Source organism: Streptococcus sp. 1F3 (assembly GCF_054968985.1).
Window position 1 is genome coordinate 1 of record NZ_JBUEQR010000066.1, and the last position, 46,821, is coordinate 46,821.

Annotated in this window: 38 protein-coding genes; 23 read left to right on the forward strand and 15 right to left on the reverse strand. The window is 41.4% G+C overall.

The features are described from left to right. Both ACVPON_RS06085 and ACVPON_RS06090 read right to left on the reverse strand, forming a co-directional pair. Positions 1 to 284, reverse strand: a 284-nt coding sequence (locus ACVPON_RS06085; RefSeq protein ID WP_462877186.1) for an IS630 transposase-related protein, incomplete at its 3' end; no start/stop codon positions are given. A 318-nt stretch (positions 285 to 602) separates the two neighbouring features. Beyond that, on the reverse strand, positions 603 to 1,586 hold the full coding sequence (locus ACVPON_RS06090) for an L-lactate dehydrogenase (protein ID WP_462877188.1): 984 nt from the start codon (positions 1,584 to 1,586) through the stop codon (positions 603 to 605). Positions 1,587 to 1,777: 191 nt separating this feature from the next. Here ACVPON_RS06090 and gyrA point away from each other — a divergent pair, with 191 nt between their 5' ends. The 3 genes from gyrA to radC all read left to right on the forward strand — a co-directional run bounded on the left by gyrA (position 1,778) and on the right by radC (position 5,974). Further along, positions 1,778 to 4,225 carry a DNA gyrase subunit A gene (gene gyrA / locus ACVPON_RS06095; RefSeq protein ID WP_462877191.1) on the forward strand — a complete coding sequence of 816 codons (2,448 nt, stop codon included), beginning with the start codon at positions 1,778 to 1,780 and terminating at the stop codon, positions 4,223 to 4,225. A 4-nt stretch (positions 4,226 to 4,229) separates the two neighbouring features. Continuing rightward, complete coding sequence (locus tag ACVPON_RS06100) at positions 4,230 to 4,976, forward strand: class A sortase (protein ID WP_462877192.1); 747 nt, start codon at positions 4,230 to 4,232, stop codon at positions 4,974 to 4,976. A 317-nt stretch (positions 4,977 to 5,293) separates the two neighbouring features. After that, complete coding sequence (gene radC, locus ACVPON_RS06105) at positions 5,294 to 5,974, forward strand: RadC family protein (protein WP_462877194.1); 681 nt, start codon at positions 5,294 to 5,296, stop codon at positions 5,972 to 5,974. A gap of 611 nt (positions 5,975 to 6,585) precedes the next feature. Here the strand turns inward: radC and ACVPON_RS06110 are convergent. From ACVPON_RS06110 to ACVPON_RS06135, 6 genes are all read right to left on the reverse strand, one after another. Further along, positions 6,586 to 7,224: a redox-sensing transcriptional repressor Rex gene (locus ACVPON_RS06110; RefSeq protein ID WP_462877196.1), complete on the reverse strand. Its 639-nt coding sequence runs from the start codon at positions 7,222 to 7,224 to the stop codon at positions 6,586 to 6,588. A 193-nt stretch (positions 7,225 to 7,417) separates the two neighbouring features. After that, positions 7,418 to 7,633 carry a DUF4649 family protein gene (locus ACVPON_RS06115; protein ID WP_462877197.1) on the reverse strand — a complete coding sequence of 72 codons (216 nt, stop codon included), beginning with the start codon at positions 7,631 to 7,633 and terminating at the stop codon, positions 7,418 to 7,420. Beyond that, positions 7,626 to 7,982 (reverse strand): DUF1831 domain-containing protein, encoded by a 357-nt coding sequence (locus ACVPON_RS06120; protein WP_462877199.1) that lies wholly within the window; start codon positions 7,980 to 7,982, stop codon positions 7,626 to 7,628. Before ACVPON_RS06120 ends, ACVPON_RS06115 begins: the two co-directional genes overlap by 8 nt. Beyond that, positions 7,982 to 9,103: a cysteine desulfurase family protein gene (locus ACVPON_RS06125; protein WP_462877201.1), complete on the reverse strand. Its 1,122-nt coding sequence runs from the start codon at positions 9,101 to 9,103 to the stop codon at positions 7,982 to 7,984. Before ACVPON_RS06125 ends, ACVPON_RS06120 begins: the two co-directional genes overlap by 1 nt. 9 nt (positions 9,104 to 9,112) lie before the next feature. Then, positions 9,113 to 10,090 carry a ribose-phosphate diphosphokinase gene (locus ACVPON_RS06130; protein WP_462877203.1) on the reverse strand — a complete coding sequence of 326 codons (978 nt, stop codon included), beginning with the start codon at positions 10,088 to 10,090 and terminating at the stop codon, positions 9,113 to 9,115. A 397-nt stretch (positions 10,091 to 10,487) separates the two neighbouring features. Next, a complete protein-coding gene (locus tag ACVPON_RS06135; protein WP_462877205.1) occupies positions 10,488 to 11,066 on the reverse strand; it encodes a CYTH domain-containing protein in 579 nt (192 codons plus the stop codon). 82 nt (positions 11,067 to 11,148) lie between these two features. Here ACVPON_RS06135 and ACVPON_RS06140 point away from each other — a divergent pair, with 82 nt between their 5' ends. Genes ACVPON_RS06140 through ACVPON_RS06150 form a run of 3 tightly spaced genes read left to right on the forward strand, consistent with a single transcriptional unit; the run spans position 11,149 to position 13,518 of the window. Continuing rightward, the gene (locus ACVPON_RS06140) at positions 11,149 to 11,820 is read left to right on the forward strand and encodes a GTP pyrophosphokinase (protein WP_462877207.1); all 672 of its coding nucleotides are present in this window, start codon (positions 11,149 to 11,151) and stop codon (positions 11,818 to 11,820) included. Continuing rightward, positions 11,804 to 12,622 (forward strand): NAD kinase, encoded by an 819-nt coding sequence (locus ACVPON_RS06145; RefSeq protein WP_462877209.1) that lies wholly within the window; start codon positions 11,804 to 11,806, stop codon positions 12,620 to 12,622. The genes ACVPON_RS06140 and ACVPON_RS06145 overlap by 17 nt, the downstream gene beginning before the upstream one ends. After that, a complete protein-coding gene (locus tag ACVPON_RS06150) occupies positions 12,622 to 13,518 on the forward strand; it encodes an RluA family pseudouridine synthase (protein WP_462877211.1) in 897 nt (298 codons plus the stop codon). Before ACVPON_RS06145 ends, ACVPON_RS06150 begins: the two co-directional genes overlap by 1 nt. A 34-nt stretch (positions 13,519 to 13,552) precedes the next feature. Here the strand turns inward: ACVPON_RS06150 and ACVPON_RS06155 are convergent, their stop codons facing one another. Then, a complete protein-coding gene (locus ACVPON_RS06155) occupies positions 13,553 to 13,735 on the reverse strand; it encodes a hypothetical protein (protein ID WP_462877213.1) in 183 nt (60 codons plus the stop codon). 94 nt (positions 13,736 to 13,829) lie between these two features. On the opposite strand from ACVPON_RS06155, the gene pta reads away from it, so the two are divergent. The 4 genes from pta (at position 13,830) to mutY (ending at position 19,942) form a co-directional block, all read left to right on the forward strand. Beyond that, positions 13,830 to 14,825 (forward strand): phosphate acetyltransferase, encoded by a 996-nt coding sequence (gene pta, locus ACVPON_RS06160; RefSeq protein ID WP_462877215.1) that lies wholly within the window; start codon positions 13,830 to 13,832, stop codon positions 14,823 to 14,825. Between the two features lies 1 nt (position 14,826). After that, on the forward strand, positions 14,827 to 16,560 hold the full coding sequence (locus tag ACVPON_RS06165; protein WP_462877217.1) for an ABC transporter ATP-binding protein: 1,734 nt from the start codon (positions 14,827 to 14,829) through the stop codon (positions 16,558 to 16,560). Beyond that, positions 16,550 to 18,274, forward strand: a complete 1,725-nt coding sequence (locus ACVPON_RS06170; RefSeq protein ID WP_462877219.1) for an ABC transporter ATP-binding protein — start codon at positions 16,550 to 16,552, stop codon at positions 18,272 to 18,274. Before ACVPON_RS06165 ends, ACVPON_RS06170 begins: the two co-directional genes overlap by 11 nt. Before the next feature lie 495 nt (positions 18,275 to 18,769). Then, on the forward strand, positions 18,770 to 19,942 hold the full coding sequence (mutY, locus tag ACVPON_RS06175) for an A/G-specific adenine glycosylase (RefSeq protein WP_462877222.1): 1,173 nt from the start codon (positions 18,770 to 18,772) through the stop codon (positions 19,940 to 19,942). 516 nt (positions 19,943 to 20,458) lie between these two features. Here mutY and ACVPON_RS06180 read toward each other — a convergent pair. The 4 genes from ACVPON_RS06180 to ACVPON_RS06195 all read right to left on the reverse strand — a co-directional run bounded on the left by ACVPON_RS06180 (position 20,459) and on the right by ACVPON_RS06195 (position 24,066). Further along, on the reverse strand, positions 20,459 to 22,183 hold the full coding sequence (locus ACVPON_RS06180) for a phospho-sugar mutase (RefSeq protein WP_462877224.1): 1,725 nt from the start codon (positions 22,181 to 22,183) through the stop codon (positions 20,459 to 20,461). Positions 22,184 to 22,270: 87 nt separating this feature from the next. Further along, positions 22,271 to 22,840, reverse strand: a complete 570-nt coding sequence (locus ACVPON_RS06185) for an ECF transporter S component (protein ID WP_462877226.1) — start codon at positions 22,838 to 22,840, stop codon at positions 22,271 to 22,273. After that, complete coding sequence (coaC, locus tag ACVPON_RS06190) at positions 22,827 to 23,375, reverse strand: phosphopantothenoylcysteine decarboxylase (protein WP_462877228.1); 549 nt, start codon at positions 23,373 to 23,375, stop codon at positions 22,827 to 22,829. The genes ACVPON_RS06185 and coaC overlap by 14 nt, the downstream gene beginning before the upstream one ends. Before the next feature lies 1 nt (position 23,376). Then, entirely contained in the window at positions 23,377 to 24,066 is a 690-nt protein-coding gene (locus ACVPON_RS06195; protein WP_462877230.1) for a phosphopantothenate--cysteine ligase, read from the reverse strand. Positions 24,067 to 24,394: 328 nt separating this feature from the next. On the opposite strand from ACVPON_RS06195, the gene ACVPON_RS06200 reads away from it, so the two are divergent. The 7 genes from ACVPON_RS06200 to ACVPON_RS06230 all read left to right on the forward strand — a co-directional run bounded on the left by ACVPON_RS06200 (position 24,395) and on the right by ACVPON_RS06230 (position 34,568). After that, the gene (locus ACVPON_RS06200) at positions 24,395 to 26,065 is read left to right on the forward strand and encodes a formate--tetrahydrofolate ligase (protein WP_462877232.1); all 1,671 of its coding nucleotides are present in this window, start codon (positions 24,395 to 24,397) and stop codon (positions 26,063 to 26,065) included. A 547-nt stretch (positions 26,066 to 26,612) separates the two neighbouring features. Next, the gene (locus tag ACVPON_RS06205; RefSeq protein WP_462877234.1) at positions 26,613 to 27,227 is read left to right on the forward strand and encodes a DUF5052 family protein; all 615 of its coding nucleotides are present in this window, start codon (positions 26,613 to 26,615) and stop codon (positions 27,225 to 27,227) included. Between the two features lie 475 nt (positions 27,228 to 27,702). Beyond that, entirely contained in the window at positions 27,703 to 28,779 is a 1,077-nt protein-coding gene (locus ACVPON_RS06210; protein ID WP_462877236.1) for an aspartate-semialdehyde dehydrogenase, read from the forward strand. Positions 28,780 to 28,815: 36 nt separating this feature from the next. Next, complete coding sequence (gene dapA / locus ACVPON_RS06215) at positions 28,816 to 29,697, forward strand: 4-hydroxy-tetrahydrodipicolinate synthase (protein WP_462877238.1); 882 nt, start codon at positions 28,816 to 28,818, stop codon at positions 29,695 to 29,697. Between the two features lie 751 nt (positions 29,698 to 30,448). Continuing rightward, the gene (gene nmlR, locus ACVPON_RS06220; RefSeq protein ID WP_462877240.1) at positions 30,449 to 30,838 is read left to right on the forward strand and encodes a stress response transcriptional regulator NmlR; all 390 of its coding nucleotides are present in this window, start codon (positions 30,449 to 30,451) and stop codon (positions 30,836 to 30,838) included. 249 nt (positions 30,839 to 31,087) lie between these two features. Beyond that, positions 31,088 to 32,854 carry an ABC transporter ATP-binding protein gene (locus tag ACVPON_RS06225; protein WP_462877242.1) on the forward strand — a complete coding sequence of 589 codons (1,767 nt, stop codon included), beginning with the start codon at positions 31,088 to 31,090 and terminating at the stop codon, positions 32,852 to 32,854. Beyond that, on the forward strand, positions 32,823 to 34,568 hold the full coding sequence (locus tag ACVPON_RS06230) for an ABC transporter ATP-binding protein (protein ID WP_462877244.1): 1,746 nt from the start codon (positions 32,823 to 32,825) through the stop codon (positions 34,566 to 34,568). Before ACVPON_RS06225 ends, ACVPON_RS06230 begins: the two co-directional genes overlap by 32 nt. Positions 34,569 to 35,613: 1,045 nt before the next feature. On the opposite strand, the gene ACVPON_RS06235 is transcribed toward ACVPON_RS06230, so the two are convergent. Next, entirely contained in the window at positions 35,614 to 36,120 is a 507-nt protein-coding gene (locus ACVPON_RS06235; protein ID WP_462877246.1) for a GNAT family N-acetyltransferase, read from the reverse strand. A 287-nt stretch (positions 36,121 to 36,407) separates the two neighbouring features. On the opposite strand from ACVPON_RS06235, the gene ACVPON_RS06240 reads away from it, so the two are divergent. The 5 genes from ACVPON_RS06240 to ACVPON_RS06260 all read left to right on the forward strand — a co-directional run bounded on the left by ACVPON_RS06240 (position 36,408) and on the right by ACVPON_RS06260 (position 43,775). Beyond that, positions 36,408 to 37,751, forward strand: coding sequence for an FAD-dependent oxidoreductase (locus ACVPON_RS06240; protein WP_462877248.1), 1,344 nt, complete (start codon positions 36,408 to 36,410; stop codon positions 37,749 to 37,751). Next, a complete protein-coding gene (locus ACVPON_RS06245; protein WP_462877250.1) occupies positions 37,741 to 39,213 on the forward strand; it encodes a helix-turn-helix domain-containing protein in 1,473 nt (490 codons plus the stop codon). The genes ACVPON_RS06240 and ACVPON_RS06245 overlap by 11 nt, the downstream gene beginning before the upstream one ends. Before the next feature lie 455 nt (positions 39,214 to 39,668). Then, complete coding sequence (glpK, locus tag ACVPON_RS06250; RefSeq protein WP_462877252.1) at positions 39,669 to 41,183, forward strand: glycerol kinase GlpK; 1,515 nt, start codon at positions 39,669 to 39,671, stop codon at positions 41,181 to 41,183. Between the two features lie 15 nt (positions 41,184 to 41,198). Further along, a complete protein-coding gene (gene glpO, locus ACVPON_RS06255) occupies positions 41,199 to 43,025 on the forward strand; it encodes a type 1 glycerol-3-phosphate oxidase (protein WP_462877254.1) in 1,827 nt (608 codons plus the stop codon). A gap of 42 nt (positions 43,026 to 43,067) precedes the next feature. Continuing rightward, positions 43,068 to 43,775: an MIP/aquaporin family protein gene (locus ACVPON_RS06260; RefSeq protein WP_462877257.1), complete on the forward strand. Its 708-nt coding sequence runs from the start codon at positions 43,068 to 43,070 to the stop codon at positions 43,773 to 43,775. Positions 43,776 to 44,383: 608 nt separating this feature from the next. Here the strand turns inward: ACVPON_RS06260 and pepF are convergent. Further along, positions 44,384 to 46,174 (reverse strand): oligoendopeptidase F, encoded by a 1,791-nt coding sequence (gene pepF / locus ACVPON_RS06265; protein ID WP_462877259.1) that lies wholly within the window; start codon positions 46,172 to 46,174, stop codon positions 44,384 to 44,386. 188 nt (positions 46,175 to 46,362) lie between these two features. On the opposite strand from pepF, the gene ACVPON_RS06270 reads away from it, so the two are divergent. Continuing rightward, entirely contained in the window at positions 46,363 to 46,701 is a 339-nt protein-coding gene (locus tag ACVPON_RS06270; protein ID WP_462877261.1) for an ATP cone domain-containing protein, read from the forward strand. The last annotated feature ends 120 nt before the right edge of the window (positions 46,702 to 46,821 follow it).

The window sequence follows — 46,821 nt, forward strand, 5'->3', positions numbered from 1 at the left end:
GCAGCCCAAACAGACTGCGGTGTGCAGTCAAAATGTTCCGCTATTTCACGGAGAAAGGCATCTGGATGCTCTGAGACAAACTTCTGAAGTTGCTCCAGTGGCAATTTTCTAGGACGTGGTGAACGCTTTTTAACCGCCAAAGTCCCGTGATGTTTTAACTGTTGTTCCCATAAATAGAGGGTGTTTGTGCTAATATTAAAGAGCTGACAAGCTTCTTTGCGAGTATGACCTTCGTCTTGAACAAACGAAATCACTCGTTTTCTAAAATCTAAATCATATGCCATAACTTTAGTATACCATAATTATTGCGTTACTGGTTTAAAACTGATTGCCTATATAGGCAATGAAGCTCCAAATCTAAGAGAGTAGCGAAAGAAAGGGAGAAAGAATACAGTCTGCACCTCATTACATGGGGAAAAAAAGCAATCGAAAGGACTGCAATAAGTCGATACCTATTCGTTTCCTAGTCTACTTTTGATTTTTATTGAGTATAAAGCTATTCTATTAAAAAGTCCCAAACCAAAAAATCGCCCACCAAAATTTTAGATGGGCCTTATTTTGTATGATGATTCTAGGTTAGGGCTATCCCCCAGTTTTTGGGATTAGTTTTTTACTGAATCGGCAATTTCTGGGTTTGCAAAGGCATCATCCATAATATCTTTCAACTGCTTAGCAGATGCTTGCATTTTTTGTAATTCGGCGTCGCTCAACGGGATATTTACTGGACGCACGATACCATGCGCACCGATAATTGCTGGTTGTCCGATAAAGACATCTTCTACCCCTTCGTATTGACCTGCTTGGTAAACAGAAAGTGGGAGTACAGCATTTTCGTCATCAAAGATAGCTTTAGTGATACGTGCAAGTGCAGCACCGATACCGTAGTAAGTCGCTCCTTTTTTGTTGATAATAGAGTAAGCAGCATCACGAACAGATACAAACAAGTCTACAAGACCTTGCTCATCAATATCGCGGTTATCTTGCAACCAACGCTCTAATTTAACCCCTGCAACGTTTGCGTGTGACCATACGGCAAATTCTGAATCACCGTGCTCACCCATGATGTAAGCATGGACTGAACGTGCATCAATCCCAATTCTCTCAGCAAGCGCCTGACGAAAACGAGCAGAGTCAAGTGAAGTACCAGAACCGATAACGCGTTCTTTAGGGAAACCAGAGAATTTCCATGTTGAATAAGTAAGGATGTCTACTGGATTAGCTGCTACAAGGAAAATACCATTGAAGCCAGAAGCCACAATTTCGCTTACAATTTGTTGGTTGATACGAAGATTTTTCTCGATTAGTTGGAGACGAGTTTCACCTGGTTTTTGTGGCAAACCTGCTGTAAGAACAACAAGATCTGCATCGTGGGCATCAGAATATTCGGCTGAGTAGATCTTTTTAGGTGAAGTAAAGGCAAGAGCATGGCTTAAATCTTCTGCATCACCTTGCGTGCGATCTTTGTTGATATCAACGATACCTAATTCTTGACCAATTCCTTGGTTGACAAGTGCATAAGCATAGGCAGAACCTACAGCACCATCACCGACAAGGATTACTTTTTTATGTTGTTTAGTTGCAGTCATCTTCTAAACATCTCCTTCGTTTTATTTGGGGACAGGTGTCCCGACCATTTATCATTCTAGCACTTTTTAGGTAGTTTGTCACTTGTGAAAGACGCTTTGAAAATGTTTACATTATGGCTTCTCAACAAGAAAATTTCTTCACAATATGTTATAATATAATAGATAATTTCTAGAGAAAAGAGACAGATTTAATGCATGATAAGAATTTAGTAGATGTAAATCTGACTAAGGAAATGAAGACCAGTTTCATTGACTATGCAATGAGCGTTATCGTCGCTCGGGCTCTTCCCGATGTAAGAGATGGGCTAAAGCCTGTTCATCGTCGTATTTTATACGGAATGAATGAATTGGGAATTACACCAGATAAACCCCATAAGAAATCTGCCCGTATTACAGGAGATGTTATGGGTAAGTATCACCCACATGGGGATAGTGCAATTTATGAGGCGATGGTGCGGATGGCTCAATGGTGGAGTTATCGTTACATGCTGGTGGATGGTCATGGAAACTTTGGTTCGATGGACGGTGATGGTGCAGCGGCACAACGTTATACCGAGGCCCGAATGACCAAAATTGCTCTTGAAATGTTGCGAGACATCAATAAGAATACGGTCAATTTTGCAGATAACTATGACGCTAGCGAGCGCGAACCAGAGGTTTTACCAGCTCGCTTCCCTAACCTCTTGGTCAATGGTACCACAGGGATTGCTGTTGGGATGGCAACCAATATTCCTCCCCACAATCTTGGTGAAACGATTGAAGCGGTGAATTTGATCATCGACAATCCAGAAGCAACTACTCGAGATATTATGGAAGTCTTACCTGGACCTGACTTTCCAACGGGTGCTCTTGTTATGGGGAAATCAGGTATCCATCGTGCTTATGAAACAGGGAAGGGTTCAATCGTTCTGCGTTCTCGGACAGAAATCGAGGAATACGGGAATGGACGTGAACGTATCGTTGTGACGGAATTTCCTTATATGGTCAATAAAACCAAGGTTCATGAACATATTGTTCGCTTGGTGCAGGAAAAGCGGATTGATGGTATTACAGCTGTTAGGGATGAATCCAACCGTGAAGGGGTGCGCTTTGTCATTGAAGTGAGGCGAGACGCCTCTGCTAATGTCATTTTAAATAACCTTTTCAAATTGACCCAGCTTCAGACCAACTTCAGCTTTAATATGCTTGCTATCCAAAATGGTGTACCAAAGATTCTTTCTGTTCGTCAAATTTTAGATGCCTATGTAGAACACCAAAAAGAAGTGGTGACCCGTAGAACTCAATTTGATAAAGAAAAGGCTGAAGCCCGTGCCCATATTTTAGAAGGATTATTGATTGCCCTTGACCATATTGATGAAGTGATTAAGGTCATTCGTAACAGTGAGACAGATGCGATTGCTCAAGCTGAATTGATGAGTCGCTTTGAATTATCAGAACGCCAGAGTCAAGCTATTTTAGATATGCGTCTGCGCCGTTTAACAGGATTGGAACGTGATAAAATCCAATCAGAATACGATGAATTGCTTGCCCTAATTGCAGATTTGGCAGATATTTTGGCTAAGCCAGAGCGTGTCGTACAAATCATCAAGGAAGAATTAGAAGAAATTAAACGCAAATATGCCGATCCTCGTCGGACAGAATTGATGGTTGGAGAAGTTTTATCGTTAGAAGATGAAGACTTGATTGAAGAGACAGATGTGCTGATTACGCTATCGAATCAAGGGTATATCAAACGTTTGGCTCAAGATGAATTCCATGCTCAGAAACGTGGGGGGCGTGGTGTCCAAGGAACAGGGGTCAAAGATGATGATTTTGTTCGTGAATTGGTTTCTACTAGCACGCATGACCGGCTTTTGTTCTTTACTAATAAAGGACGGGTCTACCGCCTGAAAGGGTATGAAATTCCTGAATACGGTCGTACAGCCAAGGGGCTTCCAGTTGTCAATCTCTTAAAATTGGAAGAAGAGGAATCCATCCAGACTATTATCAATGTGACGAGGGAACAAGAAGAAGGGCACTATCTCTTCTTTACTACCCGCCAAGGGATTGTCAAACGGACTAGCGTTTCCGAATTTGGAAATATTCGTCAAAACGGCTTGAAGGCTCTTAATTTAAAAGAAGATGATGAATTGATCAATGTCTTCTTGACAGATGGTCAAACAGATGTCATTATGGGCTCTAAATTAGGTTATGCTGTTCGTTTCACAGAAACAGATGTTCGTGATATGGGTCGGATTGCTACTGGTGTGCGGGGTATGAGACTACGTGAGGGGGATTGCCTTGTTGGTGCAGCGGTTGTCTCAGACGACCAAGAGGTTCTTGTTTTGACAGAAAATGGTTTCGGAAAACGGACACCCGCTTCAGACTATCCTACCAAAGGTCGTGGTGGTAAAGGGATTAAGACTGTTAAGGTCGCGGAAAAGAATGGCTACCTAGCGGGCTTGACCACGATTTCAGGTAAAGAAGACATTATGGTCATTACAGATACAGGTGTCATCATTCGGACAAATGTAGCGAATATTTCCCAAACGGGTCGTGCGACCATGGGGGTGAAAGTGATGCGTCTGGATGAAGAAGCACGTATTGTAACCTTTGCCTTAGTGGATGCTGTGGATTCTAAAGATGTAGAGGAAGAATAAGCTAATGAGTAATCGAAAACGTCCTAGTAATAAAAAAACAAGCGGCATTTGGAGAAAGATCCTGGCAGGGATTCTCCTCCTTATCGCTATTGCCTTAATTTTTAACACCTCCATTCGTAATATGATTATTGCCTGGAACAGTAATCGGTATCAGGTAGCGAAAGTGACCGAAGCCGACATTGAGAAAAATAGGCAGGCAGAAACTACTTTTGATTTTGAACAGGTAGAGTCTATCTCGACAGAGGCTGTTCTGAAAGCGCAATGGAACTCACAAGAATTGCCTGTTATCGGGGGAATTGCAATTCCAGATTTGAATGTAAATCTTCCCATTTTTAAAGGCTTATCGAATGTTGCACTTATGTACGGTGCAGGAACGATGAAAGAAACTCAAGAGATGGGACAAGGCAATTATGCACTTGCTAGCCACCATATCTTTGGGATTGCTGGTGCTAGCGAAACCCTCTTTTCACCAATTGAAAAAGCAAAAGAGGGAATGAAGATTTATTTGACAGATAAACAGAATGTTTATACTTATGTTGTGACGAGCGTACAGTCAGTTACTCCAGAGAGTGTCTATGTTATCGATGATATTGAAGGACAAACAGAAGTAACGCTTGTTACCTGTGAAGATTTGGAAGCGACTATGCGGACCATTGTGAAAGGGACATTGGAAAGTAGTATCCCTTATAATGAAGCTCCCAAAGATGTATTGAAATACTTTGAGAAAAAGTATAATCAGGTTCAATTATAAGAAACTTAACCGAAACTGCGATAAATACCAGTTTCTAAAAACAAGGAAGAATCGATTCTTCTTTGTTTTTTATTTCGACTGAACGTTTAATCGTTGTTTAGTATACTTTTAAAAAAATCTTTTTAAACTTCATCAGAGTCGCCGCCTTGCTGTATGCTACGATAGGCACTTGCTTTTGCAAGCTCTATTCCCACCTCATATAGTCGCAGCAACCTTGGGCTAGCTTCCTAGTTTACTTTTTGATTTTTATTGAGTATACATTAGTGGCTATGAAGAAATTATTTTACGAATAAATAGGGTAAGGAGGAATAAGCAAGATGTACAAAATTGCATTTAATGAAGAATGCTTATTGCCACGTGAACGATTACTAGAGGTCGGTGCTGAACGCCTTAGTAACCAAGAATTGTTGGCAATCTTTATCCGTACGGGTACAAAAACGCAACCTGTTTCTGTCGTCTCCAATAACCTATTATCGAAGATTGATAATCTTGCGATGCTAAAGGATTTATCCATTGCTGAATTACAGGAGTTAGCAGGTATTGGTCAAGTCAAGGCAATTGAGATCAAGGCTATGGTTGAGCTAGGAAGAAGAATCAATCAGTCCGAGTTGATTGTCGAGGAACAGATTGTAGGCAGTGAATTATTAGCTAGAAGAATGATCCAAGAATTTGGTTCAAAGAAGCAGGAACATTTGGTCGCCCTCTATCTGGATACCCAGAACAAGATTATTAGCCAGCGTACTATTTTCATTGGTAGTGTTAATCGTAGTATTGCAGAGCCTCGAGAGATTTTACATTATGCAGTTAAATACATGGCGACCTCAATCATTATTGTCCATAATCACCCCTCAGGCTTTGTCCAACCCAGTCGCAATGATATTCGTTTTACAGAGACATTAAAAAAGTCCTGTGATATTCTAGGGCTGATACTCTTAGATCATTTAATTGTCGGGCAAGCAAGCTACTATAGTTTGCGTGAAGAAAATCAGCTAGGATAAGAATTGGAGATATATAGTTGTTTGGTTTACTTTTAGTACTAGGCAAGAAGTTGCAGGCTGCTTCAACAGTCTAAGGACTGTTGAAGGTTGGAAATCATACTGACGATAGTCAGTAACAATCGTAGAGTAGGGCAAAGCGAGTTCCAATCATCTAGTAGATGATTGGAAGTTGGAAATAGGGAAACGGAGTTTCGACAATCGTCGAAGCAATAAACGTTAAACTAAATGAGTATAATACTCTTTTAAAATCAAAAGGATACTTGGTCAACTTGCCTTGGTGAAGGCTCGTTCTACCTTCGGCTTCGATTATAAGGAAATGAGCGGTGCTACTCTCATTTCCAACCTTTCACAATTCTTAATTGTGAAAGCTAGTCTACTTTTGATGTTTATTGAGTATAAGTATTCCTTAACGAGAAATTCTACTTTATTTATGATGAAAGCCCCTATCTCTACGACAATATGAAAAAGCTACACATCTCAGCAAATGGTCTTTTACTGGGATATGCAACTTCTTGAATAGAGGCCCATTCAAAAGCAGGATACTGCACTTGTTTGTATTATTATATGCTGTTATAGATTTTAGCAGGATGCAAACCAAAAGCTGATAGGGCCTAACCTTTTCGCATGAAGTAAAGGAGGGTTTGCAATTCACTTGTCAAATCAACATACTGGACAACGACATCTTTTGGAACGGAAAGATTGACAGGAGAGAAGCTTAAGATTCCTTTGACACCTGCCTTGACAAGAGTATTAGCGACTTCCTGGGCCTTGCTACTTGGCACTGTTAAAATAGCCGTTTGAGCATTGGCTTCCTTTATTCTTTCTTCAATCTCTGAAATAGCATAAATAGGGATATTTTCGTCGATGGTGCCGACTGCTGGGTGCTGATCTGCTTCAAAAGCCATCACAATCTTCATTTTATTGCGTTCGTGGAAACGGTAATGAAGGAGGGCACGCCCCATATTTCCGACTCCAACCAACATTACGTTTGTGATAGAATTGTCGTTTAGAATGTCTGCAAAGAAATCCATCAATTTTTTGACATCATAACCAAAGCCACGGCGTCCTAGCTCACCAAAGTAGGAGAAGTCCCGGCGGACAGTAGCAGCATCGATTCCGATAGCTTCAGCAATTTCTTTTGAACTAGCCTTTTCAATATTTCCAGCATGAAATCTTTTGAAGATGCGGTAGTAGATTGATAAACGTTTGGCAGTAGCACGAGGGATAGTAGATTTTTTTTCGTTTTTCACAATCTTTTACTCCTTTTGATTATTTATTCTATTCTAGTAAAAGTTTGTGAAAAAAGCAACAGATTAAACCTGAAAATAAAAGAAAGGAGATTGGGAGAAAGCATCTCTTTCAAAGGACTTGCTCTTGAAAGCAGGCTTTATACTCAATAAAAAGGTTGAGTACACCAATATATCAAAGTGCCTCAACCTCAACTTATTTATTTTTAGGGTTTATTGTTTGTAAATAGCGATATAGGTCACCAATCGAACCCTGATAACCCAAGTCTTCATTATCTTGGGTTAGGGAGACTACTTTTAGGTGATCAGGAATGGTTACACAACCAGAGAAAGCAAGAAGTAGAGCCTCGAAGTTGTCAAAAGTTTGTGAACGAATTTGCTGGTAGGAATCTTGATACCGTAACTCAATCATGCTTTATACCTTCCTTTGTGAAAATATCGCGATCTACTAGGCTATCCATGAGGAAATAAAATTTCTCTTGAATAACTGCATTTCCATCTGCCTTGAAGATATCCACTAAGTGTAGCCCTGATTTATCTGTGATATTGATTTTAAAACCAGTCAAGTCTTTATTGATCATAATTTTAAGGAGGAATCCTTGATTGGAATTGGGGATTTCTTCCAGCATGCGGGTTAATTGATAGTGACCAACAGGAGTTTGTTCAAATGTATTATCCCGCAAGGTGTATTTTTTAATAACTGGACTAATAGAATAGGTATAGTCACAATTTTTTAGCGTTACCGATGTTGTAAAAGCCATTAGTGAGTGCCTCCGATTATTTTATGTAGTTGTTGGACGAGGAAATCCAGCTCCTCTTTGGTATTTTCATATGAAAAGCTGATCCGAATGGATTCTTTTAGCCGATGTGAATGTTGGCTATAAAGGGCTTCAAGGACATGGCTGTTTTGAATAACCCCAGCAGTGCAAGCTGAACCACTCGAAACAGCAATTCCAGCTAAATCCAGTCGCATGAGAAGTTGTTCATTGAGCTGATTTGGAAAACCAATATTGACGATATAAGGTAGACTAGGCCCTGTCTCATTAAGATAATAATCTGTCGCTGTTAATTCTTCCAAGAGGTAGGTCTTCAAATCAGTGACGGTCTGAAAATGTTGATCTAGCTGGGCAGTCTGCTCCTTCAAAGCTGTTGCCATTGCAGCAATTCCCGCAAGATTTTCTGTCCCTGCTCGGTGCTGATTTTCTTGTTGACCACCATGAATGAGTGAGTCAAGGTTGGGAATCCGACTATAGAGGAAGCCCACACCCTTGGGACCGTGAAATTTGTGGGCAGCAGCAGATAAGAAATCAATGCCCAGTTGTCTGGGTGAGATAGGAATTTTCCCAATCGCTTGGACAGCATCTACATGAAAGACTGCTTGGTGTTTTGAAAGGATTTTCCCAATCTCGTGAATGGGAAGCAATAGCCCAGTTTCATTGTTAGCATACATGACACTCACTAAGATAGTATCTGGTCGCAAGGCTTCCTTAATTTGCTGGGCTGATATGACTTGGTTGATAGGCTCAAGATAGCTCACTTCAAAGCCGAAACGCTCTTCCAAATATGCCATTGTATGGAGCACAGCATGGTGCTCAATGGTTGTTGTGATCAGATGTTTGCCCTTATGCTGATTCAAAAGAGCATATCCTTGAATTGCTAGAGTATTGGCTTCTGACCCTCCTGATGTAAAAATGATAGATTCGGGATTTGCATCTAAACATCGTGCAATGTCCAATCTAGCTTGGCGTAGAATAGCATTCGCCTTTCTACCAGCCCAGTGAATACTGGAGGGATTGCCATAGTATTCTTTGGAAATATCCATGAAGGTTTGAAGGGCAGCATCTGATAAAGAGGTTGTTGCTGCATGATCTAAATAAATCAAAGAAAACTCCTAATTATCCTTATTGGGATTAGTAAAGTTAAAGAGTGGGCTGACCGGACGGCGCTCGTGGATACGGATAATTGCGTCTGCGATCAACTTACTAGCAGTAATAAAGGCAATCGTTTGGGGCAATTGTTCTTTGCTAGCTACTGAGTCTGTTACAAGAACCTCTTTAATTGGTGCTTGGTCTAAGAGTTTGGCTGCAGTTCCTGCAAAAAGCCCATGGCTAGCAACAGCATAGATTTCTGTAGCCCCGCCTTCTTGTACGATGCGAGCAGCTTCTGAGAAGGTGCGGCCGGTATTTAAAATATCATCAATTAAAATAGCTGTTTTTCCAGTAACGTCCCCGATAATATAGCCCTCTGTACGGTCTGAATCGTCTTGAGCATAGTCAATAATCGCAATTGGAGAGTTTAGATATTCAGCGAGACTGCGTGCACGTTTGATACCAGAATTTTTAGGGCTAACGATGACAACTTCATCACCGCATAAGCCTTTTTCCATATAATGCTCAGCAAATAGTGGAACTGTAAAGAGGTTGTCTACTGGAATGTCGAAGAAGCCCTGTACTTGCACTGCGTGCAAGTCAAGTGAAAGCACACGGTCGACACCTGCCTTGACAAGCATGTTAGCAACGAGTTTTGCTGTAATTGGTTCGCGAGGAGCAGCAGTACGGTCTTGACGAGCATAGCCAAAATAAGGCATTACGACTGTAACAGAATGGGCACTTGCCCGCTTACATGCGTCTACCGTAATCAGCAATTCCCAGAGATGGTTGTTCACAGGATAGCTGGTTGATTGAATGATGTAGACATCTACACCACGGACACTCTCTTCAATGTTCACTTGAATTTCCCCATCTGAGAATTGGCGAGTGGTCATTTTTCCAAGAGGAATGCCCGATGCTTCTGCAATTTTTTCTGCGATTGCACGGTTGGCATTTAAAGAAAATAGTTTAATTTGTTTATCACCGTAAGGTTGAACCATGATCTGAAATACTCCTTTTATTCGATAGTTCTATTCTATCAGAAAATCTAAAAATTTTCAGTACTGAAATTCAATTAAGAGGTGAGAGCGTTAAAAGCACACAGTGAAAATAGGAAATCTGACGAGTGAAAAGCTCCAGTGGAGGTTTTCAGCCCCTAAAGGGATTCTCAGCTGTAATCGGCTAAAGCCCAAACAAGCTGCCTATCTTTTTCACACAGTGTACCAAGAGAAGAAACTCTCCACTAGATAGATTCTTCCGTATCCGCAGAGTGAACGGAGTTTATAAGTGCTACAGCAAAATAGGTGGTCAAGCATGCTTCCAACTTTGTTACGCTCCCTTTTATATACAAGCTATTTTCAAGGTTTAGTGCTTCTAATTTATACTGAGGCATGATTGTTAAGGATTTAGCTTGAGGGCAGTAGCTGTACGAGCAACCTTGCTGCTAGCATATTTGAAGTGAATTTGGCGTTGTTTTAGATACTCTTGAAAAGCTAGTTTTCCTCGTTGGGCATCTAAGACCTCGACTTCAAGTTCATAGTCTGTCCGATTTGCATAACTATTTTTATCAAGAGCCATTAAGCCAATTGGAGTTTCCTTTTCATAACGTTTGGTCGTCAGATGTCCCCAGACGTTTAAGTGCTCCAGCGAAATTCCAGTCTGTCGGATTAGCTCGAGAATCTCTCCTTTAGGTAACTCTACCTTTTGAATAATGGCTTTTGCCTCTTCTAAGCTTAAGGCTTGATTATACTCTTGATTCCCGATTTTCTGTGGAATTTTCAGGGTCAACTCGGCGTACTGTTCCAAGGTTCGAACACGTAGGGAGAAGCGATGTTTGCGGAGGTTGAAATCGGGTGTATCAATATAGTAGTTGGTCTGAAGTAAGGGAGCAATACCGGAAAATTCGCTGGTCAAGTCTTCAAATTCGGTCTTGGTTAGGAGCGTCTTGTATTCAATTTCTAGATGACTTTTTTTCATAGGATAAAACCTTTTCGTATGGTATAATAGTTCTTGTGTTATTCTATTATAAAAACGAGTATTTGACAAGAAAGGAGTAAGCATGGAAATGAATTGGGAAGAGTTTTTAGACCCTTATATTCAAGCGGTTGGAGAATTAAAAATCAAACTGCGTGGGGTTCGTAAACAATACCGTAAAGCCCATAAGCATTCACCAATTGAATTTGTGACGGGACGTGTCAAGCCGATTGAATCGATCAAAGAAAAGATGGCATTACGACATATTCAATTAGAAAACTTGGCTCAGGATATGCAAGATATAGCAGGTGTTCGGATCATGGTACAATTTGTTGATGATGTGGAAGAGGTGCTTGAAATCCTTAGGAAGCGAAAGGATATGCAGATTGTCCATGAACGTGACTACATCAATAACATGAAATCATCTGGCTACCGTTCCTATCATGTCGTGATTGAGTATCCAGTTGATACTATTAACGGTAATGAAACGGTACTGGCTGAGATTCAGATTCGAACTTTGTCCATGAACTTTTGGGCCACCATTGAACATTCCTTGAATTATAAGTACAAGGGGAATTTTCCAGAAGAAATTAAGAAGCGCTTGGAAATTACAGCCAAGATTGCTTACCAATTAGATGAGGAGATGCGCAAAATCCGCGACGATATTCAAGAGGCACAGGTTCTATTTGACCCTGCCCATCGCAAGTTGAATGACGGAGTAGGAAATAGCGACGACACAGATGAAGAATACAGATAGAAAAAAAATCGCCTTGCTTAGTAGTAAAAATCCTAAAAGTCAGGCTGTCATGAATGAGCTTTGGATCAAGTTGAAAGAAGCACATTTTATTTTGACACCGAAAAAACCAGATATCGTAATTTCAATCGGGGGTGATGGCATGCTGTTATCTGCCTTTCATAAGTATGAAGCAATGATGGATCAGGTTCGATTTGTCGGTATTCATACAGGACATCTTGGTTTTTATACTGATTATCGCGATTTTGAAGTGGATAAATTGATTGAGAATTTGAAATTGGATACAGGAGCTCGGGTGTCTTATCCGATTTTGCATGTTCGGGTCAAGCTGATAAATGGACGTGAGATTGTGATGCGTGCCTTGAATGAAGCTACGATTAAGCGCCTGTCCAAAACGATGGTAGCCGATGTCCTCATTAACAAGGTGCCTTTTGAACGCTTCCGCGGTGATGGTATTTCGGTATCGACGCCAACAGGATCCACAGCCTATAATAAATCATTGGGCGGTGCGGTTTTACATCCGACTATCGAAGCCTTACAGATCGCTGAAGTAGCTAGTTTGAACAATCGTGTTTATCGGACCTTGGGATCTTCGATTGTCGTTCCTAAAAAAGACAAAATTGTCATTGAACCAAAGCATGATGACAGGTATTCTATATCTATTGATAATCGGACTTTTATCTATGATAAGATTGAACAGATTGAGTACCAGATTGATAATAGTAAGATTCATTTTTTAGCGACCCCGAGCCACACTAGCTTCTGGAATCGGGTTAAGGATGCCTTTATCGGTGAGGTGGAGTAATGCGCTTTGAATTTACTGTGGATCAGCATGTCAAAATCAAGACTTTCTTGAAAAAGCACGATATTTCAAAAGGGCTATTGGCAAAGATTAAGTATGAAGGCGGAGCCATTGTTGTCAATGGACAACCGCAGAATGCGACTTACTTGCTAGATATTGGAGATCACCTCTACATCGATATTCCAAGTGAGGAGGATTTGACAGGAAAGTTAGAGCCGATTGTCTATCCCTTGGATATTGTCTATGAGGATCAGCATTTTATGCTCATCAACAAGCCAGCTGGCTTTGCTTCCATTCCAAGTGCTTTGCATTCTTCAACAATTGCAAATTTTGTCAAAGGCTACTATATTGAGCAAGGGTATGAAAACAAGCAAGTTCATATTGTAACACGTCTGGATCGGGATACCTCGGGTCTCATGCTCTTTGCCAAACATGGATATGCTCATGCTAGATTGGATAAGCAATTGCAACAAAAGTTGATTCAAAAGCGTTATTTTGCCCTAGTACATGGTTCAGGTAAGTTAGAGCAAGGTGGTGATATTATTGCTCCGATTGGGCGACCAGAAGATAGTATTATTACACGCCATGTGACCCCTACAGGTAAATATGCCCATACTTCTTACGAAATTGTCCAGTCTTGGGGCGATGTCCATTTGGTGGATATTCGTCTTCATACCGGAAGAACGCATCAGATCCGAGTACACTTTTCCCACATCGGTTTTCCTTTGTTGGGGGACGACTTGTACGGCGGGAGGATGGATTATGGGATTGAAAGGCAGGCTCTGCATTGTCACAGGATTGCTTTTTTTAACCCATTTACTGAAAAAGAGTTAATTTGTGAAAGCGATTTGACAAATGACTTTAAAAGCGTTATTATAGGTTTGCAAAATAAAATTTAGAACTGGTATTCATTGAAGTACCTTGCTTTAGATGCTAATGTTCTGCTGTCAATGTTCGATCAGCTTGTTCGCTTATCTTACTTTCGACCCCTTGCCATTGTTGATGTTCGTATAAAAAGGACGGAGAGACGATGCTAATAGGGAGAAGAGTGGTAGCGAGTGGAAGTTGGGCGGTTTGGAGCTCTTTTTCAAGGCTCAGGCTAGTAGTTGAAAGCATACTGGCTATATCTTGAAAAAGAAGGGACGACTAGCAGAAAATAGCCTTGAGTGGGAGTATTGGGTGTGGATACAGGTTCTTAAAGGAGAGAAAAATGGGAATTCGTTCGTTATTTGGTGGTTTGCGTGAAAAAATTGTGGGGCAACACATTAAAATTGTCTTTCCTGAGGGAAATGATGAGCGCGTGGTTCGTGCTGCTGCACGTCTGAAATTTGAGGGCTTGCTAGAGCCGGTTATCCTCGGTAATCCAGGTGAGGTGCGTGCTCTTTTGTCAGAATTAGGATTTGCTGATCCAAACTGTACGATTATTGATCCGAATGAATATACGGAATTTGAAGCGATGAAAGCAGCCTTTGTTGAAGTTCGCAAAGGAAAGGCGACCATGGAGGATGCTGATCGTCTACTTCGCGATGTGAACTATTTTGGTGTTATGTTGGTAAAAATGGGCTTGGCTGATGGAATGGTCTCAGGTGCCATTCATTCGACCGCTGATACCGTTCGTCCAGCTCTTCAAATTATTAAAACGAAACCAGGTATTTCTCGTACATCAGGTGTCTTCTTGATGAATCGTGAAAATACAAATGAACGGTATGTCTTTGCAGACTGTGCGATTAACATTGACCCAAATGCTCAAGAATTGGCTGAAATTGCGGTGAATACAGCAGAAACAGCTCGTATCTTTGATATTGATCCTAAGGTTGCTATGTTGAGCTTCTCCACCAAAGGTAGTGGTAAAGCGCCACAGGTTGAGAAAGTAGCAGATGCAACCCGTATTGCGAAGGAATTGGCTCCTGATTTAGCCTTGGACGGAGAATTGCAATTTGATGCTGCCTTCGTGCCAGAAACGGCAGCGATCAAAGCGCCAGATAGCGATGTGGCTGGTCAGGCAAATGTTTTTGTCTTCCCAGATTTGCAGGCAGGAAATATTGGATATAAAATTGCACAACGCTTGGGAATGTTTGATGCGATTGGTCCTATTTTGCAAGGATTGAATATGCCTGTCAATGATCTTTCTCGTGGCTCAAGTGCTGATGACATCTATAAATTAGCGATTATTACTGCTGCACAAGCTCTAGAAAATGAAGAGTAGTATGAAGCGATTTAGGAAGTATGGGAAGGGCTATTTGAAAGAAGCGATTCTTGCTCCCTTATTTAAACTGATGGAAGCCTGTTTTGAACTTGCTGTCCCTCTCATTATTGCCTTTATTATTGATACTATTATTCCTCATAGCAATCACGGTCAGTTGATTGCTATGATTTTGTTATTGGTCCTTTTTGCAATCATTGGTGTTATTGTGGCTCTGACAGCCCAATATTATTCAGCCAAGGCAGCAGTAGGCTACACCAAGGAACTCACTCAGGATCTTTATAAAAAAGTCTTGTCTCTTCCCAAGGCCAGCCGTGATCGTCTATCAAGTGATAGTTTATTGACACGCTTGACAAACGATACCTTGCAGATTCAGACGGGGATTAACATTTTCTTACGTCTTTTTTTGCGGGCACCGATTGTTGTCTTTGGTTCTCTAGTGATGGCGTTTTACATTAGTCCTAGTCTTTCTCTAAATTTCATAGGGATGATTCTTCTCTTGTTTTTGACTGTTTCTGGTGTCTCGCTAATGGCAAGCAAGGTCTACCTGCTCATGAGAAAAAGTTTGGATCGTTTGGTTGGACAAATCCGTGAAACCATTACAGGGCTTCGGCTTATCCGAGCTTTTGGACAAAGTAGGCGGGAGATAAAGGTTTTTCAACAGTTGAATCAAACCTATACTCGTCAGCAATTAACAGCAGGTTTCTGGGCTTCTTTACTGACCCCAGCAACTTTTTTAGTGGTCAATGGCACCTTACTTATTCTGATTTATCAAGGTAAACTAGCAATTGCTCAAGGGCTTCTGGATCAGGGAATGCTGGTTGCTCTCATCAACTATTTATCTCAAATTTTGGTTGAATTAGTGAAGATGGTCATGGTTATTTCTAATCTAAATCAAAGTTTTATCAGCGCAGGTCGTTTGAATGACATTTTTGAGCAAGAATCAGAAGATATTGACAGGCCCTTTGATTATTCAGATTATTCAGAAGAGTGGACTTTGGTTGTTAACAATCTATCATTTGCCTATACAGCAGCCGCCGCAAATACATTGACAGAGCTTTCCTTTCGGATTAAAAAGGGAGAATTTTTTGGGATTATCGGAGGAACAGGTGCTGGTAAGTCGACCTTGGTTGACGTATTGTTGCAACTCTATCCAGTTGAGCCGAACCATCTGGCCTTATTTAAACCAGATGGTTATTCACCGCTGAATCTGAAAGAATGGCGCGAGCAGTTTGCTCTGGTTGGGCAACAGGCACAACTTTTTAGTGGGACAGTGCGTTCTAATCTCTTATTAGGCAAACCATCAGCGTCAGATACAGATATATGGCGAGCCTTAGAGATAGCACAAGCCAAGGACTTTGTCTTTGAAAAAGGTGGTCTGGAAGCAAATGTAGAGGCTTTTGGTCGCAATTTTTCAGGAGGTCAGCGCCAGCGGTTGACCATTGCACGTGCCCTCTTGCAGGAAGCTCCAATTCTGATTTTAGATGATGCAACCTCAGCTCTAGATTATTTGACAGAAAGAAACTTATTGGCAGCTATTGGACGAACATTGCCTAATAAATTGCTGATTATGATTTCACAGCGGACGAATAGTCTCTCGCAGGCGGATCAGATTTTGGTATTGGATCAAGGAAAGCAAGTCGGTTTGGGCTGTCATGAGGACTTACTTCAGACTTGTGCCATTTATCAAGAGATCGATCAATCTCAGCATGGTCAGGAGGTATCGCATGAAAGCTAGAAGTAGTTTAGGGCAACTCTTGCCTCGTATGTTGCGACAGCCTGTTCGAGTTAGCACTATTTTACTCGGAAGTCTAGCTCAGGTGCTTTTATCGGTCTATTTACCAGTTTTGATTGGACAAGCAGTAGATGCGGTCTTGCTTGAGAGGACGGGAGACCTCTTTATTCAGTTGTTGTTGACCATGGCTTTGGTGATTGTCATCAATACAATCATTCAATTCCTTTTACCCATCTTTGTCAATCGATTGATTTTTCAGGTAATGAATGAATTACGAGAGGAAGTCTATGAAAAAATTCATGGCTTACCTCTGTCCTATTTAGATCGTCAGAGTATCGGGGATATTGTAGCGCGCATTGCTAGTGATAGCGAACAATTAAGCAATGGACTAACGATGATTTTCAGTCAATTTTTGACGGGGGTTTTAACGATTTTCTTGACTATTTTTAGTATGTCAAGCTTAGATGTCACCATGATGGTCTTAGTAGTCGTTTTGACGCCTATCTCGCTTTTTGTAGCCCGCTTCATTGCTAAAAAAAGCTATGGCTACTATCAACAACAGACTGCATCTCGGGGGGAGCAGACTAAATTATTGGAAGAAAGTATCCGTCAGTTACCGTTGATTCAAGCATTTAATGCACAGGAACAATTTGTCAGCAGGTTCAAGCTATCGAATCAAACCTATGCTAGTTATTCGAAAGCAGCGATTTTTGCTTCTTCTACTAGTAATCCGATGACGCGCTTTATCAATGCACTGATTTATGCCTTGCTAGCGGGACTTGGTGCTATGCGGATTATGGCGGGGACTTTTACAGTGGGTGAACTCACGACTTTTCTGAATTATGCTAGCCAGTATACAAAGCCTTTTAATGATATATCATCTGTTCTATCAGAATTGCAAAGTGCCCTTGTATGTGCTGAACGGCTTTTTGAGCTATTGAACCAAGAATCTGTTGAAGACGGTGATGTTCTAGCATTGATAGAAGAAGAGGTGCAAGGGCATATTCAATTTGAGGAAATTCATTTTTCTTACACTCCTTTAATCCCCTTGATTGAGAATTTGACGGTTGATGTTCCAGCAGGTTCTAGAGTAGCAATTGTAGGACCGACTGGTGCTGGAAAATCGACGCTTATCAATCTGCTGATGCGTTTTTATGAAGTGAATCAAGGCAAGATTTTGTTAGATGAAGTCCCAATTTCTTGCTATAGTCGGGCGGATTTTAGGCGGCAAATTGGCATGGTTTTACAGGAAACCTGGATTAAGACAGGGACAATCCATGAAAATATTGCTTATGGTTACCCTCAAGCGACACGAGAAATGGTCATAGAGGCAGCTAAGGCTGCGAATGCAGATTTCTTTATTCGCCAGTTGCCACAAGGTTATGATACAGAGTTGAGCGATGGAGGTGCTTCTTTATCTCAAGGCCAACGGCAATTGCTGTCTATTGCCCGTATCTTTGTTCATCTGCCAAAAATTCTGATTTTAGATGAGGCGACTTCATCTATTGATACAAGGACAGAAATTCTTGTCCAGCAGGCTTTTGAACGTCTAATGCAGGGGCGAACTAGCTTCATCATTGCCCATCGTCTATCAACGATTCGGTCTGCGGATTTGATTTTAGTCATGGTAGGAGGTCAAATTGTGGAGCAGGGGAACCACGAGCAGCTCATGCAGGCAAAAGGAGTTTACTACCAGATGCAGACAACGAAGATGTGAGGACGTGAAGAAAATGGCAAGAAAAATAGGGAATCGGAGAAGATTACCTGAATCGATACGATTCATCTTTTTTCTAGCATTTTTAGTCCGAACTCAGTTAAATAAGATACGAGGGCGTATAAAAAGCGAACGCACCCAACGGCATCCGTATCTGTAAAACGAGCAAGCTCGTAACAGCTACAGCAAAAATAGAAGACTGACGACGTGTTCGATGAACACGAGGAAGAGTCTATCCTTACAGGAATCTATACACAAGTTACAAACTTCATTTGTCATATCAAGTATCCACCCACAGTCTATCCCCAGACTGTTGGTGCTAGCTAAAGCTAGAATAGCTATTCTTTTTTCGAAAAAGTAAGGGAAAAACAGCTTCCATCCCATTGATGATTTGCATTGAATAAGGTTGAAAATGATTTTTTTGATGCTTTGATTATTTTTACAGCGTATTCGACTAGCGACTAGAGGGATAGGTGGTATTTATGGTATACTGGTTCTATGTTTGATTTTAAAAAATATGGCGTTGACATGTGGCAAGAAGATAAGATAGAGGCATTTAGACGAGCTTTGCTTGATTGGTATGACAAGAATAAGCGTGACTTACCTTGGCGACACACGAAAGATCCTTATGCGATTTGGGTTTCTGAAATTATGCTCCAACAGACACGGGTTGATACGGTAAAACCTTATTATGAGCGTTTTTTGTATCACCTACCGACCATTCAAGACTTGGCTGAAGCACCAGAAGAAGTGATTTTAAAACTTTGGGAGGGTTTGGGATATTATTCACGGGTCCGTAATATGCAGGAAGCTGCTCTGCAAATGGTAGGGGAATTTGGCGGCTCTTTTCCGACAACCTATGCAGAAATTGCAAGCCTAAAGGGGATTGGACCTTATACTGCAGGTGCGATTGCTAGTATCGCTTTTGATCTACCAGAACCGGCTGTAGATGGTAATGTTATGCGGGTCATCAGTCGCTTATTTGAAGTGGATTATGACATTGGTGTGCCAGGTAACCGTAAGATTTTTCAAGCAATTATGGAAGAATTGATCGATCCAGATCGACCGGGAGATTTTAATCAGGCGCTAATGGATTTGGGGTCAGATATTGAGGGGCCTGTCAATCCACGTCCTGAAGCTAGTCCGATCAAGGACTTCAGTGCAGCCTATCTCAATGGAACGATGGACAAATATCCGATAAAGGCACCCAAGAAAAAACCGCTTCCAGTTGCCTATCAGGCATTTGTTGTCCGAAATGAAAAAAATGAGTTTTTACTTGAAAAAAATCAGCACTCTACATTATTGGCAGGCTTCTGGTCATTTCCTTTGTTAGAAAGAGGTGCAATTCTACCACCGCAAGTATCCTTATTTGAAGTAGCAGAGGAAGGTCCGCAAGTGGATATGTTTAAGGAGTTTAGTAAGACGTATCCCTTATCAGTTGAATGGCAGGCGACTACATTTTCACCAGTCCACCATGTCTTTAGCCATCGCAAATGGCAGATTGACATTATAGAGGGCTATACTTCAAGTGCGGGTGTTCCAACGGATAGGGAAATCCAATGGGTTGCAGTTGAAGATTTTCACCGCTATCCTTTTGCAAAACCGCAACAAAAGATGTGGGACAGCTATTTGGCTGGAAAGCAAGATTTGAAACAAGGAGTTGAAAAGTAGATCTAGGCAGGAGTTATCCTCTTGCTCCTCCCTCTTTAAAACAGGTATTATAGCCACTAAGGGTGGTAAGTTTTCACATGGTATACTCATTTAGTTTAACTTTTATTACTTCAAGGATTGTGGAAACTCCGTTTCCCTATTTCCAACTTCCAATCATCTAGAAGATGATTGAAACTCGCTTTGCCGTACTCTACGATTGTTACTGACTATCGTCAGTATGATTTCCAACCTTCAACAGTCATTAGACTGTTGAAGCAGCCTGCAGCTCGTTGCCTAGTACTAAAAGTAAACGAAACAACTATATAGTCTGCGGATGATAGCAGTAACCTACATTGATATGAGGAGGTGACACATTTCAAACCTCCCCTAGTCTCTTAGACTTCGTTAATTTGATTCCATGGTTGAAAGGTAGTCAGAAACGGAGATTGTTTGTGAATAAAAGAAATATTCCTCGAAGCAACAACTTCGAGGAATATTTCTTTTAATAGTGAGTTTTCTGCTGGCTATGAGGAGCAATTATGCCTCTTTTACAAAGGTGTTAATTTCAGCTTCAATAGCAGCGATTTTAGTTTCGGCTTCCTGGCTATCTGCGCCAACAGTTGCAATGTAGAACTTGATTTTTGGTTCAGTTCCAGATGGACGCACAGCAAACCAAGAATTGTCTGTTAGGGTATACTTCAAGACATTGCTCGGTGGAGTAGATAGGGTAGAAACCTTACCGTCCTTGTCTGTAGCTGTTTGCTCTTGGAAGTCTTCTAATAAGGCAATTTCTGTTTGGTTGAATTGGGTAGGGGCATTGCCACGGAATTTATCCATGATCTTCTTGATTTCTGCTTTACCATCAACCCCTGACAAGGTGACGGAAATTGTTTTTTCTGCGTAGTAGCCATATTCTGTAAAGATTCGGTCAATACCGTCAGCCAAGGTCAAGCCTTGAGAGCGGTAGTAGGCAGCAATTTCTGCGACGATTAGGACAGCTTGGATAGCATCTTTGTCACGGACAAAGGGCTTGATGAGGTAACCAAAACTTTCTTCAAAGCCAAACATGTAAGTATGGTTGTGTCTTTCTTCAAATTCTTGGATTTTTTCCGCAATAAACTTGAAGCCGGTCAAGACATTAAACATGGTGGCACCATAGCTTTCTGCAATCTTGGTTACGAGTTCAGTCGATACGATTGATTTCGCAAGGGCAGCATTGGCTGGCAGGGTACCAGCTTGTTTGTGGGCTTCTAAGATATATTTAGCGATGAGCGCTCCAATTTGGTTACCAGAAAGATTGCGATAGCTACCATCTGCTTGGCGAATTTCTACTCCGAGACGGTCAGCATCTGGGTCTGTTGCGACCAGAACATCAGCATCGACTTGACGCCCCAATTCTTCCGCAAGGGCAAAGGCTGATTGGCTTTCTGGGTTTGGTGATGAGACGGTTGAGAAATCAGGGTCTGGCTTTGCTTGACTTTCGACCACTTGGACAGATTCAAAGCCAGCTTGGGCAAGAGCACGACGAGCCAACATTTCACCAGTACCATGAAGCGGAGTGAAGACAATCTTCATATCGCGACCGTATTCATTAATGAGATCTTGATTGATAGTTACATCCTTGATTTCTTTAAGGTATTCCTTATCAACCGCTTCACCAATCACTTCGATGAGACCACTTTGCTTGGCTGTTTCTAAATCGGCTACCGCAATTGCAAAGGGGTCCGTAATTTCACGGATATAGTTTGTAAGAGAATCCGCATCTGCTGGAGGCATTTGACCACCGTCTTCTCCATATACCTTATAGCCATTGTAAGGAGCAGGGTTATGGCTGGCAGTGATCATAATTCCAGCAACAGTATGAAGGTGGCGAACAGCAAAGGAAAGTTCAGGTGTTGGCCGTAATTCTTCAAAGACATATGCTTTGATTCCATGCTCTGCGAGTACTCGAGCTGCATCAAAGGCAAATTCCTGTGAGAAATGGCGTGAATCATAAGCAATGGCAACCCCTCTGTCCATGGCTTCTTGACCTTTTGACTCGATGAGACGTGCCAATCCCTCAGTGGCTTGGCGGACAACATAAATGTTGATACGGTTGGTTCCTGCACCAATCAACCCACGCATACCAGCTGTTCCAAACTCAAGAGATGTATAAAAGGCATCTTCTTTTTGTTTTTCGTTCATATTACATAGGTCTTCTCGTAAATAAGCAGGGAGTTCTGCATAGTTGAGCCAGGTTTGATACTGTTCTTGGTAAGTCATAGTATTCTCCTTTTTTTTATATTCTCTTAAACGCTTTCATTATACCATTTTTGAAAAGAAAAAGCACGCTTTCACGTGATTTTCTGATTATTTTTTTGCTTTTTGCAAGGTAGGAACGATAGCCGTTGTGAGAAAGGCTACAATTATCATTTCAGCGATGGAATTTGTCCCGATAATACTCATAAGCATCGCGCGAATATCCCCATTATATACTCCAGAAAAGAGGAAGAAGATACTTCCAAGAACAAAGACAGTATTGGTCATTGAGCCAATCGCTCCAGCGACTAAAAGTCCTGTCTGCTTTTGAGATAGGCGATAGACGAAGTAAGGTGTGATACCGATTAAAATTCGTGGCACGATGGCAACAAGGAGAGAGTACCATTGTCCATTTTGAACGAAGGGTGAAAAGAGGTAGCTGGTCGGTAGGAGGTAGATTGTATTGTGAGCAACACTCAATATCCCCATCAGACCTCCCAGGGTAGCCCCTATTTTAGGACCATAAAGAATAGAAGCGATAATGACAGGCAGATGGACAATCGTAGGCTTGATTGGGAAAGGAAAAAGATTGAAGATAATGGAGCTGATGATGTCAATCACAATCATCACTGCAAAAAAGATAGCTAGTGTTGCAATTTGGGTTGATTTAGTTTGTTTCATGAAGCGTTTCACTCACTTTCTCTAAAATAAGATGAATATCCGTTAGGGCACCAATGCCGACATCGCCACAGGCTAGCAAGGCCTCACGCGGAGGAATCACTTGAAAACCATAGCTTTGAAGGTGCTCTAGATTCTGCTGGGTAGCAGGATTGAGGTACATATTGGTGTTCATGGCTGGAGCAATCAGCCGTGGTATTGTAGCCGGTAGGGCAAGAGCAAGAGCGGTCACGATGTTATCAGCAAAGCCATGTGCAAGTTTTGCGATGGTTTGGGCAGAAGCAGGAGCGACTAAAAATAAGTCGGTTTGCTTGGCAAGGTCAATATGCTGGATTGAGCTTGGGTCTTCCTCTGTCATCAGGTCTGTGTAGACCGGATTTTTTGAGAGGGCTTGAAAGGTCAAGGGGGTGATAAAATGGGTAGCAGAAGTGGTCATTAAGACGGTGACCGAGTGTCCTAGTTTTCCGAGCTGGCTGGTCAAGTCTGCTGCCTTATAAGCGGATATAGAGCCTGTGACGGCAAGAGTGATACGTGCCATACTATCTCCTTTTTTCTAATACTTTTTCGAAAATGATATCTGCAATTTCTTCCTTTGTTTGAGCAGGATAAACCTCTTCTTTGGTAAGTAGATAGGCAATGTGTTTGGTTGGACTAATGTCTGTCAAATCATTAGCAAGGATATAGTCAGCTTGATTGTTGACAAGACTTGCGCGTGCGACTTGAAAGAGTTCTTCTTTTGAGACATTGACCAAGAGTTTGAAGCCGATCAGCTGAATGGCAGGATTCCATTGCTTGATGTAGGAGATTACCTTGGGTGTCTTTTTGAGAAAGAGTACCTGGTATTCATCATTTGAGGATATCTTTCCTTCAAGGTTGGTCTCAGTCAGGAGGCTGTCGATATTTTTTGTAGCTTTTACTTGCTCTAAACCTGTCATATAAACAGGGCTGTAATCAGATACTGCCATACTATGGATAATGGCATCATGTATTGGGACAAGTGTTTCCAAGGTATGAAGAAGACTTGTAACATCACTGATTTCCACAATCGTTAACTGATTGTGAGGTTGTGGCTTAACAGCTGTCTTAGTGGTTACTAGCGTTACATCAAGCTGGGCTTCTAAGCATTTTTCAGCGATGATTTTGCCCAAATGACCTGTAGCGTGGTTGGTAATGGAGCGGACGCGGTCAATGGCTTCGCTGGTCCCGCCAGAGGTAATCAAAATTTTCATGCTTATATTGTACTAGAAAATCTGCTTTAGGTAAAGTTTTAGGAGTGTTCTTATTCCTACATTTTTATTAAACATTTCTATCTTATTTTCCCCTATTTTTTTACTTGCAGTCTGATGCTTTTTCTCAACTATCTACATGGGTTAGGAAATATCCCTTTTGAATGCAGATGCTTTAGTGTAAGGATATTTCCTTTTTTAGCTGAATGTTTCTGGAGATATTTAGTTAGAAATAAGTAAAATCCGTATGTTTAAAATAATATCATCTAAAAACGTGCGTTTTCGTGAAGTTTTTGATATACTATTCTCAATAAAAAAGATGGGAGCTATTATGAAAACAGATATTGAAATTGCTCAAAGTGTCGTATTACAGCCGATTGTAGATGTGGTCGAAAAAGTAGGACTTAGCTACGATGATTTGGAATTATACGGAAAATACAAGGCTAAATTAGCCTTTGACAAGATTGAAGCTGTCAAGGAGAATAATCTTGGGAAGCTGATTTTGGTAACAGCTATCAATCCCACGCCTGCTGGAGAGGGAAAGTCAACGGTGACGATCGGTCTAGCAGATGCCTTGTCTAAGATTGGTAAGAAAACGATGATTGCTCTTCGCGAACCATCGCTTGGTCCTGTTATGGGGATTAAGGGTGGTGCTGCAGGTGGAGGCTATGCCCAGGTCTTGCCGATGGAAGACATCAATCTCCATTTTACAGGTGACATGCATGCCATTACAACAGCTAATAATGCTCTTTCTGCCTTGATTGATAACCATATCCATCAAGGAAATAGTTTGGGAATCGATCAACGCCGCATTATCTGGAAGCGCGTGGTGGATTTGAATGATCGTGCTCTGCGCAAGGTGACCGTTGGCTTGGGTTCTCCTTTAAACGGCATTCCACGTGAGGACGGCTTTGATATTACAGTTGCCTCTGAAATCATGGCTATTTTGTGCTTAGCAACAGATTTGAAGGATTTGAAAGAACGCTTGGCGAATATCATGATTGGCTATCGCTTTGATCGTAGTCCGGTCTATGTCAGAGATTTAGCAGTAGAGGGAGCTTTAGCCCTGCTCTTGAAAGAAGCTTTGAAGCCCAATCTTGTTCAGACGATTTACGGTACTCCTGCCTTTGTACACGGCGGTCCCTTTGCTAATATTGCCCATGGCTGTAACTCTGTTTTAGCGACTTCTACAGCCCTTCGTTTGGCAGATTATGTAGTGACAGAAGCAGGATTTGGTGCAGACTTGGGTGCAGAGAAATTTCTTGATATCAAAACCCCAAATCTGCCAAAAGCTCCCGATGCCGTTGTGATTGTTGCTACTTTGCGTGCCCTTAAAATGCATGGCGGTGTAAAGAAAGACAAGCTTTCTGCTGAAAATGTTGAAGCAGTCCGAGCAGGATTTGCCAACCTTAAACGTCATATTGAAAATATACAAAAATATGGTATTCCAGCAGTCGTCGCTATTAACGAATTTGTATCGGATACACCAGCAGAAATTGCGACCTTGGAAGAACTATGCCTAGAAATAAGTGTACCAGTTTCGCTTACAAGTGTCTGGGCAAGAGGTGCTGAAGGTGGAATTGACTTAGCAGAAACCCTTGTCAAAACCATTACGACAAGCCCTGCCAATTATGAGCATCTCTACCAGTCAGAGGATAGTTTAGAAACAAAAGTGACCAAGATTGTAACCGAGATTTACGGTGGGACAGGAGTGGTCTTTGAGAAGAAGGCTCGTACTCAGTTGGCAGAGTTTGCCAAGTATGGTTGGGATAAACTTCCTGTCTGCATGGCAAAAACGCAATACAGCTTTTCAGATGATCCAACAGCCCTCGGTGCACCGGAAGACTTTGAAGTTACTGTGCGTGAATTTGTACCCAAGCTAGGTGCTGGATTCATCGTGGCTCTTACAGGTGATGTCATGACCATGCCAGGCTTACCGAAGTCTCCTGCTGCTCTCAATATGGATGTAGCTGATGATGGGACTGCGATTGGGCTGTTTTAATCCCCGTTGACAGCGCCCTCTGGGTGGCAAGGTATGTTGTGGAATACCTCAAAAAGAAAATACTTTATTGATTACCAAGTTAGAGTGAGGAGGGTCGTGACTTTGAAAGTTCGACCTACCCACTCTTTTTTCATGAAGAAGTGGCGTGGGGTAAAGATTGCTTCTTGTACTAGCATAGGGCAAGGCAATACTGATGACGATAGGGCTTTCGCTTATAGATAGCATGTACGAATCAGTAAAATAAATAGCGAATGAAGTAAGCTTTTAAAAGATAGTACTCGTTAAACGAGATACATTTTTAAATCACAAGCTACCTTTATAGCTCCATGTTGATTCCCGCAAGGTAGAGACTAGAGACTTAAACTGGGGATTTTCCCCAGTTTTTTGGTAAAATATAAGGAGGATGACTCCAGTCGATCTGAAGTACGAAGTAAAAAGAAAGCCATAAGTACTTCTTTTTACCATCATCTGACATTGGACTATTCAACTTGCGAATGAATATTGTTAGCGATTATCGTTTTTTCAAAAATAGAGAGGAAGAAAAAGAATGAAAAAGAAACTACTACAAACAGCTCTAGTACTGACTGTAACGCTAGGGCTTCTAGGAGGCTGTCAGTCGATTCAAAACTGGTGGAAGAACACCAAGGCAGAATGGATTGGGCTTGAAATGACAGTACGCACCTATGATGAAAATTCTCAACTAATTGATCAAATGTCTGGAAAATCGCTATCCATTTCTCGTAATGAAGACTTTGACTCAGTAGACAGTGAGGGCAACTCCAAGGGAGATAGTTCGGTCTTAAAAATTACTTTAGGGAAATACGAAATAGATCATGTAGGATCTTCCTTGATTGCTGTGGAAGATGGACTAGAAGATATTTTCCTAAAATACCAAACAACTACAACCGTTGATGATCAGAAACCTGCCGTTCCACTTCTTAATCGGATGCTATCCAAATTTAAGAACGATTTTACTGGAAAGGAAAAAGTGATTTTGATTCGCTCGCAGAATGGTACTCCCCTTGCGACTTATGCAGGAAATAAGGTTTCCTTATATGCCTCTGATGCACCGAAAACTTCAGAACTTCTCATTGATGGTAAGCGCCTCATTATTTATCGCTGTGATTACACGATTTATGATAGGGAATTGCTGGAAAAATAAGAACCTGTATTCATCCGTAAAGTACTTTTGTATAAGAGGTCGTTTTTTTGCCCATCAAGTTCGTTTTTTTGAGGACATATTGACTATATCTTGAAAAAGCAAACGATGAGTAGCTTAAAAACGAGCCTTAGATGGCAGTGCTGCACTGTAAATAGAGATTCTAAGACAGCTCTAGGCTGGAGAAGGAGTGTTTAACTTTTGCATTGTTGGAGAAATATGGTATAATAATGGCATGCGATGAGCCGAATGTGGCAGAAGCCACTTTCACGCTAGGGAGGTCAAAACGCAGGAGCGGATCTTGATAAGTTGTGTGAACCTGCTTATCACACGAAAGTGCCCTTAGACTAAGAGAAATCTTGGTCTTTTTTGTTATTATATACTTTTTTTCTAAGAATCTCTTTTCATTCATTGAAAAAAAGTATATAATAACAAGCATAGAAAAATTTTTAGAAAATTCGGAAAAAAGAGGTAGATTATGGGATACACAGTAGCCGTTGTTGGTGCAACTGGTGCCGTTGGTGCACAAATGATTCAGATGTTGGAAAGCTCCACTTTACCTATTGATAGAGTACGTTATTTGGCTTCTGCTCGTTCAGCCGGTAAGGTCTTGCAATTCAAAGGGCAAGATGTGACCATTGAAGAAACGACAGAAGCTGCTTTTGAAGGGATAGATATTGCACTATTTTCAGCAGGAGGATCTACCTCTGCTAAGTATGCTCCCTATGCAGTCAAGGCAGGAGCTGTTGTGGTTGATAATACGTCTTATTTCCGTCAACATCCCGATGTACCGCTTGTTGTACCTGAAGTAAATGCCCATGCGCTAGATGCCCATAAGGGGATTATTGCCTGTCCTAATTGCTCTACGATTCAAATGATGGTAGCCTTAGAGCCAATCCGTCAAAAGTGGGGCTTAGATCGAGTGATTGTATCGACCTATCAAGCTGTTTCTGGAGCGGGTATGGGAGCGATTTTGGAAACCCAAGCACAGCTACGTGCAGTCTTAAATGATGGCGTAGCACCAAAAGAGGTAGAGGCAACTATTTTGCCGTCTGGTAGTGATAAAAAGCATTATCCAATTGGATTTAATGCTCTGCCACAAATTGACATTTTTACCGACAATGATTATACCTATGAAGAGATGAAAATGACCAAGGAAACCAAGAAAATCATGGGGGATGAAAACATCGCTGTTTCTGCCACCTGTGTTCGTATTCCAGTCTTATCAGCTCATTCGGAATCCGTTTATATTGAGACAAAAGAAGTAGCTCCGATTGACGAAGTAAAGGCAGCTATCGCAGCCTTTCCGGGGGCCGTTTTAGAAGATGATGTGTCCCAACAAATTTATCCGCAGGCGATCAATGCGGTAGGCAAGCGCGAAACCTTTATCGGTCGTATTCGGAAAGATTTAGATGCAGAAAAAGGTATTCATATGTGGGTTGTCTCTGACAATCTCTTGAAAGGGGCAGCTTGGAATTCCGTTCAAATCGCTGAAACACTTCATGAACGTGGATTGATTCGTAAAAGCCAAGAAGTGGTTTTTGACTTAAAATAAGCGAGAACAAGATAGCCAATCACTTAGGAGGAAGCCATGTCACTAGAAAATTTGAGAAAAGCACGCATTATTACAGCGCTCGTTACGCCTTTTCATGATGACGGAAGCATCAACTTTGGGGCATTGCCTAAGTTGATTGAACATCTCCTCTCCCACCATACTGAGGGCTTGATTTTAGCAGGAACAACGGGCGAAAGCCCGACTTTGACCCACGAGGAAGAATTAGAACTCTTTGCGGAAGTGCAGCGTATTGTGGCTGGGCGTGTGCCTTTGATTGCAGGGATTGGGACGAATGATACGCGCGATTCGATTGCCTTTGCACGTGAGGTAGCTGCTTTCGGTGGTTTTGCTGCGGGGCTTGCGGTAACTCCTTATTACAACAAGCCAACTCAAGAGGGGCTATACCAGCACTATAAGGCGATTGCGGACGCTAGTCATTTACCGATAATGGTCTACAATGTGCCAGGGCGTACGGTGGCTGGTTTGACTTTAGAAACCTCACTTCGCTTGGCACAGCATCCAAATATTATTGCGATTAAGGATTGTACGGGCCTAGCGACGATTTCTCATCTCGTAGAAAATGCCCCAGAGGATTTCCTAGTCTACACTGGAGAAGATAGTGAAGCCTTTCATGCCAAGGCACTAGGTGCTCAAGGCGTAGTCAGTGTAGCTTCCCATACTAATGGAGATGATTTCTATAGGATGTTTGCGGCTTTGGATGAGGGAAAGATAACAGAAGCAGGAGCGATACAACGCAAATTGTTGCCCAAAGTGGAAGCCCTCTTTTCGACCACAAGTCCTGCACCTCTGAAAGCTATTCTCAACCACCAAGGGTTCGAAGTCGGTCCATTGCGGTTGCCACTCGTTGCTTGTAGCGAGCTAGAAGCAAGAGCCATTATTGCTATCATGGAAAAATAGCAAGGAAACTCTGGAATGAATATTTTAGAGTTTTCTTATTTTTTTGATGAAATACTGGCTGTATGTTGAAAAAAACGAACGATGACTAAGTTTATACTCTTTAAAAATCAAAAGGCTCCTTCGTCAACTTGCCTTGGTGAAGGCTCGTTCTACCTTGGGTTTCGATTATAAGGAAATGAGCGGTGCTACTCTCATTTCCAACGAGGCTGGGACAAAAAGATTTTGATTTTTGAAATTCTTTATCATCAAATCTTCAAATTGATAAATGAAATACAAAAAGCGAACAAACAAGAATGTTGAGTGTCCGAAAACCAGTTTTGTTCGTTTTTTATAGTTGAGGTTAGACTTTTGTCCCAGACTCTGAGTCTACTTTTGATTTTTAAAGAGTATTAGTACTAGGAAACGAGCTGCAGGCTGCTTCAACAGTCTAATGACTGTTGAAGGTTGGAAATCATACTGACGATAGTCAGTAACAATCGTAGAGTAGGGCAAAGCGAGTTCCAATCATCTAGCAGATGATTGGAAGTTGGAAATAGAGAAACGTAGTTTCCACAATTCATCTAGCAGATGATTGGAAGTTGGAAATAGAGAAACGTAGTTTCCACAATCGTTGAAGTAATAAAAGGTAAACGAAATGAGTATACTTGTCCAACAATACAAAAGAAGTTCGTATAGTCCTTTCCTTCGCTTTTGTTGGGCTCTTTGTGTTTTGTCTAGAAGTATATACTAGTAGAGAAAAGAGGTTATTCTTATGAACATCAAAAAGGCCAGTGAGTTAGTAGGCTTATCGAGTGATACGATTCGCTATTATGAACGGATTGGCTTAATTCCACCGATTCAGCGTAATAGTGCAGGTGTCCGTGATTTTGGTGAACAAGATTTGGCTGTCCTAGAATTTGTTCGTTGTTTTAGAAGTGCAGGGGTATCAGTTGAGAGCTTGATTACCTATATCAGCTTATGTCAAGACGGAGAAGATCAGAATCTTGAAGAACGTCGTGCGATTTTGCTTGATGAGCGTAAAAAATTACAAGAAAAGCTCGATGAGCTTGTGTCTGCAATTAGTCGCTTGGACTACAAGATTGAAAATTATGAGAAAGTTATCGTGGCAAAAGAAAAATCTTTATTTGAAAGAGGAAGATAGATAGGAGATATTTACAGATATTGAAGCGAGAGAGCCTCTTTTAAATGGCTTATCTACCCTATTTTTACGTGCTATTCCTATCCAGAGATATTGCTTTAAGTGCTAGATGTCTGACGTTAAATTATAGCGCTAGCCTTGTTGCAATGCCTTTTATCATTATAAAGGGTTACTAAATTTTAAAAAGAGCTTACTCTTAAAAATATGCTATAATAGATGATGTATAAAAGATGAGAAATAGAAAGGAAATTCATGTCAATCATAAAAAATCTTTGGTGGTTTTTTAAGGAAGAAAAACGGCGCTATCTTATCGGAATCACTTCTTTGAGTTTAGTGGCTGTTTTAAATTTAATCCCACCGAAAATTATGGGGCAGGTTATTGATGCGATTACGAATGGACATTTGACAAAAAGAGACTTGCTTATCCAGCTCTTGTATCTAGTTCTAGTAGCTGTTAGCATGTATATTCTGCGCTATATTTGGAGAATGTACATTTTAGGGACTTCTTATCGGCTGGGGCAAATCATTCGCTATCGTCTGTTTGAACACTTCACTAAGATGTCACCGTCCTTTTACCAGCAATATCGGACAGGAGATTTAATGGCGCATGTGACCAATGATATTAACTCCTTGACCCGTTTGGCGGGCGGTGGAGTGATGTCGGCAGTTGACGCTTCGATTACAGCCTTGGTGACGTTCGTTACGATGTTTTTTACTATTTCTTGGCAGATGACCTTGATTGCAGTAATCCCTTTACCCTTTATGGCACTCGCAACGAGTAAACTAGGTCGAAAAACCCATGAGACTTTTAAAGAATCCCAAGCAGCCTTTTCAGAATTGAACAACAAGGTACAAGAGAGTGTAGCAGGGATCAAGGTGACCAAGTCCTTTGGTTATCAGGTAGCAGAAATAACTGCCTTTCAAGAGGTCAATGAGATGACTTTTACTAAAAATATGCGCACGATGAAGTATGATGCCATGTTCAATCCCTTGGTCTTGCTTTTTATTGGTGCTTCTTATGTGTTAACATTGACGGTTGGCGCTTTTATGATTGTCCAAGGTCAAGTAACAATTGGGGATTTAGTAACCTTTGTGACCTATCTAGATATGTTGGTCTGGCCTTTAATGGCTGTTGGTTTTTTAGTGAATATGCTACAACGTGGCAAGGTATCTTATGAACGAATCCATGCACTTTTAAGTCAAGAGCCAGCCATTAAAGATGCAGAGAATCCTATTGAAAATATTGCAAATGGACGTCTAGTCTATGATGTGAAGCAATTTAGCTATGAAGAGGACGAAACCCTATCGGACATTGGCTTTAGCTTAGAGAAAGGGCAGACCCTAGGCTTGGTGGGACAGACTGGTTCTGGGAAGACCAGTTTGATTAAACTGCTACTACGAGAATATGATGTGAGAGTTGGAAGAATCACTCTTAACGGTCATGATATTCGGAACTATCGTCTGTGTGATTTGCGTCAGCTAATTGGCTATGTACCCCAAGACCAATTCTTGTTTGCGACCTCGGTTTTAGAAAACGTCCGCTTTGCTAATCCAGATTTATCACGAGAAAGAGTAGTAGAAGCAACTAAGTTATCTCAGGTTTATGATGATATTATGGCCATGCCTAAGGGCTTCGATACGGTTATTGGTGAAAAAGGAGTATCCTTGTCAGGTGGTCAAAAGCAACGCCTGGCTATGAGCCGTGCGATTATCTTGAATCCAGAGATTTTGATTTTAGATGATTCTTTATCAGCAGTTGATGCTAAGACAGAGCATGCTATCATTGAAAATCTTAAAGGAATGCGACAAGCTAAGACCACCATTATCTCTGCCCACCGTTTGTCAGCAGTTGTTCATGCAGACTTAATCTTAGTGATGCAAGACGGCAAAATTATTGAGCGAGGTAGCCATAAGGAATTGCTAGAGCAAGGTGGTTGGTATGCAGAAACCTATGCTTCACAACAGCTAGAAATGGAGGAAGTAGCATATGAAAAAAATGAGCCAATGGGCTGTTTTTAAACGCTTGCTGTCCTATTTAAAGCCCTATAAATGGTTGACGATACTCGCTCTTAGTTTGCTCTTGTTGACAACGGTTGTAAAGAGCCTTATTCCCTTGCTTGCTTCTCATTTTATAGACCAGTATTTAAGCTATCTCAATCAGAGGGCTATTATGCTCTTAGTCGGTTATTATCTGATGTATGTGTTGCAGGCAATCATTCAGTACTTCGGAAATTTCTTTTTTGCCAAAGTATCCTATAGTATTGTCCGTGATATTCGTAGAGATGCCTTTTCTAATATGGAAAACTTAGGTATGGCTTATTTTGATAAAACCCCTACAGGAACGATTGTCTCTCGTATCACCAATGATACCGAGGCTATTTCTGAAATGTTTTCAGGTATTTTATCTAGTTTTATCTCAGCCGTTTTTATTTTCGTTGTAACCCTTTATACCATGCTGGTATTAGATATGAGATTAACAGTCTTGGTGATTCTCTTGCTTCCTTTTATCTTTATCTTAATCAATCTCTATCGGAAAAAATCAGTTGCTATCATTGCAAAAACTAGAAGTCTCTTGGGTGATATCAATAGCAAACTTTCTGAGAGCATTGAGGGAATCCGTATCATTCAGGCCTTCAATCAAGAAGAGCGATTAAAAGCAGAGTTTGAGGAAATCAACCAGGAGCATATGCTCTATGCCAACCGCTCGGTAGCCTTAGATAGTCTATTTTTACGACCAGCCATGTCGCTGTTAAAACTGCTTGCCTATGCGCTTCTAATGGCTTATTTTGGATTTCGAGGTCTCAATATTGGCATGTCAGCAGGGCTAATGTACGCTTTTATCCAATATATCAATCGCTTGTTTGATCCCTTAATAGAAGTGACCCAGAATTTTTCCACTATGCAAACTTCTGTAGTGTCGGCAGGTCGGGTTTTTGACTTGATTGATGAGGCCTTTTTTGAGCCGAAACAGGGAAATAGTCCTGCTCAGATTAGAGAGGGAGTGATTGAATTTCGTGATGTGTCTTTTTCGTATGACGGACAACGGCGTATCTTGGACGGAATTTCATTTCAGGTAGGCAAAGGAGAAACGATTGCTTTTGTCGGAGCAACAGGATCTGGAAAATCGTCCATTATCAATGTCTTGATGCGGTTTTATGAATTTGAATCAGGTCAAGTCTTGATTGACGGCCAGGATATACGTCAATTCTCTCAGGCAGAGTTGCGCAAGCACATCGGGCTTGTCTTACAAGAACCCTTTTTATACCATGGTACTATTGAGACCAATATCAAGATGTATCAAGATATTACAGCTGAAGAAGTGCGTGGGGCTGCAGAGTTTGTGGATGCAGATCAGTTTATTCAGAAATTACCAGGTCGCTATCAAGCTCCTGTGTCTGAACGTGGAAGTAGTTTTTCAACAGGGCAACGACAGTTGTTGGCTTTTGCACGTACAATCGCAAGCCAACCTAAGATCTTGATTTTGGATGAAGCAACAGCTAATATTGATTCGGAAACGGAGCAGATGGTTCAACATTCTCTTGATAAAATGCGTCGGGGACGCACGACTATTGCTGTCGCCCATCGTCTGTCAACGATTCAAGATGCCAATCGTATCTATGTTCTTGAGAAAGGGAAGATTATCGAAAGTGGAACGCATGAGGAATTGCTAGAAAAGAGAGGTACCTATCATAAAATGTATCAACTACAGGCAGGTATGCTTATACATTCGTAAATGGAAGAAAAAAAGAATGAATGTTTTGAAAAATTCTTACATTTTTCAAAACATTCATTTTTAGAGAGTATTTCCTTGGTCTAGTTCCTTTTAATTTTGGCTACAACTGATTGTTATACTCATTTAGTTTAACTTTTATTACTTCGACGATTGTGGAAACTTCGTTTCCTTATTTCCAACTTCCAATCATCTGCTAGATGAATTGTGGAAACTACGTTTCTCTATTTCCAACTTCCAATCATCTGCTAGATGATTGGAACTCGCTTTGCCGTACTCTACGATTGTTACTGACTATCGTCAGTATGATTTCCAACCTTCAACAGTCATTAGACTGTTGAAGCAGCCTGCAGCTCCTTGCCTAGTACTAAAAGGAAATGAAACAACTATAATTAAACGAATCCAGTGGCTTCGTTTAACCCGAGCCAAGAAACTGGAAAGCGAGGACCAATCTCATTGGTTGCAAGCCAACCTGCTTCGATTGTCTATTTTTTCTAGGAGTTGCTTCATCAGTCTCTTTCAGACTGATGAAGGTTGGAAATAAAACGAGTGACACTCGTGTCAAAGGCTCTCGTATCTTGTTGTAATTGAACACGGGCTAAAAGCTCGGAAAAAAGATAAATCCTCCTAGAAGCTGGTGCTTCTTCGTCGCATTTTCTATTTTTACCGTAGCTGTTGCAGGCTGTGCCTGCTTTACAGATACGGATGCCCTTTGGGTACATTCGCTTTTTTCACGCCCTCGTATCTTGTTGTAATTGAGTTCGAGCTAAGCACTGTGTGAAAAAGATAGGTAGCCGTTTCGGCTTTATCTAATTACAGATGAGAAGCTTTTTAGAGATAGGCTGAAAACCTCCACTGGAGCTTTTCATTCGTCAAATTTCCTATTTTTCTGTAGCCATTATGAACTCTATTCACTTTACGGCTTTTGTATTTTGGTTTAACTGAGTTCGGACTAAAAATGGCAGAAAAAAGATGAATCGTATCGATTACCGGAGCAATCTTCTCCGATTCCCTATTTTTCTTTCCATTTTCTTAACGTCCTCACATCTTAATTTTCTTTATACATAATGTGAAAGAGGGTTTCTCCGGCGTCAAATTGGAAATGCTCATGCAGAACTTGATAGCCCAGTTTTTTATACAAGGAAAGAGCAGGGGTATTCTGAACTCTAACACTTAGTAGAAGGTAGTCAAAGTCTGTAGTTGCTAAATAATTCATGAGTTGATAACCAATGCCTTGTCTACGATAGTCCTTATTGATACATAGTTCGTTTAATTCAAAGGAGTGCTGGTACCAGTCGGTCTCTTTTGGCAATATCCTGTCGACTTGCTGTGCCCACCAATTTTCTTTTCTAAAGTCAAATCCAAATAAAAATCCTACAAGTTGCTCTTTGTATTCTTCTGTTACAAGAATAGCCTGGCGATCGGACAAGATACTATTTTCAATCCTCTTTTTCAAGGAATGGGGTTTTTGAATTTCATCTTTATAGACATCATCATATAAAGCAGATACCTTGTCTATGATTTGATAGATTTCCTTATCTTTATAAATCTTCACTTCTTCAAGCTCCTTAAAATGGCTTCTTTTTCTATTAGTATATCATATGGGGTTATAGGTGACAACGGTAGCTGCTGCTCCAGGAACAATAAATTCAGATAATACTCAATAAAAATCAAAAGTAGACTAGCTTTCATAATTAAGAATTGTGAACGGTTAGCCGAAGGTAAAACGAGCGTTCACCAAGGCAAGTTAAGGTTGAGTTTGATATTCAAAATAGTAGAAAGCATAGATATGTAACCCCTTTCAACATTTGTGGTATAATTAAGAAAAATGGAGGAAAAGCTATGAAAATCATCATTGTTGGGGCTTCTTTTGCGGGTATGAGTGCCGCTTTGGAGTGCTATCAAATCTATCCTAAAGCGCAGATTGTGCTAATAGATAAGGAAAAAGAGGTCGGCTTTTTTCCGAATGTGTTTAATTGGCAATTAAAGGGAGAGTTAGGACAGGTTGAAGAAGCGCGGAGCGAGCTATGGCATCAAGTCCAGAAGACTAGGATTGATGTACGACTAGAGACCAAGCTCCTTCAATTAGATGCAGACCGTCAAGTGCTCATGCTTGAGCAAGGAGGAGTGGTTGGTGAAGAGACTTATGATAGCCTGATTTTGGCTATGGGAGCGAAGCAAGTATGGAATATAGAAGAGGACGCACTAACGGAGCGTATCTTATCGTCTAAGTATTTTTCAGATGCTCAGAAAAGTCAAGAGAAGATAAGGGCAGCGCAGTCAGTCATCATTATTGGTGGCGGACAGATTGGACTAGAAAGTGCGGATGCCCTTAGTCAGTTACCACTTTCTCTGACCTTGTTTGAAGCTGAAACAACCCCTCTTGCCAAGTATGTAGATCCAGACCTAATGGTAGGGATTGAAGAAGAATTGAAAAAGCACAAGATTGACCTGCATACAGCAGAAACTGTGGAGAAGATTAGTCTGTCGTCAACTGGTCATAAGGTCAGGGTTGATACCCTAAAGGCTAGTTATGAAGCAGATTACTTGTTGCTTGCGACCAATTTTCAGCCGAATACAGACATCGTAAGAGGGATTTTGGAGTGTAATCCGGATAAAACGATTGTCGTGGATGACTATCTGGAAACGAGCCATCCCAATATCTTTGCGATTGGAGATCTTATTCAACTTCCCTTTGCCTTTTTTGGCAAGGCTTACCTGCCGCTCATCAATCATGCTATTTTGACAGGGCGTTTGGTAGCCTATAATTTAGTAAGCAAACGACGCCCCCTAAAGGAAGTGCAGCGAGTTGTTTCCAGTCATCTTTTCGGATATAATATCACAAGTGTCGGCTTAACAGAGCGTCAAGCCCAGCTCTGGACAGATGTGGATACAGTTCTTTTACAAGCGCCTTTTAGTCAGTGGGAAGCAGAAGAATTAACCTTTAAATTGATTGTACAATCTTCAAGCGGTCGCCTTTTAGGCGGGCAGTTGGTTTCTACCTCCCGTCATATTCATCAAATGAATACTTTGGCGCTAGCTATTTCAAATGGCATGACAGTGCAAGATATGGTTGAGCAGAGCTGGCTTTGTTTACCACGTTATACAAACCTTGTCCCCATTGTGACAGAGGCTTGTCAGCTATACCTGCATCGGCAAGAGGAGGAGGCTGCCTATGAGGATTGAAGAGCTTTTGGAAAAACGGGAGCGGGCGGTCTATCTTCTGGTGGAGCGTCTAAAAGATAGTCAATCCAGTCTTTCGTTAAAGACCCTAAGTCAAGAACTGAATCTATCACGCACGACCCTCGTTCGTTATATCGAATCGTTCGATGAAGAGGCAAGGCAGGCTGAGCTAGGACTATACTTGCACATAAGAGAAGAAGAAGTAAGCTATGAGAGGAAAGATGCTTTCTTACATGCAGACTGGGTAGCCTACCTATGTCAATTTAGTACCAAGTATCAGATGCTGCTCTATCTTTTTGAGAAGGAAGAATTTGCCATTCATGCTTTGGCACAGCACTTGCTGATTAGTGAGGCCAGTCTTAATCGACAATTGGCTGCTCTCAATCATCTTTTGCAGGATTTTCAGATTAGCATACGGAATGGTCGGCTTAAGGGAAGTGACTTGCAGATTCGTTATTTCTATTACCAGCTCTTTTTGCAAACAAAGACTGCCTCTAGTATCAAAAAATGCCCTTACTTCCGTCAGCTAGCCAATTATCTTGCACTGTTTGAACGATTTTTTGAGGTGAAGTTTAACTCTTACCAAGCCTTTCAACTCTCTCTTTGGCTTGGTATCTCTCAACGACGCATGAGGGGATGCGACATCGATTTTAATGAGCTAATCCAGTTGATGAAGCCCTATATGGAGCAGAAATGGTATCAGGAATTACGGACTTTTGTCCTAACCCTTTATCAATATCAATCCACACCTGTTCGTGAGGGGGAGGTCATGAGCTTATTTGCCTTTTTAGTCAGTCACTTTATTCTAGCCCCACAGAAAATTGAGCAAATCATCGCCTTTGGTGGACCGATTCGAGAAGCTACTACCTGGTGCTACCAGACCATTCGTGAAGAGGTAGGGCATCAACTACCTATCCACGAGCAGATTCTATATTATCTCAATCAATTATTGGGAAAAGTCTACTTTTTTAAGGGAAGTTTGGAGCCCGCTATTCTCCATAAGAATCAATATCCATTAACAAGTGCTCGTTCCTTGCTAGCAACAGTTTTAGAAAAGGTTTACCAACCTCAATGTCCCAACCTTATCTTTCAGTGCGAGGAGGAGGTAGGGAATGTGGCGGGGCTCTTTGACTATCTCAGTCAAGCTCAGCCAGTAGTGGTACGAATTGCTTTTATGTCCTACCAATCTCCCATTATTTCAGAGCCTATTTTGTTCCAACTACAAAGAGAGTTTGAACGCACACATGCCGTTAGTATCGAGCCTTTTTCTCCTTCTAATGACTATGATTTGCTGATATCAGATGAGCCCAGCCTTTTAGATATGCCTTGCTATTTCTTCTATAGAAGATTGTACGCAAATGATTTGATAGCCTTGAAAAAAATCATTACCAACCTTCAGGAGCAGAAAGAAAAGCGTGCCCAGCGACGTCTAGAAACCAGTATGTTCTCGATGGAGAGGCGTTGATACTCTTTAAAAATCAAAAGAATCCTTCGTCAACTTGCCTTGGTGAAGGCTCGTTCTACCTTGGGCTTCGATTATAAGAAAATGAGTGGTGCTAACCTCATTTCCAACCTTTCACATTCTTAATTGTGAAAGCGAGTCTACTTTTGATTTTTATTGAGTATGAGTAGGTACAAAAGAAAGAAAAAAGAGTAAGAGTCTACTTATCATTTGATGAGGAGGGATCGTGCTCTTTTTCTATCAAAAATTTTTCAGAACCTATATTTTTTGATAGGAGCTGGTGGGAGAAATAGGTTACAATAGGGATAACTAGAAAACGTAAGCGTTTTCAAATACAACCATTCAGTCTCATTTTATTAGTTCCTTAACTTAGCTTGTCTAATCTTAGTGATGTTTGTGCTTTGTTTCTTGGTAGTAAAAGAAAGCTGAAGGGTTATCATAAATAAAGGAGGTCTCCCATGACACAAGAAAAATATATTATGGCTATTGATCAAGGCACGACAAGCTCACGTGCCATCATCTTTAATAAAAAAGGTGAGAAAGTCGGAAGTTATCAAAAGGAATTTCCACAAATTTTCCTAAAACCAGGTTGGGTAGAGCACAATGCGAATCAGATTTGGAATTCAGTCCAATCCGTCATTGCAGGAGCTTTCATCGAAAGCGGGATTAACCCATCGCAAATCGAGGGAATCGGAATTACCAACCAACGGGAAACAACGGTTGTCTGGGATAAGGAGACAGGGCTTCCAATCTACAATGCAATCGTCTGGCAATCCCGTCAGACAGCTCATCTTGCAGATCAGTTGAAACAAGATGGCTATTCGGACATGATTCACCAAAAGACTGGCTTGGTCATTGATGCTTATTTCTCTGCAACTAAGGTTCGGTGGATTTTAGATCAAGTGCCAGGTGCCCAAGAGCGAGCTGAAAAAGGAGAAATTCTTTTTGGTACAATCGATACATGGCTAGTCTGGAAATTAACCAATGGACGCTGCCATGTGACAGACTATTCCAATGCAGCACGAACCATGCTGTATAATATTAAGGAACTCAAATGGGATGATGATATTCTTGCGCTTTTGAATATTCCAAAAGCGATGTTGCCGGAAGTCAAGTCCAATTCAGAAGTCTATGGCAAGACGACGCCATTTCATTTCTACGGTGCAGAAGTTCCAATTTCAGGGATGGCAGGTGACCAACAGGCAGCCTTGTTTGGACAATTAGCCTTTGAGCCAGGTATGGTAAAAAATACCTACGGCACAGGTTCTTTCATCGTCATGAACACTGGTGAAGAGATGCAGTTATCTGAAAATAGTCTCTTGACAACCATCGGCTATGGAATCAATGGCAAGGTTTACTATGCCCTTGAGGGTTCCGTTTTCATTGCAGGTAGTGCTGTTCAGTGGTTGCGGGATGGTATGCGTATGGTCAAAGAGTCTCCTGAATCTGAGGAACTAGCCCGCAAGTCTACTAGCAATGATGAAGTCTATGTAGTCCCAGCCTTTACCGGTCTTGGTGCACCCTATTGGAACTCCGATGCCCGTGGTTCAGTTTTTGGTTTGACACGTGGAACCACTAAGGAAGACTTTGTGAAGGCAACTCTTCAATCTATCGCCTATCAGGTGCGCGATGTTATTGATGTGATGCAAATTGACTCTGGAATGCCTATCTCTGTCTTGAAGGTAGATGGTGGTGCAGCCATGAACAGCCTCCTTATGCAGTTCCAAGCGGATATTTTAGGTATTGAAATTGCAAGAGCTAAAAATTTGGAAACAACAGCCCTCGGCGCAGCCTTTCTTGCTGGTTTGGCAGTCGGTTTCTGGAAAGATTTAGAGGAATTAAAGGCTCTAAATGCCGTTGGTCATTCTTTCCAACCAGCTATGAACAATGCCCGTAAGGAACAGTTGTACAAGGGGTGGAAGAAAGCAGTTGCAGCTACGCAATTATTTGCTGAGATAGATGAAGAAGAATAGAAGAGAGAGTATAAAATGGAATTTTCAAAAGAAACAAGACGACTAGCTATTGAAAAAATGCAGGACAGACAGCTTGATTTGCTGATTATAGGAGGAGGGATCACTGGTGCAGGTGTTGCTCTACAAGCAGCGGCAAGTGGAATGGAAACAGCCTTGATTGAAATGCAAGACTTTGCAGAAGGGACGAGTAGCCGGTCTACAAAATTGGTTCACGGTGGCTTGCGTTACTTGAAACAATTTGATGTGGAGGTTGTATCCGATACAGTTTCAGAACGTGCAGTGGTACAACAAATTGCTCCTCACATTCCAAAACCAGACCCAATGTTACTTCCAGTCTATGATGAAGAGGGATCTACCTTCAGCATGTTCCGCTTAAAAGTTGCCATGGACTTGTATGACCTCCTAGCAGGTGTCAACAATACAGATCTGGCTAATAAAGTGCTAACAAAAGAAGAAGTCCTAGAACGTGAACCACATTTGAAGCAGGAGGGGCTTGTCGGAGGTGGTGTCTACCTTGATTTCCGTAATAACGATGCCCGTCTCGTTATCGAAAATATCAAGCGTGCTGCCAAAGATGGAGCCTTGATTGCGAGCCGTGTCAAAGCAGAGCGCTTTATCAAGGATAGCAAGGGCAAGATTATAGGGATTGTCGCACGTGACCTCCTGACAGACAGCACCTTTGAAATTCGAGCTCGTCTCGTCATCAATACAACTGGACCATGGAGTGACGAAGTACGCAATCTCGGTGGTGAAGGTAGTGGTCTCTTGCAAATGCGCCCAACAAAAGGAGTTCACTTAGTGGTGGATAGTTCTCGCCTTTCTGTGCCACAACCGACTTATTTTGATACAGGACATGCAGATGGACGAATGGTCTTTGTCTTACCGCGTGAAAACAAGACCTATTTTGGAACGACAGATACAGACTACACAGGCGATCTAGCCAATCCAATGGTAACGCAAGAAGATGTTGATTATCTACTTGATATTGTGAACAATCGTTTCCCTGATGCTCACTTGACCCTCGATGATATTGAGAGCGGCTGGGCAGGTTTGCGCCCACTCTTATCTGGAAATGGTGCTTCTGACTACAATGGTGGAAATAATGGTAAATTGAGCGATGATAGTTTCAATAGCCTGATCGATACCGTCAAGGCTTATCTCAACAATGAAAAAACACGTGATGATGTCGAGCATGATTTAACCCAGCTTGAAGGGAGTGTATCAGAAAAAACATTAGACCCATCAGCTGTTTCTCGTGGCTCTGCTCTTGATCGTGATGACAATGGTTTATTGACCCTTGCTGGAGGAAAAATTACTGACTTCCGTAAAATGGCAGAGGGTGCCCTTGAAAAAGTGGCGGAAATTCTTGACGCAGAACATGGTCGCACATTTAGACTAATCAATTCAAAAACCTATCCTGTATCAGGTGGAGAATTAAATCCTGCTAATGTGGCAGAAGAAATTGAACATTTGGCACAATTGGGTGTGAAAAAAGGCTTGAACTATGATGATGCACTTTATCTTGCGAATTTATACGGTTCAAATGCACCAAAAGTCTTTGCCCTTAACCACAAAGTAGAAGCAGTAAGTAATCTGAACCAACGCGATTTACTATCTCTTCATTATGCGATGAAAGAGGAGATGACTTTAACTGCAGTAGACTATCTCCTACGTCGGACGAACTATATGCTCTTTATGCGTGAGCAGCTAGACCATATTGTTGAAGATGTACTATCTGAAATGGCAGCTTACTACGGCTGGTCTGAAGAAGAGCAGGTAGCACAACGGACCTTATTAGAGGAGACCCTAGTCAAGAACGACTTGGCTTACTTAAAAAAGTAAATTCAATCATCACTATCAATACAAAATGTAGAAGGAGTTTATATGACAAAAGAATTATTAGGTGAAGTAATCGGAACTGCCTTACTCATCTTATTGGGGAATGGAGTTGTAGCAGGTGTCGTCCTTGATAAAAGTAAGAGTAAGGACGCTGGCTGGATTGTGATTACAATCGGTTGGGGTCTTGCCGTTGCAATGGCAGCTTTTATAGGTGGTCTGTTAGGGCCTGCTCATTTGAATCCGGCGGTATCCATCGCTATGGCTTACGCAGGTAATCTTCCATGGGGCTCTGTCCTTCCTTACATCGGTGCCCAGTTCATTGGTGCTTTTATTGGAAGTATCTTGGTTTATGCGATGTACAAGGATCACTACGATGCAACAGAAGATACTGGAGCAGTTCTTGCAACTTTCTCAACAGGACCTGCTATTCGCAATACAGTTACAAATACAATCAGCGAAGCAATTGGAACGTTCGTTCTCGTACTTGCCCTGCTCGCTTTTGGCAACTATGATATGCCTGCTGGTCTTGCTACCTTGACAGTTGGAGCCTTGATTGTGTCTCTCGGAGTTTCTCTCGGTGGTCCAACAGGGTATGCTTTAAATCCTGCGCGTGACCTTGGTCCACGTATCATGCACGCTATCCTTCCATTGAAGCACAAAGGTAACTCAGACTGGAGCTATGCTCTCGTACCAGTTTTAGGTCCTATCATCGGAGGCTTGCTCGCAGCAATTTTCTATGGATTGATCTTCTAATATTCTTTATAGTTGTTTCGTTTCCTTTTAGTACTAGGCAAGGAGCTGCAGGCTGCTTCAACAGTCTAATGACTGTTGAAGGTTGGAAATCATACTGACGATAGTCAGTAACAATCGTAGAGTACGGCAAAGCGAGTTCCAATCATCTAGCAGATGATTGGAAGTTGGAAATAGAGAAACGTAGTTTCCACAATCGTTGAAGTAATAAAAGTTAAACGAAATGAGTATAAAAATCAGCACTACACGGTATCAACGGATCATTGGAAGGTGCTAAAAGCTGTGTCAAAAAGGCAGGTAGCCATCTAGCACAACAGTCTAAGAATAGCCTGTTTAAAGTTAGAACTAAAATGAGTGCCCCTCTTGTCAAATGTCCTTATATCATATTCTAGTTTGATGAGTGACGAACTCTAATGGATCTTTTCAGCCTATTTCCTAAAACAAAAAGACATAGTTGGGAACAGTCACTGCTTTTATGCCAATTGTCCGTGATTGAGTTGCTGTGTCCATCCTCCTTACCTAAAGCTAAAGGAAAGGACTAGCTTGATTTTCTTTGAGTATAAGCCTGAAGAAAACCTGTCTCACTTTTAAATAGAGACAGGTTTTTCGTCTTATATCAGTTCTTCTAATTTATCAACCAATGATCCGACATAGGCAATGGTGTCTTTTAATGGCTTGTCTGTTGAGACATCAACACCTGCATGTTTGGCAAGGTCTTGGGCAGATAGGCTTGCTCCTAATGAGAGGGTTTCAAGCCACTTGCCAACAACAGCTTCGGGTTGTTCTTCTAGCTGTTTTGCCATGGCAGTTCCGATGGTGAGACCAGCAGAGTAGGTGTATGGATACAAGCCCATATAGTAGTGTGGCTGGCGCATCCAAATCAATCCTGCATCATCACCGATTTCAAAATCTTCCCCCCAGAATTCTTTGATGATGTCTAGCTTGATTTGGCACAGAATATCTCCATTAAGGTATTCATCCTTGTCCAAGCGGGTATAAACCTCACGTTGGAAAGCTGCTTCCAGCAAATGAGTAACCATATTATGGAAATACGTACGGCTAATCAATTCGCTGATGAGATAGGCTTGGAAAGCAGGATCTTGATTTTGTTTCAAGAGGGTGTTACATGTTAAGACCTCATTGGCAGTAGATGGTGCTTCGATAAAGTAAAGGGATGGCTCATAGTTGAGAATACTTTGTTTTTTTGCTAATTGGAAATGACCAGCATGTCCCAATTCATGTGCGAGAACCAAGACCTCATTCATCAAACCAGTCCAAGACAAGAGGATGTAAGATGGTCCATCATACAAGGTTGCGCAATAGCCTCCGGTTGCCTTTCCTTCATTTTGGGCAAAGTCAATCCAGCGCTCCTCAAAGGCTTGCTCAATCATTTTGATGTAATCAGCTCCTAAGATTCCAAGACAGTCAATTAAGAATTGTTTAGATTCTTCAGGGGTAATGCGTTGATTGAAGTCAGAAGGCAGGCTGATTTTCAAGTCTGCATGGGTAATGGTGTCAAGACCATGTGCCTTGGCAACCAGTTTCACATAGCGGCGCATGTGAGGTGCTAGTTCCTTCATAATCACATCGATTTGACGGTCAAATAGATCACGAGAGACATTCTGACCAAAGAGGAGATAGTCAATAGTGGAATCAAAGCCACGTAATTTTGCCTTGATTTGTTCATTTTTGATGTGGGACAAGTAGTCTGCCGCTGTGGTATTCTTATATTTTCGAAGGGTTGAATAGAAGCTATCTGCAGCATTGCGACGAAGTTCGCTATCGTGGCTGATCTCATAATCATTTTCAAAAAGAACGTAGCTATTTCCGTAAGATTGACCATTTGCAATGAAGTTGTTAAAGGTCATATCTTCAAATTTTGTTGTCTCATAATTGCGGTAAGGTTGCTCAAAACTTGGGGCAAAGTTTGCTAACACTTCCTCTTGCAAAGGATGGAGTTGGTGGGGCTTTTGACGAATGATTTCCTTGATATAGCTAGTCCATTGTGGCTCCTTAGCGCTAACTTGGTTTAGAAGTGTCTCATCAAGAAGGGTCAGTTGAGTTTGCAAGAAAGCAATTTTGGGATAGCTAGTAGCTATGGTTACTTGATAGTCATTGGCAAGGCTAGCAAGATCAGCATTCATCTTATCTACATCAAGATTTAGAAAAGCATAGTGGAGCAATTTGCTGTTAATGATTTGGATTCGCTCATATTCCTTGAGAGCTTGAATAATCACATCAACAGAAGTGAGCTTGTCTTTATAGTTGTTTTCAAATTGCTCAACCTGTATTTTGTAGGCAGTAAGTGCTTCTTGATAGGCTTGCTGGGAGGGATAAATAAGAGAAGTATCCCATGTTAAATGCACATCAATTTCTTGACGTTTTGGCATAGCGTTTGTCATCTAATATTCTCCTTTTTTTGTAATGGAAATATTATATCATATTTCAGGAAAAAAACTTGACAAATAGCGAAAATCCTTGGATAATGGGAGTATAGTATTTATCAACCACTCATTGCTATTTTTCTAGAATTGGGTGTTGGTCTTTAGGAAAGATAAGAGGGTTGTCGACCGCAAGAAAGGAGTTTTTTATGCAAGTCATTAAACGGAACGGGGAAGTCGTTGACTTTAATCCAGATAAAATTTATCAAGCCATTATAAGGGCTGCTCGTACTGTATATGTCATTGATGATACTTGGCGTCAAAATTTAGCACAGGTTACAAAGAAAGTCGTTTTAGACTTGGAAGAAGCTCATACCGAACGTCCAACGATTAGCATGGTCCAATCGCAGGTGGAACACCGTCTGATTGATGCGGGCTACATCACTATTGCGGAACACTATATTTCTTATCGTCTCCAACGCGATTTAGAGCGTAATGGTTATGGGGATCGTATTAATGTTCATCTACGATTTGAACAACTCAGGTAATCAAGTGTAGGAAATGGAAAGCCAAAAGCTATCGATAGATGGCTTTTTTTGGCTCTTTGTCAACTGTAGTGGGTTGATGAAAAGCTAACATCGTGAGAGGACGAGATTCGTTCTCTCTTT

Bases quoted from the DNA above. Each gene is read 5' to 3' on its own strand.
- ACVPON_RS06245 (WP_462877250.1), top strand. From the start codon at position 37,741: ATGAGGATTGAAGAGCTTTTGGAAAAACGGGAGCGGGCGGTCTATCTT.
- ACVPON_RS06205 (WP_462877234.1), top strand. From the start codon at position 26,613: ATGAAAAAGAAACTACTACAAACAGCTCTAGTACTGACTGTAACGCTA.
- nmlR (WP_462877240.1), top strand. From the start codon at position 30,449: ATGAACATCAAAAAGGCCAGTGAGTTAGTAGGCTTATCGAGTGATACG.
- ACVPON_RS06260 (WP_462877257.1), top strand. From the start codon at position 43,068: ATGACAAAAGAATTATTAGGTGAAGTAATCGGAACTGCCTTACTCATC.
- ACVPON_RS06155 (WP_462877213.1), bottom strand. From the start codon at position 13,735: ATGCTTTCAACTACTAGCCTGAGCCTTGAAAAAGAGCTCCAAACCGCC.
- ACVPON_RS06195 (WP_462877230.1), bottom strand. From the start codon at position 24,066: ATGAAAATTTTGATTACCTCTGGCGGGACCAGCGAAGCCATTGACCGC.
- ACVPON_RS06240 (WP_462877248.1), top strand. From the start codon at position 36,408: ATGAAAATCATCATTGTTGGGGCTTCTTTTGCGGGTATGAGTGCCGCT.
- ACVPON_RS06100 (WP_462877192.1), top strand. From the start codon at position 4,230: ATGAGTAATCGAAAACGTCCTAGTAATAAAAAAACAAGCGGCATTTGG.
- ACVPON_RS06200 (WP_462877232.1), top strand. From the start codon at position 24,395: ATGAAAACAGATATTGAAATTGCTCAAAGTGTCGTATTACAGCCGATT.
- glpK (WP_462877252.1), top strand. From the start codon at position 39,669: ATGACACAAGAAAAATATATTATGGCTATTGATCAAGGCACGACAAGC.
- ACVPON_RS06225 (WP_462877242.1), top strand. From the start codon at position 31,088: ATGTCAATCATAAAAAATCTTTGGTGGTTTTTTAAGGAAGAAAAACGG.
- coaC (WP_462877228.1), bottom strand. From the start codon at position 23,375: ATGGCACGTATCACTCTTGCCGTCACAGGCTCTATATCCGCTTATAAG.
- radC (WP_462877194.1), top strand. From the start codon at position 5,294: ATGTACAAAATTGCATTTAATGAAGAATGCTTATTGCCACGTGAACGA.
- ACVPON_RS06170 (WP_462877219.1), top strand. From the start codon at position 16,550: ATGAAAGCTAGAAGTAGTTTAGGGCAACTCTTGCCTCGTATGTTGCGA.
- ACVPON_RS06090 (WP_462877188.1), bottom strand. From the start codon at position 1,586: ATGACTGCAACTAAACAACATAAAAAAGTAATCCTTGTCGGTGATGGT.
- ACVPON_RS06270 (WP_462877261.1), top strand. From the start codon at position 46,363: ATGCAAGTCATTAAACGGAACGGGGAAGTCGTTGACTTTAATCCAGAT.
- ACVPON_RS06185 (WP_462877226.1), bottom strand. From the start codon at position 22,840: ATGAAACAAACTAAATCAACCCAAATTGCAACACTAGCTATCTTTTTT.
- dapA (WP_462877238.1), top strand. From the start codon at position 28,816: ATGTCACTAGAAAATTTGAGAAAAGCACGCATTATTACAGCGCTCGTT.
- ACVPON_RS06120 (WP_462877199.1), bottom strand. From the start codon at position 7,982: ATGGCTTTTACAACATCGGTAACGCTAAAAAATTGTGACTATACCTAT.
- ACVPON_RS06115 (WP_462877197.1), bottom strand. From the start codon at position 7,633: ATGATTGAGTTACGGTATCAAGATTCCTACCAGCAAATTCGTTCACAA.
- ACVPON_RS06165 (WP_462877217.1), top strand. From the start codon at position 14,827: ATGAAGCGATTTAGGAAGTATGGGAAGGGCTATTTGAAAGAAGCGATT.
- glpO (WP_462877254.1), top strand. From the start codon at position 41,199: ATGGAATTTTCAAAAGAAACAAGACGACTAGCTATTGAAAAAATGCAG.
- gyrA (WP_462877191.1), top strand. From the start codon at position 1,778: ATGCATGATAAGAATTTAGTAGATGTAAATCTGACTAAGGAAATGAAG.
- ACVPON_RS06145 (WP_462877209.1), top strand. From the start codon at position 11,804: ATGAAGAATACAGATAGAAAAAAAATCGCCTTGCTTAGTAGTAAAAAT.
- pepF (WP_462877259.1), bottom strand. From the start codon at position 46,174: ATGACAAACGCTATGCCAAAACGTCAAGAAATTGATGTGCATTTAACA.
- ACVPON_RS06140 (WP_462877207.1), top strand. From the start codon at position 11,149: ATGGAAATGAATTGGGAAGAGTTTTTAGACCCTTATATTCAAGCGGTT.
- mutY (WP_462877222.1), top strand. From the start codon at position 18,770: ATGTTTGATTTTAAAAAATATGGCGTTGACATGTGGCAAGAAGATAAG.
- pta (WP_462877215.1), top strand. From the start codon at position 13,830: ATGGGAATTCGTTCGTTATTTGGTGGTTTGCGTGAAAAAATTGTGGGG.
- ACVPON_RS06210 (WP_462877236.1), top strand. From the start codon at position 27,703: ATGGGATACACAGTAGCCGTTGTTGGTGCAACTGGTGCCGTTGGTGCA.
- ACVPON_RS06150 (WP_462877211.1), top strand. From the start codon at position 12,622: ATGCGCTTTGAATTTACTGTGGATCAGCATGTCAAAATCAAGACTTTC.
- ACVPON_RS06230 (WP_462877244.1), top strand. From the start codon at position 32,823: ATGAAAAAAATGAGCCAATGGGCTGTTTTTAAACGCTTGCTGTCCTAT.
- ACVPON_RS06130 (WP_462877203.1), bottom strand. From the start codon at position 10,090: ATGGTTCAACCTTACGGTGATAAACAAATTAAACTATTTTCTTTAAAT.
- ACVPON_RS06180 (WP_462877224.1), bottom strand. From the start codon at position 22,183: ATGACTTACCAAGAACAGTATCAAACCTGGCTCAACTATGCAGAACTC.
- ACVPON_RS06135 (WP_462877205.1), bottom strand. From the start codon at position 11,066: ATGAAAAAAAGTCATCTAGAAATTGAATACAAGACGCTCCTAACCAAG.